At 67.4% G+C, this 53,446-nt stretch carries 58 protein-coding genes, 1 tRNA gene and 1 pseudogene (1 of these 60 cut by a window edge); 27 read left to right on the forward strand and 33 right to left on the reverse strand.

What is annotated here, in order from left to right; translation table 11 throughout:
• Positions 1-813 precede the first annotated feature (813 nt).
• Entirely contained in the window at positions 814-1,920 is a 1,107-nt protein-coding gene (locus C8N44_RS03885) for a tyrosine-type recombinase/integrase (protein ID WP_107974869.1), read from the forward strand.
• Between the two features lie 20 nt (positions 1,921-1,940).
• Here the strand turns inward: C8N44_RS03885 and C8N44_RS03890 are convergent.
• Positions 1,941-2,017: transfer RNA gene (locus C8N44_RS03890), tRNA-Arg, on the reverse strand.
• A 216-nt stretch (positions 2,018-2,233) separates the two neighbouring features.
• Here C8N44_RS03890 and C8N44_RS03895 point away from each other — a divergent pair.
• The gene (locus C8N44_RS03895) at positions 2,234-3,193 is read left to right on the forward strand and encodes a LacI family DNA-binding transcriptional regulator (protein WP_244640989.1); all 960 of its coding nucleotides are present in this window, start codon (positions 2,234-2,236) and stop codon (positions 3,191-3,193) included.
• Entirely contained in the window at positions 3,193-4,389 is a 1,197-nt protein-coding gene (locus C8N44_RS03900) for a winged helix-turn-helix domain-containing protein (RefSeq protein WP_107974871.1), read from the forward strand. Before C8N44_RS03895 ends, C8N44_RS03900 begins: the two co-directional genes overlap by 1 nt.
• Positions 4,390-4,622: 233 nt before the next feature.
• Here C8N44_RS03900 and C8N44_RS03905 read toward each other — a convergent pair whose 3' ends face one another.
• A complete protein-coding gene (locus C8N44_RS03905; protein WP_107975055.1) occupies positions 4,623-5,765 on the reverse strand; it encodes an alpha-D-ribose 1-methylphosphonate 5-triphosphate diphosphatase in 1,143 nt (380 codons plus the stop codon).
• Positions 5,766-5,817: 52 nt separating this feature from the next.
• Between C8N44_RS03905 and C8N44_RS03910 the strand changes: the two genes are divergently transcribed.
• Positions 5,818-6,504, forward strand: coding sequence for a DUF1045 domain-containing protein (locus C8N44_RS03910; RefSeq protein ID WP_107974872.1), 687 nt, complete (start codon positions 5,818-5,820; stop codon positions 6,502-6,504).
• Here C8N44_RS03910 and phnN read toward each other — a convergent pair.
• The 9 genes from phnN to phnG form a co-directional block, all read right to left on the reverse strand.
• The gene (phnN, locus tag C8N44_RS03915) at positions 6,486-7,031 is read right to left on the reverse strand and encodes a phosphonate metabolism protein/1,5-bisphosphokinase (PRPP-forming) PhnN (RefSeq protein ID WP_107974873.1); all 546 of its coding nucleotides are present in this window, start codon (positions 7,029-7,031) and stop codon (positions 6,486-6,488) included. The two genes, C8N44_RS03910 and phnN, sit on opposite strands and share 19 nt — an antisense overlap.
• Positions 7,031-7,714 carry a phosphonate C-P lyase system protein PhnL gene (phnL, locus tag C8N44_RS03920; protein ID WP_107975056.1) on the reverse strand — a complete coding sequence of 228 codons (684 nt, stop codon included), beginning with the start codon at positions 7,712-7,714 and terminating at the stop codon, positions 7,031-7,033. Before phnL ends, phnN begins: the two co-directional genes overlap by 1 nt.
• 5 nt (positions 7,715-7,719) lie before the next feature.
• Positions 7,720-8,673 carry a magnesium transporter CorA family protein gene (locus C8N44_RS03925; protein WP_107974874.1) on the reverse strand — a complete coding sequence of 318 codons (954 nt, stop codon included), beginning with the start codon at positions 8,671-8,673 and terminating at the stop codon, positions 7,720-7,722.
• A 1-nt stretch (position 8,674) separates the two neighbouring features.
• Entirely contained in the window at positions 8,675-9,544 is an 870-nt protein-coding gene (phnK, locus tag C8N44_RS03930; protein ID WP_107974875.1) for a phosphonate C-P lyase system protein PhnK, read from the reverse strand.
• Entirely contained in the window at positions 9,541-10,410 is an 870-nt protein-coding gene (locus tag C8N44_RS03935; RefSeq protein ID WP_107974876.1) for an alpha-D-ribose 1-methylphosphonate 5-phosphate C-P-lyase PhnJ, read from the reverse strand. The genes phnK and C8N44_RS03935 overlap by 4 nt, the downstream gene beginning before the upstream one ends.
• Positions 10,407-10,754, reverse strand: a complete 348-nt coding sequence (locus C8N44_RS03940) for an endonuclease domain-containing protein (RefSeq protein ID WP_244640979.1) — start codon at positions 10,752-10,754, stop codon at positions 10,407-10,409. The genes C8N44_RS03935 and C8N44_RS03940 overlap by 4 nt, the downstream gene beginning before the upstream one ends.
• Positions 10,755-10,924: 170 nt before the next feature.
• Entirely contained in the window at positions 10,925-12,004 is a 1,080-nt protein-coding gene (locus C8N44_RS03945; protein WP_107974878.1) for a carbon-phosphorus lyase complex subunit, read from the reverse strand.
• Positions 12,005-12,007: 3 nt separating this feature from the next.
• A complete protein-coding gene (gene phnH, locus C8N44_RS03950; protein ID WP_107974879.1) occupies positions 12,008-12,574 on the reverse strand; it encodes a phosphonate C-P lyase system protein PhnH in 567 nt (188 codons plus the stop codon).
• Positions 12,574-13,017, reverse strand: coding sequence for a phosphonate C-P lyase system protein PhnG (gene phnG, locus C8N44_RS03955; protein ID WP_107974880.1), 444 nt, complete (start codon positions 13,015-13,017; stop codon positions 12,574-12,576). Before phnG ends, phnH begins: the two co-directional genes overlap by 1 nt.
• A 121-nt stretch (positions 13,018-13,138) precedes the next feature.
• Here phnG and phnF point away from each other — a divergent pair, with 121 nt between their 5' ends.
• Both phnF and C8N44_RS03965 read left to right on the forward strand, forming a co-directional pair.
• Complete coding sequence (phnF, locus tag C8N44_RS03960) at positions 13,139-13,855, forward strand: phosphonate metabolism transcriptional regulator PhnF (protein WP_107974881.1); 717 nt, start codon at positions 13,139-13,141, stop codon at positions 13,853-13,855.
• A gap of 166 nt (positions 13,856-14,021) precedes the next feature.
• Positions 14,022-15,203: an alpha-D-ribose 1-methylphosphonate 5-triphosphate diphosphatase gene (locus C8N44_RS03965; RefSeq protein WP_107974882.1), complete on the forward strand. Its 1,182-nt coding sequence runs from the start codon at positions 14,022-14,024 to the stop codon at positions 15,201-15,203.
• A 198-nt stretch (positions 15,204-15,401) separates the two neighbouring features.
• Here C8N44_RS03965 and C8N44_RS03970 read toward each other — a convergent pair whose 3' ends face one another.
• From C8N44_RS03970 to phnC, 6 genes are all read right to left on the reverse strand, one after another.
• On the reverse strand, positions 15,402-15,824 hold the full coding sequence (locus C8N44_RS03970) for an ASCH domain-containing protein (RefSeq protein WP_107974883.1): 423 nt from the start codon (positions 15,822-15,824) through the stop codon (positions 15,402-15,404).
• Positions 15,825-15,971: 147 nt separating this feature from the next.
• Positions 15,972-16,589, reverse strand: coding sequence for a DapH/DapD/GlmU-related protein (locus C8N44_RS03975; protein WP_107974884.1), 618 nt, complete (start codon positions 16,587-16,589; stop codon positions 15,972-15,974).
• 104 nt (positions 16,590-16,693) lie between these two features.
• On the reverse strand, positions 16,694-18,028 hold the full coding sequence (phnE, locus tag C8N44_RS03980; protein ID WP_107974885.1) for a phosphonate ABC transporter, permease protein PhnE: 1,335 nt from the start codon (positions 18,026-18,028) through the stop codon (positions 16,694-16,696).
• Positions 18,025-18,915: a phosphonate ABC transporter, permease protein PhnE gene (gene phnE, locus C8N44_RS03985; protein WP_107974886.1), complete on the reverse strand. Its 891-nt coding sequence runs from the start codon at positions 18,913-18,915 to the stop codon at positions 18,025-18,027. Before phnE (C8N44_RS03985) ends, phnE (C8N44_RS03980) begins: the two co-directional genes overlap by 4 nt.
• A gap of 60 nt (positions 18,916-18,975) precedes the next feature.
• Positions 18,976-19,881, reverse strand: a complete 906-nt coding sequence (phnD, locus tag C8N44_RS03990) for a phosphonate ABC transporter substrate-binding protein (RefSeq protein ID WP_107974887.1) — start codon at positions 19,879-19,881, stop codon at positions 18,976-18,978.
• Positions 19,882-19,945: 64 nt separating this feature from the next.
• Positions 19,946-20,770 (reverse strand): phosphonate ABC transporter ATP-binding protein, encoded by an 825-nt coding sequence (phnC, locus tag C8N44_RS03995; RefSeq protein ID WP_107974888.1) that lies wholly within the window; start codon positions 20,768-20,770, stop codon positions 19,946-19,948.
• On the opposite strand from phnC, the gene C8N44_RS23530 reads away from it, so the two are divergent.
• Together C8N44_RS23530 and C8N44_RS04000 are read left to right on the forward strand one after the other, a co-directional pair.
• The gene (locus C8N44_RS23530) at positions 20,673-20,891 is read left to right on the forward strand and encodes a hypothetical protein (protein WP_170121061.1); all 219 of its coding nucleotides are present in this window, start codon (positions 20,673-20,675) and stop codon (positions 20,889-20,891) included. The two genes, phnC and C8N44_RS23530, sit on opposite strands and share 98 nt — an antisense overlap.
• A 109-nt stretch (positions 20,892-21,000) precedes the next feature.
• Entirely contained in the window at positions 21,001-21,213 is a 213-nt protein-coding gene (locus C8N44_RS04000) for a DUF1127 domain-containing protein (protein WP_107974889.1), read from the forward strand.
• Positions 21,214-21,417: 204 nt separating this feature from the next.
• Here the strand turns inward: C8N44_RS04000 and rpsD are convergent, their stop codons facing one another.
• Positions 21,418-22,038: a 30S ribosomal protein S4 gene (gene rpsD, locus C8N44_RS04005; protein ID WP_107974890.1), complete on the reverse strand. Its 621-nt coding sequence runs from the start codon at positions 22,036-22,038 to the stop codon at positions 21,418-21,420.
• Between the two features lie 393 nt (positions 22,039-22,431).
• On the opposite strand from rpsD, the gene C8N44_RS04010 reads away from it, so the two are divergent.
• The 5 genes from C8N44_RS04010 (at position 22,432) to C8N44_RS04030 (ending at position 27,074) form a co-directional block, all read left to right on the forward strand.
• Positions 22,432-23,607 carry an acetyl-CoA C-acetyltransferase gene (locus tag C8N44_RS04010; RefSeq protein WP_107974891.1) on the forward strand — a complete coding sequence of 392 codons (1,176 nt, stop codon included), beginning with the start codon at positions 22,432-22,434 and terminating at the stop codon, positions 23,605-23,607.
• Between the two features lie 37 nt (positions 23,608-23,644).
• Positions 23,645-24,499: a patatin-like phospholipase family protein gene (locus C8N44_RS04015; RefSeq protein ID WP_107974892.1), complete on the forward strand. Its 855-nt coding sequence runs from the start codon at positions 23,645-23,647 to the stop codon at positions 24,497-24,499.
• An 82-nt stretch (positions 24,500-24,581) separates the two neighbouring features.
• The gene (gene phbB / locus C8N44_RS04020; protein WP_107974893.1) at positions 24,582-25,304 is read left to right on the forward strand and encodes an acetoacetyl-CoA reductase; all 723 of its coding nucleotides are present in this window, start codon (positions 24,582-24,584) and stop codon (positions 25,302-25,304) included.
• A gap of 239 nt (positions 25,305-25,543) precedes the next feature.
• Positions 25,544-26,476, forward strand: a complete 933-nt coding sequence (locus C8N44_RS04025) for a VOC family protein (protein WP_107974894.1) — start codon at positions 25,544-25,546, stop codon at positions 26,474-26,476.
• Positions 26,469-27,074 (forward strand): alpha/beta hydrolase, encoded by a 606-nt coding sequence (locus C8N44_RS04030; RefSeq protein WP_107974895.1) that lies wholly within the window; start codon positions 26,469-26,471, stop codon positions 27,072-27,074. Before C8N44_RS04025 ends, C8N44_RS04030 begins: the two co-directional genes overlap by 8 nt.
• 92 nt (positions 27,075-27,166) lie before the next feature.
• Here the strand turns inward: C8N44_RS04030 and C8N44_RS04035 are convergent, their stop codons facing one another.
• The 3 genes from C8N44_RS04035 to C8N44_RS04045 all read right to left on the reverse strand — a co-directional run bounded on the left by C8N44_RS04035 (position 27,167) and on the right by C8N44_RS04045 (position 28,432).
• On the reverse strand, positions 27,167-27,337 hold the full coding sequence (locus C8N44_RS04035; protein ID WP_107975057.1) for a YdcH family protein: 171 nt from the start codon (positions 27,335-27,337) through the stop codon (positions 27,167-27,169).
• Between the two features lie 116 nt (positions 27,338-27,453).
• The gene (locus C8N44_RS04040) at positions 27,454-28,227 is read right to left on the reverse strand and encodes a tRNA1(Val) (adenine(37)-N6)-methyltransferase (protein WP_107974896.1); all 774 of its coding nucleotides are present in this window, start codon (positions 28,225-28,227) and stop codon (positions 27,454-27,456) included.
• A complete protein-coding gene (locus C8N44_RS04045; protein ID WP_107974897.1) occupies positions 28,217-28,432 on the reverse strand; it encodes a putative signal transducing protein in 216 nt (71 codons plus the stop codon). Before C8N44_RS04045 ends, C8N44_RS04040 begins: the two co-directional genes overlap by 11 nt.
• 55 nt (positions 28,433-28,487) lie before the next feature.
• On the opposite strand from C8N44_RS04045, the gene C8N44_RS04050 reads away from it, so the two are divergent.
• Both C8N44_RS04050 and C8N44_RS04055 read left to right on the forward strand, forming a co-directional pair.
• Positions 28,488-29,486: a polyprenyl synthetase family protein gene (locus C8N44_RS04050; RefSeq protein WP_107974898.1), complete on the forward strand. Its 999-nt coding sequence runs from the start codon at positions 28,488-28,490 to the stop codon at positions 29,484-29,486.
• Positions 29,487-29,711: 225 nt separating this feature from the next.
• The gene (locus C8N44_RS04055; RefSeq protein WP_107974899.1) at positions 29,712-30,719 is read left to right on the forward strand and encodes a zinc-dependent alcohol dehydrogenase family protein; all 1,008 of its coding nucleotides are present in this window, start codon (positions 29,712-29,714) and stop codon (positions 30,717-30,719) included.
• A 334-nt stretch (positions 30,720-31,053) separates the two neighbouring features.
• Here the strand turns inward: C8N44_RS04055 and C8N44_RS04060 are convergent, their stop codons facing one another.
• Both C8N44_RS04060 and C8N44_RS04065 read right to left on the reverse strand, forming a co-directional pair.
• Positions 31,054-31,857, reverse strand: coding sequence for a 4-(cytidine 5'-diphospho)-2-C-methyl-D-erythritol kinase (locus C8N44_RS04060; RefSeq protein WP_244640980.1), 804 nt, complete (start codon positions 31,855-31,857; stop codon positions 31,054-31,056).
• The gene (locus C8N44_RS04065) at positions 31,850-33,562 is read right to left on the reverse strand and encodes a tetratricopeptide repeat protein (RefSeq protein WP_308421204.1); all 1,713 of its coding nucleotides are present in this window, start codon (positions 33,560-33,562) and stop codon (positions 31,850-31,852) included. Before C8N44_RS04065 ends, C8N44_RS04060 begins: the two co-directional genes overlap by 8 nt.
• A 301-nt stretch (positions 33,563-33,863) precedes the next feature.
• Between C8N44_RS04065 and C8N44_RS04070 the strand changes: the two genes are divergently transcribed.
• Positions 33,864-34,292, forward strand: coding sequence for a hypothetical protein (locus tag C8N44_RS04070; RefSeq protein ID WP_158273997.1), 429 nt, complete (start codon positions 33,864-33,866; stop codon positions 34,290-34,292).
• A 453-nt stretch (positions 34,293-34,745) separates the two neighbouring features.
• On the opposite strand, the gene C8N44_RS23105 is transcribed toward C8N44_RS04070, so the two are convergent.
• The gene (locus tag C8N44_RS23105; protein WP_146178801.1) at positions 34,746-35,090 is read right to left on the reverse strand and encodes a hypothetical protein; all 345 of its coding nucleotides are present in this window, start codon (positions 35,088-35,090) and stop codon (positions 34,746-34,748) included.
• 640 nt (positions 35,091-35,730) lie between these two features.
• A complete protein-coding gene (locus C8N44_RS04075) occupies positions 35,731-37,380 on the reverse strand; it encodes an electron transfer flavoprotein-ubiquinone oxidoreductase (RefSeq protein WP_107974902.1) in 1,650 nt (549 codons plus the stop codon).
• Between the two features lie 468 nt (positions 37,381-37,848).
• Here C8N44_RS04075 and greA point away from each other — a divergent pair, with 468 nt between their 5' ends.
• Both greA and C8N44_RS04085 read left to right on the forward strand, forming a co-directional pair.
• Positions 37,849-38,319 (forward strand): transcription elongation factor GreA, encoded by a 471-nt coding sequence (greA, locus tag C8N44_RS04080; RefSeq protein ID WP_107974903.1) that lies wholly within the window; start codon positions 37,849-37,851, stop codon positions 38,317-38,319.
• A gap of 10 nt (positions 38,320-38,329) precedes the next feature.
• Complete coding sequence (locus C8N44_RS04085) at positions 38,330-39,337, forward strand: hypothetical protein (protein ID WP_107974904.1); 1,008 nt, start codon at positions 38,330-38,332, stop codon at positions 39,335-39,337.
• A gap of 4 nt (positions 39,338-39,341) precedes the next feature.
• Here C8N44_RS04085 and C8N44_RS04090 read toward each other — a convergent pair whose 3' ends face one another.
• A complete protein-coding gene (locus tag C8N44_RS04090) occupies positions 39,342-40,193 on the reverse strand; it encodes a hypothetical protein (protein ID WP_107974905.1) in 852 nt (283 codons plus the stop codon).
• Positions 40,190-40,783 carry a molybdenum cofactor guanylyltransferase MobA gene (gene mobA, locus C8N44_RS04095; RefSeq protein WP_107974906.1) on the reverse strand — a complete coding sequence of 198 codons (594 nt, stop codon included), beginning with the start codon at positions 40,781-40,783 and terminating at the stop codon, positions 40,190-40,192. Before mobA ends, C8N44_RS04090 begins: the two co-directional genes overlap by 4 nt.
• An 80-nt stretch (positions 40,784-40,863) precedes the next feature.
• On the opposite strand from mobA, the gene C8N44_RS04100 reads away from it, so the two are divergent.
• Both C8N44_RS04100 and C8N44_RS04105 read left to right on the forward strand, forming a co-directional pair.
• On the forward strand, positions 40,864-41,565 hold the full coding sequence (locus C8N44_RS04100) for an AzlC family ABC transporter permease (protein ID WP_107975059.1): 702 nt from the start codon (positions 40,864-40,866) through the stop codon (positions 41,563-41,565).
• A complete protein-coding gene (locus tag C8N44_RS04105) occupies positions 41,562-41,891 on the forward strand; it encodes an AzlD domain-containing protein (protein WP_107974907.1) in 330 nt (109 codons plus the stop codon). Before C8N44_RS04100 ends, C8N44_RS04105 begins: the two co-directional genes overlap by 4 nt.
• A 65-nt stretch (positions 41,892-41,956) precedes the next feature.
• Here the strand turns inward: C8N44_RS04105 and C8N44_RS04110 are convergent, their stop codons facing one another.
• The 4 genes from C8N44_RS04110 to C8N44_RS04125 all read right to left on the reverse strand — a co-directional run bounded on the left by C8N44_RS04110 (position 41,957) and on the right by C8N44_RS04125 (position 45,590).
• Entirely contained in the window at positions 41,957-42,556 is a 600-nt protein-coding gene (locus C8N44_RS04110) for a hypothetical protein (RefSeq protein ID WP_107975060.1), read from the reverse strand.
• A gap of 44 nt (positions 42,557-42,600) precedes the next feature.
• Positions 42,601-42,735, reverse strand: coding sequence for an aa3-type cytochrome c oxidase subunit IV (locus tag C8N44_RS04115; RefSeq protein WP_107974908.1), 135 nt, complete (start codon positions 42,733-42,735; stop codon positions 42,601-42,603).
• Positions 42,736-42,849: 114 nt separating this feature from the next.
• Positions 42,850-43,890: an MBL fold metallo-hydrolase gene (locus C8N44_RS04120; RefSeq protein ID WP_107974909.1), complete on the reverse strand. Its 1,041-nt coding sequence runs from the start codon at positions 43,888-43,890 to the stop codon at positions 42,850-42,852.
• Complete coding sequence (locus C8N44_RS04125; RefSeq protein WP_107974910.1) at positions 43,890-45,590, reverse strand: acyl-CoA dehydrogenase family protein; 1,701 nt, start codon at positions 45,588-45,590, stop codon at positions 43,890-43,892. Before C8N44_RS04125 ends, C8N44_RS04120 begins: the two co-directional genes overlap by 1 nt.
• A gap of 127 nt (positions 45,591-45,717) precedes the next feature.
• On the opposite strand from C8N44_RS04125, the gene C8N44_RS04130 reads away from it, so the two are divergent.
• The gene (locus tag C8N44_RS04130) at positions 45,718-46,668 is read left to right on the forward strand and encodes an L-threonylcarbamoyladenylate synthase (protein ID WP_107974911.1); all 951 of its coding nucleotides are present in this window, start codon (positions 45,718-45,720) and stop codon (positions 46,666-46,668) included.
• A 102-nt stretch (positions 46,669-46,770) separates the two neighbouring features.
• Here the strand turns inward: C8N44_RS04130 and C8N44_RS04135 are convergent, their stop codons facing one another.
• Positions 46,771-47,157: a VOC family protein gene (locus C8N44_RS04135; protein ID WP_107974912.1), complete on the reverse strand. Its 387-nt coding sequence runs from the start codon at positions 47,155-47,157 to the stop codon at positions 46,771-46,773.
• A complete protein-coding gene (locus C8N44_RS04140; RefSeq protein ID WP_107974913.1) occupies positions 47,154-47,864 on the reverse strand; it encodes a GntR family transcriptional regulator in 711 nt (236 codons plus the stop codon). The genes C8N44_RS04135 and C8N44_RS04140 overlap by 4 nt, the downstream gene beginning before the upstream one ends.
• Positions 47,865-47,981: 117 nt before the next feature.
• On the opposite strand from C8N44_RS04140, the gene C8N44_RS04145 reads away from it, so the two are divergent.
• The 6 genes and pseudogenes from C8N44_RS04145 to C8N44_RS04165 form a co-directional block, all read left to right on the forward strand.
• On the forward strand, positions 47,982-49,067 hold the full coding sequence (locus tag C8N44_RS04145) for a polyamine ABC transporter substrate-binding protein (protein WP_107974914.1): 1,086 nt from the start codon (positions 47,982-47,984) through the stop codon (positions 49,065-49,067).
• Positions 49,068-49,133: 66 nt separating this feature from the next.
• Positions 49,134-49,952 (forward strand): annotated as a pseudogene (locus C8N44_RS24165) (ABC transporter ATP-binding protein); the annotation flags it as partial.
• A gap of 117 nt (positions 49,953-50,069) precedes the next feature.
• A complete protein-coding gene (locus C8N44_RS24170) occupies positions 50,070-50,549 on the forward strand; it encodes a TOBE domain-containing protein (protein WP_373282686.1) in 480 nt (159 codons plus the stop codon).
• Between the two features lie 4 nt (positions 50,550-50,553).
• On the forward strand, positions 50,554-51,444 hold the full coding sequence (locus C8N44_RS04155) for an ABC transporter permease subunit (protein WP_107974916.1): 891 nt from the start codon (positions 50,554-50,556) through the stop codon (positions 51,442-51,444).
• Positions 51,445-51,535: 91 nt separating this feature from the next.
• Complete coding sequence (locus C8N44_RS04160) at positions 51,536-52,357, forward strand: ABC transporter permease (protein WP_107974917.1); 822 nt, start codon at positions 51,536-51,538, stop codon at positions 52,355-52,357.
• Positions 52,354-53,446: the 5' portion of an NAD(P)/FAD-dependent oxidoreductase gene (locus C8N44_RS04165; protein ID WP_107974918.1), read on the forward strand. Its footprint extends 221 nt past the window's final position; 1,093 of the gene's 1,314 nt are visible here — the first part of the coding sequence; the start codon lies at positions 52,354-52,356; the stop codon falls past the right edge of the window. Before C8N44_RS04160 ends, C8N44_RS04165 begins: the two co-directional genes overlap by 4 nt.

Raw genomic sequence — 53,446 nt, forward strand, 5'->3', positions numbered from 1 at the left:
TGTCCTGAACGTCTACACCGCGCTCGGCATACCCGTAACAGAGCCCGTAGGATAAGTGCGTCTGGGGAAAGGGGAAGTCCGGGCTTCACGCGCTTCGCGCAACAAAGCCGCTTCGCGTGACCCTTTTGGCGCAAAGTCTATGGAAACTGGAGAAGAGACCGAGCGGGTACGCCGGTACCGCTTTCGGCTTGCCTGAGTTCTCCCCCTACCCCCTTCCCGCGCAATAGCACCGATCCCGGCTTCGGCTGAACATGCGCTTACAGATTAACTCGGGCAGTTGCAGCGGTGCGAAAGCTCTTGGGGAGCAACTCACGATCTACGTGGCCAAGATCGGTTAACAATGGCTGTGGAAATCCAGCCGTTATTGAACGACCAGGTAACAACAGTTGACGGAGGTTTCGTGGCCTTCGTTGCTTTATTGACCTGATAACGATGGTGCTATCGGATTCATGCTCTGATGATAACTCCCGCTCCTCCCCAGCGTTGGCATGCCAAGTCCGACTGCGACCGCGCCGCCAGAGCCTGATCCAAGTTTTCCACATCCGAAACCCACTTACCCCTAGTAGCCCGAAAGGCAGCGCATAGGATTAAGGCTATGAAACGCCCGCAACTCACTACTGAGCCTACAGGCCTCCAGCGGCAGCACGCTGCGGCGCATTGCGGCGTCTCCCCTGGTCACTTCGATCGTATGGTTTGCGAAGGCACTCTGCCTGCACCGCGCGCACTCGGCGGCGTCAACATTTGGCTTCGGCCCGAACTCGACGCGGCCCTCTACGCGATCTCACCCAAGGACGAAAACGGGGGAGGCACGTCATGCGACGCGGCGTTCGGGCTAAGCTGAAGCACCTAAACCCATCAGGCCGCTTCCCGAGTGGCAATGTCCGGTTCTACTACCGTCCCAAGGGACAGCGCGGCATCGCCATGCCCGACCTGCCGCCCGATGATCCAGCCTTCCTAAACGCCTACGCCAAGGCTGCCGGCGTGCGACCGCGGCGCCCGTCGCGCGAGGGTAGCATCGCATCCGGGGTCGAGCTCTATAAAGCGAGCGACCAGTTCCGCGCCCTCGCGCAGGGCACCCGCAATGCACGGGGGCGCATGCTCGACGATGTTGCGGAGCGGTACGGCCACGCCAGTCGCCGGGATCTGGCATCGAAGCACATTACCAAGGATCTGTCCGGCTTCAGCGCCCACGCCCGGAACAACCGGCTCAAGATGTGGCGCGGGTTCTGCAAGTGGATGGTCGAACACGACGAACTCCCTCACGACCCGAGCGATGGGCTCAAGAAATCCCCCACCACGAAGAGCGACGGGCACGTCCCCTGGTCGCATGACGAGATCGAAGCGTTCCGCGCCTACTGGCCCTTGGGCAGCGTCGAGCGCCTCGCCTTCGAGCTGATCTACTGGACAGGGGCCCGCGTATCGGACGCCGTGCGCCTGGGCCCCGGCAACGTCGATCGCGAAGGCTGGATGACATTCCGCCAGCAGAAGACCGGCGGCGAGGTCTGGATCCCTTTCAATCGCGAGCTTCCCGAGTTCGTTGAACCGGCTGAACCCGACCTTTCGCTCCTGAAGCAGGCGATCAACGCCAGAAACGAACGGCAGATGACCTTCCTGCACACGCAGAAGGGGGCATCCCGTTCATCGAAGGCAGTCTCGCAATGGTTCGCCGCGAAGGCCCGCAAGGCCGGCGTAGCGGACCGGACAGCTCATGGCCTCCGAAAGGCACGGGCGAAAGGGCTGGCAGAGATGGGCGGCTCCGCGCCGCAGATCGGCGCTTGGACCGGCCACGAGAGCCTCAAGGAGATCGAGCGGTACATCAAGGATTTCAGCAAGAGGAGGGCCCTCTCAAGAGCAAAAGAGGAACAAAAAGTTCCAACTTCTACAACGAAGTTCCAAATCGAAGGAAAAAGCAGTGCATAGCCAGCATCTTAGCGAAGTGGTGGTGACCCCGGCAGGATTCGAACCTGCAACCTGCCCCTTAGGAGGGGGCTGCTCTATCCAGTTGAGCCACGGGGCCGCCGCGGCCCTCTTAGCGGCATTCGCCGGGCTTGTCATGCCCCTGAACGCCAGCGCCGCCGCGGCACGGCGGCCAAACCCCGCAAGCCCGCTTGCGCGCGGCAAGCGACGCAGCGTATCGTCACCCCATATCGATGGGAGGATGTGAAAAGTGCGTGCCGACGATCCCCGCCCGCTCACCCTGCGCGACGTGTCCGAGGCCTCCGGCGTCTCCGAGATGACGGTCAGCCGCGTACTCCGCAACCGTGGCGACGTCAGCCAGTCGACGCGCGAGAGGGTGCTCGAGGCCGCCAAGTCGCTGGGCTATGTGCCCAACAAGATCGCGGGTGCCCTCGCCTCGCAGCGGGTGAACCTCGTCGCGGTCATCATCCCCTCCCTACGCAACATGGTCTTTCCCGAGGTCATGTCCGGCATCTCCGGCGTGCTCGAGGAAACCGTGCTCCAGCCGGTGGTGGGCGTGACAGACTACCTCCCCGAAAAGGAAGAGCGCGCCCTCTACGAGATGCTCTCCTGGCGGCCCTCGGGCGTCATCATCGCCGGGCTCGAACACACCGAGGCCTCCAAGGCCATGCTGCGTGCCTCCGGCATCCCCGTGGTCGAGATCATGGACACCGACGGCAAGCCCATCGACTGCGCAGTGGGCATCTCGCACCGTCGCGCGGGCCGCGAGATGGCGCGCGCCATCCTGAAGCAGGGCTACGAACGTATCGGCTTCATGGGCACCAAGATGCCGCTCGACCACCGCGCGCGCAAACGCTTCGAGGGCTTCACCCAGGCGCTCGCCAAGGAGGGCGTCGAGGTCGTCGACCAGGAATTCTACTCCGGCGGCTCGGCGCTCGCCAAGGGCCGCGAGATGACAAAGGCCATGCTCGCCCGCGAACCCGAGCTCGACTTCCTTTACTACTCCAACGACATGATCGCCGCCGGCGGCCTTCTGCACCTTCTGGACGAGGGCATCGAGATCCCCGGCCAGATCGGCCTTGCGGGCTTCAACAACGTGGAGCTTCTCGAGGGGCTGCCACGACGTCTCGCCACGATGGACGCCTGCCGGACGGAAATCGGCGTCAAGGCAGCGCAGATCATCGCCGCACGCGTGCAGGACCCAGACGCCGAGCATGAAAAAATGATCGAGCTTTCGCCCAAGGTCCAGCCCGGCGACACGCTGCGCCGCCGCTGATCTCCGTGTTGCGCCTCACCAACGCCGAGGCGCGCGCGCTCTTCCTTGCGCGCCACGGGCTTGCCGATCCGCCCGCAGGGCCCGGCAAGGGCGCCGACCTGATGCAGGTCATCCGCGACCTCGGCTTCGTGCAGGTGGATTCCGTCCGAACCGTGGAACGCGCCCACCACATGATCCTGCGCGCGCGCCGCCCGGCCTACCGCCCCCGCAACATCGCGGCCCCCCTCGAACGCGACCGCGCGCTCTTCGAACACTGGACCCACGACGCCTCGGTCATCCCCATGGAGTTCTGGCCACACTGGCGCCTGCGCTTCGCCCGTGACGCCGCCAAGCTGCGGCACCGTTGGGAAAGGGAACGCCGCGAGTGCTTCGGCGAGAAGCTCGAGCAGGTGCTGGATCACGTCCACGCCCACGGCCCCGTGACCTCGGCCGAGGTCGGCGCCGAGGAATCCCGAAGCTCCGGCGGCTGGTGGGACTGGCACCCCTCGAAGACTGCGCTCGAATACCTCTGGCGGGCGGGCCACCTCTCGGTCACCCGGCGCGAGAATTTCCGCAAGGTCTACGACCTGACGGAGCGCGTGATCCCCGACCACATCCGCGCGATCCACCCAGACCCCGAGGACAGCATCGATTGGCTCTGCAACGCCGCCGTCGACCGGCTGGGCTTCGCAACCTCGGGCGAGATCGCCGCCTTCTGGGCCATCGTCACACCCGCCGAGGCCAAGGACTGGTGCCAAGGCCAACTCGACACGGGCTCGCTTGAACCTGTCGAGGTCACCTGCGCCGACGGCAACCTGCGGCGTCACCTCGCCCGCCCCGGCCTGCGCGACACGCTGCCCGAAAGCCTGCCGAAACGCCTCCGTATCCTCAGCCCCTTCGACCCCGCCCTGCGCGACCGCACCCGGGCCGAACGGCTCTTCGGTTTCCGCTACCGGATCGAGATCTTCACCCCCGCCCACAAGCGGGACTACGGCTACTACGTCTTCCCCATGCTCGAGGGTGACCGGCTCACCGGCCGCATCGACATCTCCGCCGACCGGCTGAACGGGGCCCTGAATGTCACCGCGCTCTGGCCCGAGAAGGGCGTCAAATGGGGTGGCGGGCGGCAGGCACGGCTCGAGGCCGAGCTCGACCGTATGGCCCGCTTCGCCGGGCTCGAGGCCGTCACCTGGTCGCCCCGATGGCTCCGGACCTGAGACTTCTTCTCGCTCCAAATACCTCGGGGGAGTCCCGCAGGGACGGGGGCAGAGCCCCCTCTTCCAACCGGGCAAAGCAAGGTGTCCCTGGCCGGGACATTTTCCAGACCAAGCAAAATCAATGACTTGAACAGTGCAGGCAGGGCTTTGTTAACTTGTCTCCGCCCGCGTCCCGCATTCACCCCTCGCGCCCGAAGGGCGCGCGGATCGGCCCGCGCAGGCGGGCCGAAACCTCAGCCGACCTGCGCCCCGCGCGACCAGACACCCCGCACCAAGGGCACGTGCGCGGCCAGCCGGAAGCGCAGAAGATCCGCGCGCAAGCCGACCTCCAGCCGTCCGCGATCGGCAAGCCCCACCGCGGCCGCGGGCGCCGAGGTCGCCGTTGCCAGCCCACGCGCCATGTCGCCCCAATCCTCGCCCAGTTTCACCGCCGCCTGCAGCAGCGCCGCGGGCACGTAGTCCGACGACACGATGTCCAGCAGTCCCGCCTCGGCCAGTTCCGCCGCCGCCACGTTGCCCGAGTGCGAGCCGCCCCGGATCAGGTTGGGCGCGCCCATCATCACCGCGATGCCATTGTCGCGGCAGGCCTGCGCGGCCTCGAGCGTCGTTGGGAACTCCGCCAGCCGGATACCGTGCGCGGCCGAAACCGCCACCTGTTCCGCCGTGGTGTCGTCGTGGCTTGCCAGAACCGCCCCGAAGCGCGCCGCCTCCGAGACCGCCGCGCGTTCGTGCGCCGCACCATGCTTGTCCCGCAACGCCTTGAGCGAGGCCACATGCTCGGCGAATTCGGCATCGTTCATGCCGCGCTTGCCCTTCACGTATTGCTCCAGCTTCGAAAGATCGCGGAACTGCCGCTGCCCCGGCGTGTGGTCCATGAGACTCACGAGCCCCACGCGGTCCTCGGGGCCGAACTCGGTCAGCTCCTCGGCCAGCGTCTCGGAGCAGACCTCGGCGCGCAGGTGCAGGAAGTGGCTGATCTTCAGCATGTCCTGCGCCCGCAATTCCAGAAGCTCGCGCGACAGCGCCCGCGCGTAACGGATGTAGCGCCCTTTGCCCGAGGGGATCGATCCGACGCGCAGGGCGTCGAAGACCGTGGTGATGCCCGTCGAGGCCAGCTCGCCGTCATGCGCGGCGATCGCCGCCGCGTGGGGCCAGTCAACCCCCGGGCGCGGTTCGATATGGCGCTCGATGTTGTCGGTGTGAAGTTCGATCAGACCGGGCGAAACGTAGTCGCCGCCGCAATCCACGGCGCCCCCGGGCACCGTGTCCCCTTCGCCCAGGTCCGCGATCAATCCGTCATGAATGCGGATCCAACCCCGCATGCAGCCGGTTGGTAACACGAGCGTGGCATTGGCAAGCGTGAGCTCGCCTGTCACACGGACGTTATCCGAGGGGCTCACCACCCCCGCGTCAAGAACCGAGGTTGTCATGCGTTACTCCAGATACGCTGTCTACTATACCCTGCCCGATACGCCGCTCGACCGGTTTGGCGCGGCCTGGCTGGGCTGGAATGCCAAGACCGGCGAACGCAGCGGTCCACCGGAGATCGAGGGCCTGCCGAAACCCGCCCACGAGTTGACGGAAACGCCGCGCAAGTACGGGCTTCACGGCACGATCAAGCCGCCCTTCCGCCTGGCCGAGGGCACGGACACGGCGTCGCTGCGCAAGGCGCTCGCGGCGCTCTGTGCGCGCCACCCGGCGGTCGAGATGACGGCCCTGCAGCTGACCCGGCTGGGCAGCTTCCTCGCGCTGACGCCCACCGGCAACACCGAGGCGCTGCAGGCCCTGGCCGGCCGCGTGGTCGAGCGGCTCGACCGTTTCCGCGCGCCGCTGACCGAGGACGAACTGGCCCGCCGCCGCAAGGCGCGGCTGTCGGAACGGCAGGAGGAGAACCTCGACCGCTGGGGCTATCCCTACGTGATGGAGGATTTCCGCTTTCACATGACCCTGACCGGACGCCTGAGTGCCGAGGAACTGGAACAGACCCGCGTGGTGCTGCTGCCGCAGATCGCGACCTACCTGGAAGCGCCGTTCTGCATCGACGCGCTGACGCTCTGCGGCGAGGATGAGGACGGGCGCTTCCACGAGTTGCACCGCTACGCGCTCGCCGGCTGAAGCGCGGCGCGCACGGCGGCCACGGTGTCGTCGAGCGCGCCGGAATTGTCGACCTCGATGACCGGCAGCCCCCCGGGGATCGGGAAGCCGCTGCGCTTCAGCCGCCGCTCGATCTCGGCCGCATCCTCACGCCCCCGCCCCGCCAGCCGCTGCGCCAGCACCGAGGCCGGCGCCGTCAGCGACAGCACGACAAAGCGCGGGAACCGCAGCTGCGCCGCGCGCAGCACGCCCCGCGACAGGTTCGCCAGCACGTCGTGTCCCTGTGCCAACTGCTGCTCCACCGCGACCGGGATGCCATAGGCCAGCCCGTGCGCCCGCCACGACAGGGCAAAGGCGCCCTCCGCCTCCATCCTGGCGAAGCCTGTCTCGCTCACCGCCTCGTAATCCTCGCCCCCCGCCTCGGGCGCGCGGGTGATGACCCGGCGCACGGTGGCGAACCGCGGATCGGCCGCCTCCAGCGCCGCCATGACGCTGTCCTTGCCGACCCCCGAAGGCCCGACAACGGCGATGAAGCGCCCCCGGTCCATCAGGCGGCGGCCTTGGGGCTGAACCGGGTCACGTCGACCTCGCGGTCGCAGACCCGCGCACGCGCCTCGCCGTCGTGGAAGATCCCCACGATGGCCGCGCCGCGCGCCTTGGCCTCCTCGATCAGCCCCAGAACCGTTTCGCGGTTGGTGGCGTCGAGCGAGGCGGTCGGTTCGTCCAGCAGCAGCGCGGGATAGTCATGGGCGAAACCGCGCGCGATGTTCACGCGCTGCTGTTCGCCGCCGGAAAAGGTCGTGGGCGACAGGCCCCAAAGACGCTCGGGGATGTTGAGCCGCGTCAGCAGCCCGCGCGCCACATCGCGCGCCGCCTCCGTCTCGTGGCCCAGTTGCAGTAGCGGGTCGGCCACCACGTCCAGCGTCGGCACGCGCGGCACCACCCGCAGGAACTGGCTGACGTAGCCCAGCACCTCGCGGCGCAGGGCGATCACCTCGCGCGGCTCGGCCACGGCAAGGTCGGTGCCGCCCACCAGGATCTGCCCCGAGGCGGCGCGGTAGTTGCCGTAGATCATCCGCATCAGCGTCGACTTGCCCGCGCCCGAGGCGCCCGTCAGGGCCACGCATTCGCCGGGTGCCACCGACAGGCCCGCGCCCTCCATGACCCGGATCACGGCGCTGCCCTGGTTGTGCAGGGTAAAGGTCTTGGACACGTCCCGCAGCTCGATCATCGGCATCATAGCCAGCCCTTCCATCGGAAATAGAGAAACGATCCCACCACCGAGAACAGCATCAGCCCCGTGGCGATCAGGTAGCCGTGGGGGTGGTCGAGCCCCGGCAGGTTGGTGAAGTTCATGCCGTAGACCGAGGCCACGAGCGTTGGCGGCAGGAACAGCATGGCCACGACCGACACGATCTGGCCCGTCGCGGTCTGCTCCAGCGTGACCATGCCGAGGATCACGTCGGTCACGTGCGCGACGCGCCCGGACAGGAAATCCGCGTGCACCACAAGCGCCTGGATGTCGCGTGTGTTGGCCTTGACCAGCGGGCGCAGGGCGCGCTCCACCTGCCCCTCGCGGCCCAGCCCGAAGACCGTCAGCGCGCGCTCCATCGACAGCAGCGCCAGCCGGTAGCGCGCCAGGTCCTCGCCCTTGCTGCCCACCTCGCGCAGCAGCGCGCTCAGGTCGCGGTCGCGCTCCACCTTGGGGTCGAACAGCCGGTGGGAAGCCGCGTCGAGTGACCGGCCGACGGCCTCCAGAAGATCGGCGAGCCGCGCGACGATCTCCTCCACCAGCCCCAGGAAGAGGTGCAGGTGCGTGGCGCAGCCGGCGCTGTTGCTGTCGGCATGGCGCGGGAAGGTCGTGAAGGGGCGCGGGTCGTGGTAACGCACGGTGATCATCTTGTCGGGCGTCAGCAGGAAGGCCACGGGCCCGAAGAGCGGACGCTTGTCCACGTCGAAGGCCGGCAGCCCCACGGTCAGCACCTCGACGTCGCCGGTGCGGTAAAGCCGGTTGGAGACCTCGATCTCCTCCATGTCCTCGAGCGTCGGCACCTCGAGGCCCAGCGCCTCCACTGCCGCCACCTGGTCCGGCTCGGGGCAGTAGAGGTCGATCCAGTCGGCCTCGGCAAGGTCGGGCGGCATGGGCAGCGGGGTGACCGCGTGGCCCTCGATCCGGTAGGCGAAAAGCATCTCAGACCTGCAGGACGCTTGAGACGAGAAGTTGCGTATAGGCGTGCTGCGGGTCGTCCAGCACCTGGTCGGTCAGTCCCTGTTCCACCACGTGTCCATCCTTCATCACCATGAGCCTGTCCGCCAGCAGCCGCACCACGGCAAGGTCGTGGGTCACGATGATGGCGCTCAGCCCCATCTCTCGCACCAGCCCGCGCAGGAGGTCCAGCAGCCGGGCCTGCACGCTCACGTCCAGGCCGCCGGTCGGCTCGTCCATGAACACAAGCCTCGGCCCGGTGACAAGGTTGCGGGCGATCTGCAGACGCTGCTGCATGCCCCCGGAAAAGGCCGTGGGCCGGTCGTCCATGCGGTCCGCGTCGATCTCGACCCGGCCCAGCCAGTCCTCGGCCCTATCGCGGATCTGCCCGTAGTGCCGCGCGCCCACGGCCATGAGCCGCTCACCCACGTTGCCGCCCGCGCTCACGTTCATGCGCAGCCCGTCGCGCGCGTGCTGATGGACGAACGCCCAGTCCGTCCGCCCCAGCATCCGTCGCTCGGGCTCGCTCATGGTCACGGTGTCGACCATGCCCCGCTCCCGCGTGTCGAACATCACCCGGCCCGTGTCGGGCGCCAGTTGCCCGGCCAGGCAATTGAGCAGCGTCGTCTTGCCCGACCCGCTCTCGCCCACGATCCCCATGACCTCGCCCGGCCACAGATCGAACGAGACCTCCGCGCACCCGATCCGCGCCCCGTAGCGCTTGCCGATCTCCTCGACCCGCAGCAGCGGCCCGGCCGGGGGCACCGCCGCGCCACTCGCAACCTGCGCGCCCCCTCTCCCCTCGGGGGAGAGGGCCGGGGTGAGGGGGAACAGCGCGTCGCCCAAAGATTTCATGCCACCTGCTCCTCGCCCTGCGCGCCGACGAACCCCGCCTCGCGGCGGCTGCGGCAGTAATCCGTGTCCGAACAGACGAAGATCCGCCCGCCCGCGTCGTCGGTGATGACCTCGTCGAGGTAGCTGTTCTCCGCCCCGCAAAGATCGCAGGCCGCGTCGGCCTTCGACGCCTCGAAGGGGAAGTCCTCGAAATCGAGGCTCACCACCTGCGTCCAGGGCGGCAGCGCGTAGATCCGCTGCTCGCGCCCGGCGCCGAAAAGCTGGATCGCGCCGCAGTCAGACATCTTGGGATTGTCGAACTTCGGGATCGGCGAGGGATCCATCACGTAGCGCCCCTCGACCTTGACCGGATAGGCATAGGCCGTCGCGATCTGCCCGTGCCGCGCGATGTCCTCGTAGAGCTTCACATGCATGAGCCCGTATTCCTCCAGCGCATGCATCTTGCGCGTCTCGGTCTCGCGCGGCTCCAAGAACCGCAGCGGCTCCGGAATCGGCACCTGGTAGACCAGAATCTGCCCCTCGGTCAGCGGCACCTCGGGGATGCGGTGGCGGGTCTGGATGACCGTGGCCTCGGCGGTCGCCTCGGTCGTCGCCACCCCCGCCGTGCGCTCGAAGAACTTGCGGATCGAGACCGCGTTGGTGGTGTCGTCCGCCCCCTGGTCGATGACCTTGAGACGGTCGTCGGGCGTCAGCGTCGCGGCGCTCACCTGCACGCCGCCGGTACCCCAGCCATAGGGCATCGGCATCTCGCGGCTGGCAAAGGGCACCTGGTAGCCGGGAATGGCCAGCCCCTTGAGGATCGCGCGCCGGATCATGCGCTTGGTCTGCTCGTCGAGGTACGCGAAGTTGTAGGCGGTATCGGTCATTGCTCTCTCCCTCTGGCGTCGAGGATGGCTTGGCCCACGCCGTCAGGGTTTCCAAGGATCTCGGGATTCCAGAAGCGCAGGACGGTCAGGCCCTGCCCGACCATCCATGTGTCCCGGCGGGCGTCGCGCGCGGTGTCCGCGTGCTGTCCACCGTCGACCTCGACGACAAGTCGCGCCTCGGCACAGTAGAAATCGGCGATGTAGGGCCCCACCGGCACCTGGCGGCGGAACTTCAGTCCGCCGAGTTGACGTCGGCGCAGGATCTGCCAGAGCGCGCGTTCGGCGCGGGTCTGCTCGCGGCGCAACCGCCGTGCCTGCAGTGTCTGGATCCCGGTCTGTCGCAAGGGCGACCTCCCCCTCACCCCGGCCCTCTCCCCCGAGGGGAGAGGGAGGGCACGGGCGTCACCCTCGCGCAAACACGGTAAACCGTGGGTAAACGCGACAAGACCGGCGGTGGGAGCATTCCCTCTCCCCTTGGGGGAGAGGGTCAGGGTGAGGGGGAAGAGCGCAACGCTCATGCCACCTCTCCCCCGCCGTCCGCCTCGCGCCGCAACCGGCGCACCAGCTCCAGCTCGGCCTGGAAATCCACGTAATGCGGCAGCTTGATGTGCTCGAGGAACCCCGTCGCCTGGATGTTGTCTGAATGGTACAGCACGAACTCCGCGTCCTGCGCCGGTGCCCCGCTGTTGTCCTCGCCCAGCTCTTCCCAGCGCAGCGCCCGGTCGACCAGCGCCATGGAGATCGCCTTGCGCTCGGTCTGGCCGAAGACCAGCCCGTAGCCGCGGGTGAACTGTGGCGGCTCGGTCTTGGAGCCCCGGAACTGGTTCACTGTTTCGCATTCGGTCAGCTCGACTTCGCCGATCTCGATGACAAAGCCCAGCTCGGGCACCTCCATCTCGACCGCCACCGTGCCGATGCGCAGCTCGCCCACGAAGGCGTGGTTGCGCGCATAGCCGCGCTGGGTCGAATAGGCCATGCCGAGGATGAAGCCCTCGTCGCCACGCGCCAGCGCCTGCAGGCGCAGCGCGCGTTCGGCGGGCAACTCCAGCGGCTCGCGCGTCAGGTCCGGCGGCACAGCGTCCGAGGGCGCCTCCTGCTCAATCAGGCCCTCGCGGTTGAGGAAACCGGTGATGTGCGGCACCTCCGCGGCCATCGCATCGGTGCGTGGCGCGACGGGTGCCTCGCCCTCGGCGGCCAGCGTGAAATCCAGCATGCGGTGCGTGTAATCGAAGGTCGGCCCCAGCACCTGCCCGCCAGGCGCGTCCTTGAAGGTGGCCGAGATGCGGCGGATGACGGCCATGCGGTCGGTCTCGACCGGGGCGGTGCCGCCGAAACGGGGCAGCGTGGTGCGGTAGGCCCGCACGAGGAAGATCGCCTCGATCAGGTCACCGCGCGCCTGCTTGATCGCCAGCGCCGCGAGATCGGGATCGTAGAGCGATCCCTCCGCCATCACCCGGTTCACCGCCAGCGCCATCTGCTCGCGGATCTGGTCCACCGTCAGCTCGGGCACATCCCTGTCACCGCGCCGGGCCTCGCCCAGCCAGGCGTGGGCGTTGTCGATGGCGCGCTCGCCGCCCTTGACCGCAACATACATGGCTCAGCCCTCCACCGTGATGCTGCGCGGCAGGGCGGCCAGCTGCGCCCCGGCGGTGAAGTAGAAATCCACCCCCAGCGGATAGAGCATGGCATTGCGCTGGAAGGCCGCGACCTCGGGCAGCGACAGCGCCGCCCGCTCGCGGATGCCGGGTCCGCTGAGCGTCGCCCCACCGGCCTCCAGCGCCGACATTTCGACCACCAGCGTGGTGGAGCGGTCGGGATACTGCGCCGTGCCCACCGGAAACCGGTCGAGCGGCTGCAGCGCCGCCCAGTCGCCCAGCGCGAACATGGCCTTTTCCGCGCCCACCAGCGGCGCGCCGGTGTGAAAGACAACCCAGTCGCGCACGGCGGCGCAGTCGTGCGCCCCCGCCAGGTGCAGCGGCGTTTCCGCGTCGCAAAGCGTCAGCAGCAGCACGCCCGCCGCCTGCGACAGCGGCGCGGGCGGCTCGGCCCCCGCGACCGTCTGGATCGTGCCGGGACGGGCCATGGCCTCCATCGCCGCGCGAAAGGCATGGGCCGCATCGACCGCCGGATCGGCGAACCCGCCCTGAAGCGCCTCTGTCTGCATCAGTCCTCTCCCCGCGCCATGGTGAAGAATTCCACCTTCGTCGCCGCCGCCTTCTCGGCCCGCGCCCGGGCCGTGGCCTGCATCTCGTCGCCCAGCGGATCGAGCACCGCCGCGCGCACCCGCGCCGCCGCCTCGGTCTGCATCAGCGCGTCGACCCGCGCCGCCACTTCGGCCTTGGCCTTGTCGCGGCCCTGCACGTAGCCGTGGCCGACCGTGCCGCAGGGCAGCTGCAACGCGCAGCGCGTCACCGTCATCTCGCCAAGGTTGAAGGGCGCGCCCGTGGCGCCTGCCCGGCCGCGCACCATGACGGCCCCGACCTCGGGTGGCCGCAGCCAGGTGACCTCTCCGCCCGCGTCCAGATCGGACCACAGCGCCCTGAGCCGCGCCGCGGGCGCCCGGGCCAGCAGCCCCATCCAGTCCTTGCGTTCCAGCGCCGCGCCCATCGCGACCTCCTGTTTTGGGTAAAACCGACATCTTGCGGAGTTGTCGGTATTTATATACAACTAGACAAATACCGAAATCCCCTTTCCCGGGCAAGCCCCGCAAGCATGAAGGTTCCGTGACATGGGCCGCACCGCGCTCTGGACCGCCATTTCCGACAGTCTCACCGCCGACATCGCGGGCGGCCGCTACCGCGCGGGCGACAAGCTCCCGACCGAGGCCGAGCTCGCCGCCCGCTTCGGCGTGAACCGCCATACCGTGCGACGCGCGCTCGAGGCGCTGCACGACCGCGGCCTCACCCACGCCCGTCGCGGCGCGGGCGTCTTCGTGGCCTCGCGGCCGACCGACTATCCCATCGGCCGCCGCACCCGCTTTCACCAGAACCTGCGCGCCGCCGGTCAGGAACCGGGGAAGGAGATCCTCGCCCTCGAGACCCGCCGCGCCGACCCGCGCGAGGCCGAGGCGCTGCAGCTGACCGAAGGCGCTACGGTGCACGCCTACGACGGCCTGTCCTTCGCCGATGGCGTGCCCATCGCCACCTTCCGCAGCGTCTTCCCGGCGGATGCCCTGCCCGGCCTGCCCGACCACCTGCGCGAGACTCGCTCCGTGACCGAGGCGCTCGCCCGGTGCGGCGTGCCGGACTACACCCGGACCTCCACCCGCCTCACCGCCAAGGCCGCCAGTGCCACGCAGGCCCTGCACCTGCGCATCGACGAGGGCGCGCCGATCCTGCGAAGCGTCGGCATCAACGTCGATCCCGACGGCCGCCCCGTCGAATACGGGCGCACCTGGTTCGCGGGCGACCGCGTGACGCTGGTCATGGGCGACGAGACCGACTGAGCGCCGCCCGGGCCAGGCAATGACGCGAAACGGCAGAGTGTTTTGCCCGCCAAAGGCGAAACCCGCTCTGGACGCCCTTGTTTTATTGACACTTTCGTGCGGCTGTCACCTGCCCTACACAAACCGGCGCTATATCGCCCGGACACCCCAAGGTCCGAGCAGACAGATGACCCCAGATCCCGCCTCCCTGCGTCTCACCGGCGCCACGGTGCTGCGCGACGGCGCCCTGCAGCAGCGCTCCGTCGCGATCGAGGAGGGGCGTATCTCGAAGGGTCCCCTGCCCGAGGTGGATCTGCGCGGCTACTACGTGCTGCCGGGCATCATCGACCTGCATGGCGACGCCTTCGAGCGGCAGCTCGCGCCACGGCCCTCCGCGCCCTTTCCCGTGGCCACCGCCCTGCGGGGCACCGACCGCGAAGCCGCCGCCAACGGCATCACCACCGCCTGGCTGGCCCACAGCTGGAGCTGGGAGGGCGGCCACCGCAGTCCCGAACATGCCGAGATGTTCCTGCAGGCGCTCGGCACCTACCGCCGCGAGGCGATGACCGACCTGCGTGTGCAGATCCGCTGCGAGACCCATACCGCCGAGACCATGGACCGGCTGCTGGCCGCCGTCCGGCGTCACCGCGTCGACTACGTGGTCTTCAACAATCACCTCGACGAGACGCTGCAGACGGTGGAGCTCGACCCCGCGCGGCTGGCGCAGGGGGCCCGGGCCGCGGGCCGGACGCCCGAGCAGCACCTCGCCATCCTGCGCGCCGCCGCGCAGCAGAAACGCGATGTGCCGCGCTATCTCTGCCGCCTGGCCGAAGCCTTCGACACGCTGGGCGTGACCTACGGCAGCCATGACGATCACGACGGCGAAACGCGCGAGTTCTACTCGATGATCGGCGCCAAGCTCTGCGAGTTTCCCACCCGCCGCGCCGCAGCGGCGCTGGCCCGCGCGGTGGGCGATCCGATCCTCATGGGGGCGCCGAACGTGGTACGTGGTGGATCGCAGTCGGGCAATATCGCCGCAAGCGACCTGCTGCGCGCGGGGCTCTGCGATGCGCTGGTGTCGGACTACTACTATCCCGCGCTGGCGCAGGCGGCCTTCCGGCTGGCCGACGAGGGGCTGATGGATCTGCCGCGCGCCTGGGCCATGATCTCCGAACGGCCAGCCGAGATCATCCGCCTGCCCGATCGCGGCGTGATCGACTACGGGCGCCGCGCCGACCTGACCATCGTCAACGCGACCACCCGCGGGATCGAGGCGACCATCGCAGGCGGCTGCATCACGCATCTTGCCGGCGAGGCGGCGGCGCGGTTCCTCGGCCAGCGCAGCGCGCTGCGCATGGCTGCCGAATAAGTTTGTCCGAACCGTTACGCCACTGTCATCCGAGCCCGCTAGGCAAGGCCGTGTGAGTGTGACCGCGCGGGAGACCCGGCGATTTCCGGGCCCCGCTGATCGTTTCAGGCACCCCAAGCCGCGTAACGAGTCATTTGATCCGCCATTTTTCGACGAAAGGGGGATGGCCTGCGCCATCCCCCTATTTCGTTGCGCGGGTCAGCTGGTCGACCCGAAATCCTCGACCAGCGCGAACCTTTCCCAGACAAGCATCATGTCGGGGGAAAACCCGCCGTTGCGCTCGAAATAGGCGCGATGCCCGGCCTGCCAGTCCTCGAGGCTCTCATCCTCGCCCTCGGCGAGCGCCATCTCCTCGGTCACCTCGTCGAAGCGGCACTGCACCAGCTCCACCGTCTCGATCACCAGCCCCGGGGTTCCCTCCCAGGTCAGCGCGATGTCGCGGCGCCCGACCCGCGGCATGGCCTCGCCGCCCTCGTAGTCGCGCAGCGCCCCGCAGGTGGCCCGCTTGCGCCCCGTCCGGACAAGTGCAAGCAGCTCGGCGCAGAGCGTGGCATTGTCACCGAACCTGAAGGTTTCGGCCCCGGGATAGCGGCGCATCAGGGTTTCGAGGTCGGTTGTCATCGGGGTTTCCTCTGGCGGTTCGGCGGCTGTGTTCTTTGCCCGGCGCGGTTCATGTCTGACGACACTAGCCCGCATTCCCCGCCCGGATCAGGAGGTGTCAGCCCCGCCCGGCGAACGCCGGGGGCTTCGCGCCCAGACGACGGCCTGTCAGCCTTCGTATTTCTCCAGGAAAGCCGCCACGTTCAGGCTCCGGAAATCCTCCAGCGCCTGCCGCAGGCGGTCGTGCTCCCAGTCCCACCAGCCCAGCGCGATCAGCCGGTCGGCAAGGTGGCGGGACAGGCGGTCGCGCACATGCTTGGCGGGCACACCGGCCACGATTTCGTAGGGCGAGACATCGTGCGTGACGATGGCGCCTGCCGCCACGACCGCGCCATGGCCGAGCGTGATCCCGGGCTTCACCTGTGCATTGTGCCCGATCCAGGTATCGTGGCCGATCCGCGCCTTGCGGGCCCGACGCTTCTCGAACCAGGCGGCATCGTCCTCGGCGTCCTCCCAGTATGAGGCCGAGCGGTACATGAAGTGATGCAGGCTTGCCCGGTCGAGCGGGTGATCCGTGGCGCCGATGCGGGCATAGCTCGCGATATTGGCGAACTTGCCGATCTCGGCGTTGGCGATGTCGCACATGCGGTCGCAATAGCTGTAGTCGCCGAGGCGGCTGTAGGCCACGCGGCTGCCCTTGCCGATCTCGGTATAGGCGCCGAACTGGCTGTCGATGATGGAGCAATCCTCGTGGATGAGGGGGCCTTTGGGGTCGAGCTTGGTCATGGGGCTTTTCCGGCGATTCTTAACAGGAGGTTAAACCGTCTCTGTAAGCTATTGAAATCCTTGAAGCGGAAAAATGTCCCGGCGCGGGACATCCCGGGACAGCCTCAGTGGCCGCCCTCGCCCCCGCCGGAAATCAGCCGCCGCCGCAGGATGCCCGAGAGCCAGTCCATGAGCATCACCACCAGCACGATCAGGATGATGTAGTAGGTGACCTCCTCCCAATCCTTCTGGGTGATCATCGCCTGCGTCAGCATCAACCCGATGCCCCCGCCCGTGATCGCCCCGATCACCGTGGCCGACCGGGTGTTGGATTCGAAGAAGTAGAGCACCTGGCTCAGCAGCACCGGCGTGACCTGCGGGATCACCCCGAAGCGGTAGCGCTGCACCGCCCGCGCCCCCGTCGAGCGCACGCCCTCGATCTGCTTCTCGTCGACGTTTTCCAGCGCCTCCGAGAACATCTTGCCGAAGCTGCCGGTGTCGGTCAGCAGGATCGCCAGCGACCCGGTCAGCGGCCCCGGCCCGAAGGCCCGCGCCAGCACGATGGTCCAGATCAGCGCGTCGACACCGCGGCACAGATCGAAGATCCGGCGGCAGAGCTGCCGGACCACCACCAGCGGCGTGAAGTTCCGCGCCGCGAGGAAGGCCAGCGGCAGCGCCACGATGGCCGCGCCGAAGGTGCCGAGGAAGGCCATGAGCACCGTCTCGACGATGGCCCAGGCCACGTCCGAATGGCGCCACATCTCGTTGTGCCAGAAGTCATCCCAGATCTCCCCCGCCTCGCCCGAGGTAGCGCGGGACAGAAGCGCGCCCGGCGCCATGCCGTGATAGGGGCTGTCGAGGGTGAAGAAGAAAAGCTCCCAGCCCATCGCGTAGCGGAAGACCTCGGTCCGGTTGCGGGTGATCGTCACCCGGCCCGCGTCGGTCGTCACCATGACCCGGTTGCGCGCGGCCGAGATGAAGTCGGGCATCGGCCCGTCCGGATAGGTCGCCTCGACCCCACGCCCCTCGGACTTGGCCGAGATCGTGCCGTAGCCGGGCACGTCGTATTCCACGTGGTCGGGGTAGTAGCGCACCTCGTGCCCCTTGGGCAGCGTGACCGTGGTCACGTCGCCGTCGACAGAGACCCAGTCGGGATACGTGCCTTCAGGGTATTCGCCCTTCCGCTCGCCCTCGATGGCGAAGGTGATTTCCCCCGTGCGGTTGTCGCGCTCGACATGGGTCTTGTAGCTGTAGGTGTCCCGCACGAGGATCGCGCCGTTTTCCGGGCGGGCGCGGTCGATCAGGCCCGGCACGTCGAAGGCGAAGAAGGCATAGACGAGGTAGGCCAGCACCAGCGCGGGCAGCCCGAAGGACCACAGCCGCTTGGTGCGGAACATGCCTTCGGCGCGGCTTTTCAGATCATCGGCGGACAGCGGGGCAGAGGCGGAAAGCATGGTCATGCGAGAAGGTCCTTCCGGCTGCCGTGGGTCAGGCGATCACGCAGCGCGCTGCCGATCTGGTCCACCGCGACGATGGTGATGAAGAGAAGAAGGAAGATCGCCGCCGCCTGGTCGTAGCGGCCGACGCCCCAGGCCATGGCGTTCTTCAGCTCGTAGCCGATGCCGCCCGCGCCGACGAAGCCGAGGATCGCCGAGGCGCGGATGTTGATCTCGAAGCGCAGCAGCGCGTAGCTCAGCCAGTTGGGCGCCACCTGCGGCACCACGCCCAGAAGCATCCTCTGCGTCCATGTGGCCCCAACCGAGGCCAGCCCGTCCACCGGCTTGAGCGAGGCGTTCTCGTTCACCTCGGAGAAGAGCTTGCCCAGCGCGCCGACGGTGTGGAAGGCGATGGCGATCATCGCGGGCACCGGCCCGCCGCCCAGGACGAAGATCAGGATCAGGGCGATGACGATCTCGGGGATCGCGCGCATGATGTCCATCATGCGCCGCCACAGCGGGATCAGCCGCGGCCAAAGCGCCATGCCACGCGTCGAGAGCATCGAAAGCACGGCACCCCCGAAGGCGCCGACCAGCGTCGCCACGGCAGCGATGTTGATGGTCTCGATCAGCGCCGGAAGATACTCCAGCAGGTTTTCCGGCAACCTGCCGATCTTCTCGCCCGCCTCGGACAGGACGGCGGCCGGGAAGTCGAAGATCTGGTGAAGCCCCTCCCAGAACCCGCCTGCGTTCCGTTCGTCCGCGGTGATGAAGCCGCCCGCCATGAGCGCGACGAAGATCGCCAGCAGGACCGCGCCGTATATACGCTTGCGACGTGTCTGGGCGATGTAGCTTTCGCGGATATGCGCCGTCGCGCTTCCGTATGCGGGGGCTGCGGTCTGATCTGCCATGGAAGGTCCCGGAAAAGGGAAAGGGCCCGCGAAACTGCGGGCCCTTTCGGATGTGAAGGATCAGTTGTTGATCACGGACTCGCGGGCGGCGACGATCGACTTGTAATGGTCGTGGGTCACCGGAACGAAGTCCTTCGCCTCGCCTGCGGCCACACCGTAGGCGCACTCGGCGTCTTCTTCCCACATGTCGGCCAGGATCTCGGTCACGGTGTCCTTGACGTCCTGCGGCAGCGCCTGGCGGATCACGAAGGGCCCGTTGGGAATGATCTCCGACTGCCAGATCTGGGTCAGTTCGTTCATGTCGACCAGCCCGGCATCGACAGCCTTGCGCAGCGCGCCGTTGTTGTAGCCGTCTTCCCAGTTGCCGAGGCCGTCGGCCCAAGTCACGCCGGCGTCGACGTCGCCGTTGTTGACCGCGACGATGGTCTGCTCGTGGCCGCCGGTAAAGACGACGTCCGAGAAGTAGTCGCCCGGCTCCATCGAGTAGCCTGCCTCGGAGATCTCGACCGAGGGGATCAGGTAGCCGGAGGTCGAGTTCGGGTCACCGAAGCCGAAGGTCTTGCCTTGCATGTCGTCGAGGCTTTCGATGCCGCTTTCGGTGCGCGCGAACCCGATCGAGTAGTAGCCGATGGAGCCGTCGATGTTCTGGGTGGTCAGGACCGGCTCGACGGCCTCGGGGTCGGCGATATAGGTGCCTGCGTAGGAGGACGCACCCATCATGGCCGCGTCGATGCTGCCGCCCAGAAGGCCCTGCATCACGCCGTTGTAGTCGGCCGGGGTGAAGACCTTCACCTCGACGCCGAGCGCGTCGGCGATCTTGTCGGCAAAGCACTGGTTCGTTGCCATACGGTCCTGGGCATTCTCACCGCCCAGCACGCCGAGGCGGAACTCGGTGATTTCGCCCTGCGCCAGCGCCGGTGCGGCGAGCGCGGTGGTTGCCACGAGGGCAGCGAGCAGTTTGTTCATGGGACGTCCCCTTGGTTGTTGACCCGTCCCGCAGATGCGAGCGGGCGTTCGTGGTTGCTTGGGTTCAGACAAGGGCCTCGGCATCGCGGATGCGGGCCTGCTGAGGGGTCTCCAGAGCATTGATATCCGTGGAGGTCGCCCCTTCGGAGAAATCGGCACCGGCCCCGTAGATGTCGCGGGCCGCGCCGGTGGTAAGCTGGTCGGGCCGGCCGTCGAAGACGATCTTGCCGTTGCGCATGCCGATCACGCGGTCGCAGTAGTTCCGCGCGGTATCCAGCGTGTGCAGGTTGGCGATCACCATGCGGCCGTCTTCCTCGTGGATGCGGCGCAGGGCATCCATGACGATCTGCGCGTTCATCGGGTCGAGGCTCGCGATGGGTTCGTCGGCGAGGATGATCTGCGGGTCCTGCATGAGCGCCCGGGCGATGGCGACGCGCTGCTGCTGGCCGCCGGACAGCGCCTCGGCGCGCTTGGGGGCGTGCTCGGCGATGCCGAGGCGGTCGAGGATCTCGATCGCCTTGTGAATGTCCTCGGTCGGATAGAGGTTGAACAGCGTCGCCATGGTGGAGCGCTTGTTCAGCGTGCCGTGCAGGACGTTCGACACCACGTCGAGACGCGGCACGAGGTTGAACTGCTGGAAGATCATCGCGCACTGGGACTGCCATTCGCGCTTGGCACGTCCGGTAAGGTGGGTCACGTCACGGTCGTTGAACCGAATCGCGCCTTCCGAAGACTCCGTCAGACGGTTGATCATCCGCAGCAGCGTCGACTTGCCCGCGCCGGAGGCACCGATGATGCCGACCATGGCCGGTTTCCCGATGTGGAAATCCGCCGTGTCCACGGCAACGTTCGCGCCAAAGCGTTTTGTGAGTTTCTCGATCCGCAACACTGCGTTCCCCCTGTCTTCGAGGGGCCGCATACGGGGCCAGATCAAAGATCAGGTGACGGATTTGCAAATCTTTGGTGACACCCGCTGCAGCGCGGCATCGCTCGAAAGAGCCATGCATTGACGTTTTGGCGGCTATTCCAGCGTGCGGGTACCGCTTCGGGCCTGTTGGGTCTATCTGTATGCCGCAACGCAGAAACGCATCACCCGACGCAAACCGACAGGTAAAGCTCATGGCAGACATCACACATTCCGCACCGTCCCACAGCCGTATCGGCAACGTGTTCGCCCATGTCGGCGCCGTTCTGACCAAGATGACCGAATCCAACCATCGCGTCCGTCAAGCAAAGCGCCTTCACGAGATGAGCGATGCCGAGCTGGCCGCACGTGGCCTGAAGCGTGACGAGATCGCACACCACGTCTTCCGCGACCTGTTCTACATCTGAGGCTCGCGACAGACCACTTCGGTGTACGACATGGCGGCCGACGCCAAGAACAGAGGCCCGCGCCACCCGGCGCAGGGCCTTTTTTCGTGCCCGCCCGGCGGGCGGCTTCCTTCAGCCCCTCGCATCACCACCACATGGCCGGCCCGCAAACGAAAAAGGCCGCCCCGGAGGGCGGCCTTTCGTAAAGCGGCACAGAACCTGAGATCAGTTCTGCGCGTAGAATTCGATGACGAGGTTCGGCTCCATCATGACCGGGTAGGGCACGTCGCCCAGTGCCGGCGTCCGCACGAAGGTGGCGGTCATCTTGGAGTGGTCGGCCTCGATGTAGTCGGGCACGTCGCGCTCGGGCAGCTGGGTGGCCTCGATCACGGAAGCGAGCTGCTTGGACTTCTCGCGGACCTCGATCACGTCGCCTTCCTTGACCCGGTAGGACGGAATGTTCACGCGCTGACCATTCACCAGAACGTGGCCGTGGTTCACGAACTGACGTGCTGCGAAGACGGTGGGCACGAACTTGGCGCGGTAAACGACGGCGTCGAGACGGCGCTCGAGCAGGCCGATGAGAAGTTCACCGGTGTCGCCGCGCAGACGCTCGGCTTCGCCGTAGATGCGGCGGAACTGCTTCTCGGTCAGGTCGCCGTAGTAGCCCTTGAGCTTCTGCTTGGCGCGCAGCTGCAGACCGAAGTCCGAAACCTTGCCCTTGCGGCGCTGGCCGTGCTGGCCGGGGCCGTATTCGCGGCGGTTCACCGGGGACTTCGGGCGGCCCCAGATGTTTTCGCCCATACGGCGGTCGATCTTGTACTTGGCAGAGGTGCGTTTGGTCACCGTCTGATCTCCTTCATATTGTGAGAAGGGCGTTGTCCTTTGCCTTGCGGTTCATCCCGCGCGGCCGACAGGTCATCCCCTTGCGGGGGCCACCAACACCAATGAAGGCGCGCGTATACACCCTCAGCCGTGACTGTCAACGGCTTCCCGTCCTCCTACGACGCCTCGGCATCCGGAAAATGCCTTCGCGCCGGGATCCTCCCACCGTTCCGGGCCGCGCTGCAGCCCGCCCTTGCACCGGGCCCACGCATGCGCCACGCTGTGATCTGCCGGGGTGAGTGGGCTGAACCGTTCAGCCTTCCCGGAAAAATGAGGGGTGGGTGGCGCGCCGTCCGTAGAGACAGAGGCGTGACCCCATGAGACCCCGGACCGTCTTGGTGGAGGGAAGACTTCATGACGAACGTGGTGATCGCATCGGCCGGCCGGACAGCCGTCGGCAGCTTTGGGGGGGCATTCGCCAACACCCCTGCGCATGACCTTGGCGCCGCGGTGCTTCAGGGCCTTGTGGAACGGGCCGGAATCGACAAGAGCGAGGTCTCCGAGACCATCCTCGGGCAGGTGCTGACCGCAGGACAGGGCCAAAACCCCGCCCGCCAGGCCCACATCAACGCCGGACTCCCGAAGGAAAGCGCGGCATGGGGCATCAACCAGGTCTGCGGCTCGGGCCTGCGCGCCGTCGCCCTCGGTGTCCAGCACATCCTGCTGGGCGATGCGACCATCGTCGCCGCCGGCGGGCAGGAGAACATGTCCATGTCGCCCCACTGCGCGAACCTGCGCCAGGGTCACAAGATGGGCGACATGAAGTACATCGACACCATGATCAAGGACGGCCTATGGGATGCCTTCAACGGCTATCACATGGGTCAGACCGCCGAGAACGTCGCCGAGAAATGGCAGATCTCTCGCGAGATGCAGGACGAATTCGCTCTTGCCTCGCAAAACAAGGCCGAGGCTGCACAGACCGCCGGCCGGTTCGACGATGAGGTGATCCCCTACACCGTCTCGACCCGCAAGGGCGACATCGTCGTCGATAAGGACGAATACATCCGCTACGGCGCCACCATGGAAGGCATGCAGAAACTGCGCCCCGCCTTCACCAAGGACGGCTCCGTCACCGCGGCCAACGCCAGCGGCATCAACGACGGCGCCGCCGGCGCCCTGCTCATGACCGCCGAAGAGGCCGAGAAGCGCGGCATCGAACCGCTGGCCCGCGTGGTATCCTACGCGACCGCCGGACTCGACCCGTCGATCATGGGTGCGGGGCCGATCTACGCGTCGCGCAAGGCGCTGGAGAAGGCCGGCTGGAAGGTCGACGACCTCGACCTGATCGAGGCCAACGAGGCCTTTGCCGCGCAGGCCTGTGCCGTGAACAAGGACATGGGCTGGGACCCGGACAAGGTGAACGTAAACGGCGGTGCGATCGCGATCGGCCACCCGATCGGCGCCTCGGGCGCGCGCGTTCTGAATACGCTGCTGTTCGAGATGAAGCGGCGCGGCGCCAAGAAGGGGCTCGCCACGCTCTGCATCGGTGGCGGTATGGGCGTCGCCCTGTGCGTCGAGCGCCCCTGAGCACAGGAGGGCGGGGCCAGCGCCCCGCCTTTTTCATATGAAGCTGCCCAACTCCCCCGAACAGATCGTCTTTTCCGGTGGCGGCCTGCGTTGCTTCTGGCAGGGCGGCGCCATGGAAGTCCTGACCCGGCACATGAAGCTGGAACCCGCACGCGTGACCGGGGTCTCGGGCGGCGCCCTGTCGGCGGTGGGCTATCTTAGCGGCTGCGAGCGGCGGTTGCTCGACATGATGTGCGAGGCCTTTTCCGAGCAGGACTACAATCACAACCTGCTGGATCCGCGACAGATCTTCGAGCGTGACGGCCATGGCATCACCTCGCACCAGCAGATCTACTGCGAGGTGGTCGAGAAGGTTATCACGGACGAGGCGGCCCAGCGCGTGGCCGACGGTCCGCAGCTGCAGATCCTCGTCGCCCACCCGCCTGAACATGACTGGCCGAAGCTCTCCGGCGCGGCCATGACCCTCTTCTACGAGGCCGAGCTGCACCTGATCGGTTCGCCGCATTTTGCCTGGGCCGAGAAGGTGGGCCTGACCTCGACGCTCGTCGACGCCAATCTCGCGGCGCGCGAGGGGCGGCTGGCAGAACTGGTCTGCGCGGCTGCGGTGATTCCCCCGGTCTTCGAGCCCCCCGAATGGGACGACCGCCCAGTGATCGACGGCGGCATGGCCGACCAGGCCCCGATGCCCGATCCGGACCGCGGCGACACGCTGATCTTGCTGACGCGCAACAACAAGCGCCTGCCCACGTCGGACCGCCGCTACTACGTCCATCCCAGCAAAGAGACCTCGGCAGACAAGATCGACTTCACCGATCCCGAGAAGCTCAAGGCAACGTGGGAACAGGGGGAAACGGATGCGCGCAGCTGGCTTGACGGGGCTTTGGAAAGCTGATTTGCACTTGTAATAATATTGCGCAAAACGCGCGCTAAAATGTAACAGAGTTACGTACCTTTTTTGGAGGAGGGAGAAGGACATGGCACGCACTGCACTGGTGACCGGCGGCAGCCGCGGTATCGGCGAGGCGATTTCCAAGGCGCTCAAGGGCGCCGGCTACGACGTCGCCGCGACCTACGCCGGCAATGACGAAAAGGCTGCAGCCTTCACCGAAGCGACCGGTATCAAGACCTACAAGTGGAACGTCGGCGACTACGAGGATTCGAAAGCTGGGATCGAGCAGGTCGAAGCGGATCTCGGCCCGATCGACGTGGTCGTCGCCAACGCCGGCATCACCCGCGACGCCCCCTTCCACAAGATGACCCCCGACCAGTGGCAGGAGGTCATCGACACCAACCTGACCGGCGTCTTCAACACCGTCCACCCGCTCTGGCCCGGCATGCGCGACCGCGGCTTCGGCCGCGTCATCGTAATCTCGTCCATCAATGGTCAGAAGGGCCAGTTCGGCCAGGTGAACTATGCCGCGACGAAGGCGGGCGACCTCGGCATCATCAAGTCGCTGGCCCAGGAAGGCGCAAAGAAGGGCATCACCGCCAACGCCATCTGCCCGGGCTACATCGCGACCGAGATGGTCATGGCCGTTCCCGAGAAGGTGCGCGAGAGCATCATCTCGCAGATCCCCGTGGGCCGGCTTGGCGAACCCGACGAGATCGCGCGCTGCGTGGTCTTCCTCGCCTCCGACGACGCCGGCTTCATCAACGGCTCGACCATCACCGCGAACGGCGGCCAGTTCTTCGTCTGACCCGCCGCCACCGGCACGACCACCCCAAGGGCCCCGCCGTCGATCGCGCGGGGCCTTTTCGCGCCCGCCCTTCTTTTCGCCGAAAATACCTCGGGGGAGGCCCGCAGGGCCGGGGGCAGAGCCCCCACCCGCGCGAACAACCGTGCAAATGCGCACCAACGTCGCGCGGAATTCGCCGCTGCACGGCAGGAATGCGCAGACTATCTTGACCAGCATCGCAATGGCTCAGGAGGCCCTCAATGCTGACGCAGATCAACGGGCTGCATCATGTCACCGCAATGGCGGCGAACGCCCAGACCAACAACGATTTCTTCACGAAGGTCCTTGGCCTGCGCCGGGTGAAGACCACCGTCAACTTCGACGCACCGGACGTCTATCACCTCTACTACGGTGACGAGGTCGGAACGCCCGGGTCGGTCATGACCTATTTTCCCTTCCCCAACGCCGCGCGGGGCCGCCCCGGCACCGGAGAGGTGGGGACCACCGTCTTTTCCGTCCCAGGCGGCGCCCTGCCCTTCTGGCAGGATCGCCTCGCAGCGCACCGGATGACGGGCGTTGAAAGCACCACCCGCTTCGGCGAGGCACGGCTGAGCTTCGCCGGGCCCGACGGCGACGGGCTTGCCCTGGTCGAAGCTGCGGATGATCGCGCGCCCTGGACCACCGCTGAGATCTCCGAGGAGGTTGCCATCCGCGGCTTTCATTCCGTCGACATGCGCCTGTCGACCCGCGGCGCGGAGGCCAATATCGAGCTTCTGCGCTTCATGGGCTACGAGCTGGTCGCGACCGAGGACAATGTCACGCGGATGCGCGTGGCAGGTGGCAACGGCGCCGACGTCGTGGATATTACCGAGTCCGACCTGCCCTTTGCCGCGCAGGGGGCCGGCAGCGTGCATCATGTCGCCTTCTCGGTGAAGGATCGCGCGACGCAGCTGGAGGTCCGGCAGGCGCTTGTCGACGCAGGCGCGCAGATCACGCCGGTGATCGATCGCGACTATTTCTGGGCGGTCTATTTCCGCAGCCCGGGCGGCGTCCTGTTCGAGATTGCGACCGACGAGCCCGGCTTTGACCGGGATGAGGATCGCGACAGTCTCGGGCAAGCCCTCAAGCTTCCCACCCAGCACGAACACCTGCGCCCGAAACTCGAGAAGATCCTGGAGCCGATCCGTGACTGACACATCCTACCACTGTGCCGAGACAGAGGGCGCCGAAGGCGCGCCCCTCGTCTTCACCTTTCACGGGACGGGCGGCAACGAACAGCAGTTCCACGACCTGCCCTCCCGCGTGCTTCCCGGAGCGCATGTTATCTCGCCGCGCGGGAACGTGTCCGAGCATGGGGCCCTGCGCTATTTCCAGCGTCGGGCGGAAGGGCTTTACGACATGGCCGACCTCGCTACGCGGACCGAGGCCATGGCCGGGTTCATCGCGCATCACAAGGCGCGGGTGGGGGCCGAGCGGGTGATCGGCCTTGGCTATTCGAACGGGGCGAACATCCTTGCCTCGGTCGCCTTCAAGCACGCGGGGCTGTTCAGCGATCTGGCCCTGCTGCATCCGCTGATTCCGTGGACGCCGGATCCGCAACCGCGACTTGCAGGAACACGTGTCCTCGTGACGGCGGGGGAACGCGATCCGATCTGCCCGGCCCCCATGACGCGTGAGCTGACAGGCTGGTTCGAATCGCAGGGCGCCTCGCTGGAGGTGACCTGGCATGCCGGCGGGCACGAGATCGCAGAGGCCGAGCTTGCCTCGCTGCTTCGCTTCCTCGCCGGGTAAAACGAAAAAAGCCCCTCGCAACCAGCGAGGGGCTGAAAACCTGCGTTTTTCCGGGAACCGACCGCCCTGCGTGGGCAGGCCGTCAGTCAGCCTTAGGCGGTCCCCGAAAGTCGCGTGATCTCTTCCTTGAGCTTGAGCTTACGTCTTTTGAGTTCCGAGAGCCGTAGCGCATCCATGCCCGGATTGCGCTGCGCCTCCTCCACCTCCTCCGAGAGGATACGGTGTTTCTTCTTCAACTCTTGCACGTGGGAAGTCAGGCTCATGAGACCCTCCAGCTGTTCGGTTGGACCTACAGTGCAGCACATTGTCATCTCTCTGTCACGCTGCACGCGCACGCATCGTGAACCGCCTGTAATAAACACAATGTTAACCGGCACAATCATGCCGGGAATTGCAGCGAACTCCCGCCTTTGACGATTGACGCTGCGGCATCCGAGTAATCGTCGCGGCCCCCGCCATGCGTCGAGCCCCGGTGAATCACAAAGGGCGGATGGAATCGGAAGTCCGACCGGCCCTCCTTGCGACCGCGCAGCAGGACCAAGCGCGGCGCTCTCCCCTCCCGCGCGGCGAGGGGCAGAAGCTCGAGTGAGCCCATGCAGGCGGCCATTGCGCTCATCAGTTCCGGCAGGCGTTCTGCACGCTGTATGAAGGTCGCGATCCCGCGCGGTTTCAACCGCTTTGCCGCGGTGCGGACCCAGTCCGAAAGCGGGGTTTCCCCGGCCACCGCCATCTCGCGGTCGGCCGCATCGGCGCCAGTACGCCGCGCCTTTTCGAAGTAGGGCGGGTTCGCGATCACATGATCGAAGGAGCGCGCCTTGAACGCCGACGGCAGCGCAGCAAGATCGCCCTCCCAGATGGAGCCGGAAAGGCCGTTCAATTCGAGGTTGCGGCGGGCAAGGTCAGCGTAGCCGGGCTGGATCTCGACCCCGGCCAGCGCCACCCCTGGAACGCGCCGCCCGAGGCAGCAGAGCGCAGGACCTCCGCCGCAGCCGAGTTCGAGCACGGACTGGCCGGGGCGCGCGGGCACGCTGGCGGCAAGAAGAACCGGATCGAGGCCTGCGCGATAGCCCGACACGGGCTGCAGCAACCTCACGCGCCCGTCGAGCAGGCCGTTTTCGGCGAGCTCTTCCGGCGCGAAGGGCTCAACCCTCAAAGGAAACTCCGTTCTCGCGCAGGACCTGTCGGGCGCGTGGCAGCTCGGCGCTGCGCACCATCAGCCGGCGCGGCAGAATGCCCAGCGACCCCTCAAGGACGCTCATGTTTACGTCCAGCTCGAAGCTGTCTATACCCTCGTCATCGAGAAGGGTTTTCGCCAGCGGGATCAGGGTGATGTCGGTGGTACGCAGCAGCTCTTCCATGGCAGCGATGTAAGGGCAGGCGCGCGGGATTGTCGAGCCTTGCCGCAGGAGAGAGATGAGCTTGGACCAGCCTCGGGCAAAGCCACAGGAACGTCTCGCCGCCGCGCTGGCAGGCGACATGGACGCCGTCAACACGCTCATCCGCGAGCGGATGGCCTCGGAGCATGCGCCGCGCATCCCCGAGGTGACGGCGCATCTTGTCGAGGCCGGTGGCAAGCGGCTGCGGCCCATGCTGACGCTCGCCTCGGCGCGACTCTGCGGGTACGAGGGGCCCTACCACGTGCATCTCGCCGCCACGGTGGAGTTCATCCACACCGCGACGCTGCTTCACGACGACGTCGTGGACGAAAGCGAAAAGCGGCGCGGGCGGCCCACGGCGAACCTGCTGTGGGACAACAAGTCGAGCGTGCTGGTGGGCGACTACCTTTTCGCGCGGTCCTTCCAGCTGATGACCGAGACGGGCAACATGCGGGTCCTGCGGATCCTGTCGAACGCGGCCGCGACCATCGCCGAGGGTGAGGTGCTGCAGCTGACGGCGGCGCAGGATCTGGGCACGACCGAGGACATCTACCTGCAGGTCATTCGCGGCAAGACGGCGGCGCTGTTCTCGGCGGCGACCGAGGTCGGCGGCGTCATCGCCGAGCGTCCCGAGGAAGAGGTGCAGGCGCTGCATGCCTATGGCGACGCGCTGGGGATCGCCTTTCAGATCGCGGACGATCTGCTCGACTACTGGGGTGGCGAGCAGACCGGCAAGAACCTGGGCGACGACTTCCGCGAGCGGAAGCTGACGCTGCCGGTGATCAGGGCGGTGGCCGCCGCGGATGCCGAGGAGCGGGCCTTCTGGAAAAGGACCATCGAGAAGGGCGACCAGCGCGAGGGCGACCTCGAACAGGCGCTTGCCCTGCTGGACCGGCACGGCGCGCTCGAGAGCACGCGGGAGACCGCGCGGGAATGGTCCGCCAAGGCCCGGGAGGCGCTTGAAGCCCTGCCGCCGCACGAGCTTCGGGACATGCTTTCCGACCTTGCCGACTACGTGGTCGCGCGGCTGGCCTGAGGGGTGTCCCGCGCCGGGACATCTTTAGCCCCTATATAAATCAATGACTTACAGATTCGCATTAACCGGGACTTAACGTTTCGGCGTCTCGCGACCTGTCCACGTGGCCTGCCCTGCGGGCTTCCGCCGGGGCGGGGGAACGAATGCCCCGACCCGTGCGCTTTCCGATCAGACCCGCCCGTGGGCGCAGTCCCGGCGCGGCGCATGAACAGGAAAGGCAGCGGTATGAAACAGGTCAGCATTAAGGCCCCCGGCGGGCTCGACAACCTCGTCACCAGCGACGTGGAGGACCCGAAGGCCCCCGGCGCCGGTGAGATCACCATCCGCATCAAGGCAAGCTCGCTCAACTTCCACGACTACATGGTCGCCAAGAACGAGGGCGCGGCCGAGGACGGGCGCATTCCCATGGCCGATGGCGCCGGCACCATCGAGGCCCTGGGCGAAGGCGTCGAGGAATTTGCGGAGGGCGACAGCGTCGTGTCGTGCTTTTTCCCCGACTGGCAGTCCGGCGATGCGCGCCCTTCGGATTTCAAGCGCACGCCCGGCGACGGCATCGACGGCTATGCCCGCGAGCGCGTGACCGTGCCCGCAAGCTGGGTCACGCACGCGCCGAAAGGCTGGAGCCACGAAGAGGCCGCGACGATCACCACGGCAGGACTGACCGCCTGGCGCGCGCTGGTCGTGGACGGCGGCATCAAGGCGGGTGACACCGTGGCGGTGCTGGGCACCGGCGGCGTGTCGATCTATGCGCTGCAACTGGCGAAGGCCATGGGCGCCACGGTGATCGCCACATCCTCGTCCGACGAGAAGCTGGAGCGCGTGAAAGAGCTCGGCGCCGATCACGTCATCAACTACCGCTCCACCCCCGAGTGGGGCAAGGAGATGCGCAATCTGACCGACGGGCGCGGCGTGGACATCGTGGTCGAGGTCGGCGGTCCCGCCACCCTGCCCCAGTCAATCACGGCCGGGCGCACCGGCGCACATCTGGCGCTGATCGGGGTGCTGACCGGCGCCGGCGGCGAGATCCCCACGGCGCATCTGATGTCGCGTCAGCAGCGGCTTCAGGGGCTCATCGTCGGGTCGCGCACGCACCAGAAGGACTTCGTGCGTGCGCTGGACGTGCTGGGCGTGAAGCCGGTCATCGACAGCCGCTATGCGCTGGACGACCTGGCCGATGCCTTCCGTCACCAGGAAAGCGGCAAGCACTTCGGCAAGATCTGCGTGACGATGTGAGGTCGTGCTCCGGCGGGCCGAGGGGCCTGCCGGGGCTCAAGGGCCCCGCCGCGGGCAAGGCGGTGGCACGCGCGCCGGGCCTTTCGTCGACATGCCCATACGTGAGCCGCGCATCGCAGCCGCGCGCGGTGGCGATCCGAACCGCTGATCCGCGCGCTTTATCACTGCAAGTTCGGAAGACCTCGACACGAAGCGCTCAACGTTACCAAATCGCCGCCTCGTGGGGGCGCGGTCATGCCGTAGGCATGCTTCCAGCATGACGATGCGCGGCGGGCCTACGGCCCTTGTTCCGCGCTGGGGGCTTCGCGCTTGTAGGTCGCCTTTTGCGTCTGCCCTACCGCAGCTCCGTCGCCACCACCCACCAGTCAGGGTTCGCCGCCGTGATCCGGTCTGCGGCGGCCTGCGCGGTCCCCGCATCGGGATAGAGCCCAAAACAGGTCGCGCCGGAGCCCGACATGCGCGCAAGCAGCGCATCGCCCAGCGCCGAGAGCACATCGCTGATGACGGGCTGCACGGCGCGCGCCGGGGCTTCAAGATCGTTGCGCTGCGCCGCGATCCAGTCGAGCCAGTCGCCCGAGGGCAGCGGCGCCAGCCCGGGGTTGTCGCGGCGTTCCAGCCCGGAGAAGACGGCGCCCGTAGGCACCTCGACCCCGGGGTTGACCAGTACAGCCTGCAGCGCCGGCATATCGAGCGGCGTGATCTCTTCGCCGATGCCCGCCATGCGCGCCGCGCGGCCCGCCATGCAAACCGGCACATCGGCGCCCAGCGTCACTGTGTCGAAACCGCAGTCGCGTCCGTAAAGGTGCTCCATCCCGCGCAGCACGGCAGCCGCGTCGGATGATCCGCCGCCGATGCCCGCCGCCGCGGGCAGGTACTTTTCAAGCGTGATCGCCACACCTTCGCCGAAGCGCGCGGCGGCCTTCCAGCAGAGGTTGCGCGCGTCCTCGGGCACGCCCGACGCGCGCGGGCCCGTCACCCTCAGCGAAATCTCGTCGGCGCGGCTAAGGTGCACCACGTCGCCCACCCCGGCAAACATCACGAGCGAGTCGAGCAGGTGATAGCCGTCGGCCCGGCGGCCGGTGACATGCAGGGCGAGGTTGACCTTGGCCGGAGCGGCGCGCCTCAGCGGTTCACTCACCTTCCGCCACGCGCAGCGGCGGTGCGCCTTCCTCGGCCAGCACCTGGTCGAGCCCGACGTCGAGCTTGCGGCGGATGCGCTCGGGATCGACATCCTCGGCCGCGCCGTCCCAGCGGGCGAAGGAGAGCGCGCGCTTCCACTGGAATTCGGCCTCGAGCTTGCGGCCCACAGCCCAGTAGACGTCGCCGAGGTGATCGTTGACCACAGGGTCCACCGGCATCAGCTCGGCGGCGCGTTCCATGTGGCCCACGGCCTCGTCGTAGCGGCCGAGGCGGTAGAGCGCCCAGCCGAGCGAATCGATGATGTAGCCGGCGTCGGGCTGGGCCTCGACGGCCTGCTCGATCATGCCGAGCGCCTCGTCGAGGTTCTCTTGCTTCTCGACCATGGAATAGCCGAGGTAGTTCAGCACCTGCGGCTGACCGGGATTGAGTTCGAGCGCGCGGCGGAAGTCGGCCTCGGCACCCTCCCAGTTGTCGGTGCGCTCGTACATCGTGCCGCGCACGTAGAAGAGATACCACTCGCGTTCGCCGATCTCGCCCGAGAGGTCGATGGCGCGGGTATAGGCCTGGGCGGCGTCGGCGTAACGGTCCTGCTGGCGCATGAGATCGCCGAGCGTGGTGTGCACCACGGGCAGGTCGCCGTTGGTTTCCTCGAGCTGATGCAGGACGCGTTCGGCGGCGTCGAGCTTGTCCTGGGCGCGCAGGGCGGCGACACGGCCCAGTTCGGCGGCGTGGTAGGCGGGATCGTCCTGCGGCACCTCGGCGTAGGTCTTCACCGCGAGCTCATGCTGGTCCATGTCCTCGAGGATCTCGGCCGAGAGCAGGATCGCGTCGGTAAAGCCGGGACGGATGTACTCGGCCATGCGCGAATGCAGCAGGATCAGGTCGGCGCCGTTCTCGGGGTTCATGAGGATGGCGAGGGTGTAGAAGACCTCGGCCATGCCGTCGCGGGCGGTGCGGACGTGGGTGAACTCGGGCGTGTTTCCGGCGGCGAGCGTCTCGCGCAGGGCGGCAAGCTCGGGATCGAGGGTGTCGCCGAAGGAGTCGTCGATGAGGGTCACGGCCTCGGACTGGCGGTCGAGCTGGCCGAGGATCTGGGCGCGGGCGATGACGCCGCGGCGGTTCATCTGCAGGGCGCCGGCGGTTTCGGCGTCGAGCAGGGCACCGGCGCTTTCGAAATCGCCGACCGAGGCCATTGCCATGGCCTTGTGGTAGGTGGCGAACTCGGCGAGCCCCTGGGTCTTGGCGGCCTCGTCGAAGGCGACGATGGCGCCGCTCATGTCGCCACGGCCCAGCTCGGCCCAGGCCTTGAGCACGCCGTCGGCCAGCGGGCCGATGCCCCGCTGGTTGCCGAGCGCGTTGAGGAGGGCGTCGTAGTTCTCGGCACGGGCGTCGCGCACGATGCGGGCCATGTCGGCAAGGCGGCTCTGGGTGAGGCCGGCGTCGATCATGCGGTCGGCCAGTTCGCCGGCGCGGTCGAAATCGGCGAGCGACATGCGTGCGAGGAGCGCGTTCTCGAGCAGTTCGGGGTTTTCCGGATCGGCTCGGACGGCGCGACCGAAGTACTTGGCCGCCGCCTCGAAATCGCCCGCGAACCTGGCCTGGCGCGCGGCCAGATAGTCCCCGGCGAGCCCCTGCGCCATGGCCGGGCCCGAGAGGGAGGTTGCCAGAAGCAGTGTCCCGATTGCCTTCGTGAATGCGCTCACGTCCGAACTCCTGATCAGTCTTGTTGCTCTTGCCTGCTTGGCGCCAAGCCTAACGGGTCGCACAACGGGTATGCAATGCCGCACAAGGGCCCTTTGGGGCGTTGACGGTCACGAATGCGCGCGGCTCGAAGGATCGTAGGGGCAAGCCCCCGGGGATGGCGTTGACACGGGCCCAAAACCACGGGACGCTGTCCCGCAGCCGGCTGCCCTGATCCGCGCGCCCCCCACAGGATCCGGCGATATCCAGCCACGCGAAACACGCGCGCCCCGCCCTGGGCGCTGGCCGGTTGGAGGGCACCGCTTGCAAAGACACGACCTAGAAATCCTTTTGCTTGGCATGGAGGCCGTGACAGTCCTCCGGATGGGGTTCGCCTGCCTCGTGGCGCTCTGCCTGCTGGCGATCTCGCGGAGCGGGAAGCCGTTTCCCTGGCGCTGGCTGTCGCTCGTGCTGGGGATCACGATGGTGCTGGCCTTTTGCATCCCATGGGCCATCACGACCTACACGGTCACGAGGCTCACCGACGCGGACACCCTTTTCTTCCTGCCGGCGGAGGAGGTAGGCCCCTCCTCCAAGGTGCTCTACGATGCCTATCACCGGTGGAATGACTACCACCTGATGATCATCACCGGATCGCTCCTGACCTTTCCCCTGACGCTGATCGTCATGGCCCAGGCCGCGGCGCTGATGATCCTCGGCCTCTACCGGACCGCCCGGCCGCGGGATGGGTGAGATCAGGGGCGGGAGAGCAAGTTGGCATTCTCGGAGCCGGCATCGCATGTCTTGCCGGAAGGCTCTGGCTTCCGTGGAGCCCGAATCCCTGATTGGCCGCGTTGCTGTCCTTTCGTATAGCAAGCGGCGAAGGTCTGGTTTGAGCCCAGCCCCAATGAATAGTGTGTAATGCGAATGTCGACTTTCAAAATAGCCGCCGGGGTCTCACATACTATGTGTTATGTGATGGAAGCGGGTTCAGGCAGTGCGGGTCTAGTCTTCGGCGCTAAACCCTACTTCTGACCAAAGCATAGTACGCGCCTCTTCCCACAGTTCATATTCCTCCCCGCTAATATAGTCGAGAGCGCGATAGAGGCGAGTAACTGCTTCTTGCTGTTCACCCGTGGCGAAAAGACACTTGGCCTCCTCCACCCAAGCTCGATTTCTTTTCCTAATCAAATTATTGAATGTTTTTTATGCGGATATCAATTCATTCAAAAGAGATCGATTTCTGGCGACAATCTCCCTATCGTCTCGACCAGCGTCATAATACGGTTCATTGCCACGCCTAATCAGATTCGAGACGTGATTTGCAGCTTCATAAAATTCGACCATTTCCGGAAGCGCAGCTTCGCATTTCCCATCGCCTACAAGCACCATATAAGCGTCTTCCATCTTTTCAAGGTCTGCAAGCGTCGTAACGGTCTCCCCTTCCTCGAATAATTCGTAACGCGAGCGATCAGTATCGCCTAATTCTTGGGCCACGGCAGCATTGGCGCTGATAAGTAGAAATAATGCTGCTAGCAGGCGTTTCTTCATACGATTTTTCTCTCAATTTTCGCAGATATGGGAAGTGAGCGTAGCAATCTTCAAAAACCCTCAAAACCTGACACCTGGAGACTGAAAGCTTCGCATTGCTTGCTATCACTAAGCTGGCAAACCTATGCTAAACTACCACGTTTCCAATGCAAGCTTTCTGCGTCGCCACTCTCGGCCAAAGGAAATGGGTTCCATTCGTCATCTTTTCTGAAATACACACTTCAGATCCAGTAAATCGAGCAATGAACCGTAGAAGTTTAAGGCGGAAAGTCCGCTGTGCTGCCGCTCAGGCCACCTGCAGCGAAGGTCCGGTCCGAGCACCATCGGATTGTTGCTCGTGCGACCGAAGCCGGGCCAGCACCGGACCGTGGTTTGGCGCAGCTACGCTTGATGTAGGCGCTTTATTTCGGCCAAGTCCGGATGACCTTTGAACGATGCTCTGCAATTGCCAAAGCGCCAGACCGCCCGGACGGTCCGGCGCTGGCCCGGCGGGGCTGACGCCCCTTGTTCCGGGCCTGTCGGGGCATGGCTCGGAGGGTAGCAAAGTCCCCCTAACCGCCATTACGCCCCTCGCAGCAAAAAGGCCGCTTTCGCGGCCTTTCCAACTGCATTGACCGAACCGAGGCCGGACGGCACGCCCTCACATGTTCGGATAATTCGGGCCGTCGCCGCCCTGCGGGACCGTCCAGTTGATGTTCTGGGCCGGGTCCTTGATGTCGCAGGTTTTGCAGTGGACGCAGTTCTGGAAGTTGATGACGAACTTGGCCTCTTCGCCCTCTTCCTGCACGAATTCGTAGACGCCCGCCGGGCAGTAGCGCTGCGAGGGACCCGCGTATTCGGCGAGGTCCACCTTCACCGGCACCTCGGGGTCCTTGAGCCTGAGGTGCGGCGGCTGGCTTTCCTCGTGGTTGGTGAAGGAGTAGCTGACGTTGGTCAGGCGGTCGAAGCTGAGCTTGCCGTCGGGCTTGGGGTAGTCGATCGGCTTGAAATCGGCGGCCTTGCCGGTGGCTTCGGCGTCGCTCTTGCCGTGCCCCATGGTGCCCAGCAGCGAGAAGCCCCAGGTGTTGGTCCACATGTCCATGCCGCCAAGGCCGAGCGAGGCCGCGAGGCCGTACTTGGACCAGAGCGGCTTGAGGTTGCGGACCTTCTTGAGGTCGGCGCCGATGTCGCCCTCGCGCACCTCGGTCTCGTAGGCGTCCAGCTCGTCACCCGCGCGGCCGGCCTTGAGCGCCTCGACCGCGGCGTCGGCGGCGGCGATGCCCGAGAGCATGGCGTTGTGGTTGCCCTTGATGCGCGGCACGTTGACCATGCCGACCGAGCAGCCCAGCAGGGCGACGCCAGGCGCGACCATCTTGGGCATGGACTGGTAGCCACCCTCGGAAATGGCGCGCGCGCCGTAGGCGATGCGCTTGCCGCCTTCCAGCAGCTCGGCCACCACCGGGTGGTGCTTGAAGCGCTGGAATTCCATGTAAGGGTAAAGGTGCGGGTTGCGGTAGTTCAAGTGGACGACGAAGCCCACGTAGACCTGGTTGTTGTCCAGGTGGTAGATGAAGCTGCCGCCGCCGGCATTCTTGCCCAGGGGCCAGCCCATGGTGTGGGTGACCGTGCCCTCGCGGTGCTTGTCGGGATCGATCTCCCAGATTTCCTTCATGCCGAGGCCGAACTTCTGCGGCTCTTTCCCCTCGGAAAGGTTGTACTTGGCCAAGACTTCCTTCGAGAGCGACCCGCGCACGCCTTCGCCGAGGAAGACGTACTTGCCGTGCAGCTCCATGCCCGGCTCGTAGCCGTCGCCGGGGGTGCCGTCGGGGTTGCGACCGAATTCACCCGCGACCACGCCCTTCACCTCGCCGTTCTCGCCGTAGACGAGCTCGGAGCAGGACATGCCGGGGAAGATCTCGACGCCCAGCGCCTCGGCCTGTTCGGCCAGCCAGCGGCAGACGTTGCCCATCGAGACGATATAGTTGCCGTGGTTGTTCATCAGCGGCGGCATCGGCCAGTTGGGCACGCGCAGGCGGCCGCCCTCGCCGAGGATGAGGAAGTTGTCCTCGCGCACGGGGACGTTCAGGGGCGCGCCCTTTTCCTTCCAGTCGGGGATCAGCCGGTCCATGCCCACCGGGTCGAGCACGGCGCCCGACAGGATGTGCGCGCCGACCTCGGAGCCCTTTTCGAGCAGGACGACCTCGAGATCCGGGTCGTTCTGCTTCAGGCGGATCGCCGCCGAGAGCCCAGCCGGCCCTCCGCCCACGATCACCACGTCGTATTCCATTGCCTCGCGCTCGATGTCGCTCATGGCGACGGCCCTCCCCGATCTGTTCTCGTCTCCGCCGCATTGACGTAGCGCGGCTTTGTTCCAACGGTCAATTGCGACACCACGTTGCAAGTTTCCAGTGCAGGGCCCCCACCCGGACCTGGAGGGCGGGCGTTCTGCCTAGCACTTGGGCGTTCCGGCGACCGCTGCAGGACAGAGTGGCAAGCGGGATGCCGCCCCGAAGATCTTGAATTGACAGGATTTGTCCGCTGTCGCCTTGTGCGGGGGAAGCGACGGGCTGTCCGACGGACCCGTTTCGACCGCGGTGTTGCCGTTAACCGGCTTCGCAACGCCCGGCAGCCGCCCCGCGCGGCGATCAGGTGGCGCGTACCGGCCGGTTGCCGGCGCCCCTTCCCTTGCAATCGCGTCTGTGATTGTATCTCTAGTCTCAGAAGAAGACGCAACAGGGACGGCCCCGACGGGCCGTCCCGTTTGCAATGGGAAGTCGTGATGGAAAAGATCCCGATGACGCGCGCGGGCTACAACGCGCTGGAAAAGGAACTCAAGACGCTCAAGTCCGAAGAGCGTCCCGCGATCATCCGTGCCATCGCCGAGGCGCGCGAGCACGGGGACCTGTCGGAGAACGCCGAGTACCATTCCGCCCGCGAGAAGCAGAGCTTTATCGAGGGCCGCATCAAGGAGATCGAGGGTCTTCTGGGCATGGCCGACGTGATCGACCCGACCAAGCTTTCGGGCTCGGTCAAGTTCGGCGCGACCGTGACCGTGGTCGACGAGGACACCGACGACGAGAAGACCTGGCAGATCGTGGGCGAGCAGGAGGCCAACATCGAGAAGGGCCTGCTGAACGTGAAATCCCCGATCGCGCGGGCGCTCATCGGCAAGGACGAGGGCGACAGCGTCGAGGTGCGTACGCCCGGCGGCGACAAGGCCTACGAGATCCTGAAGATCGAGTACAAATAGGACACCGCGAATGGCCGAACGTGCCGAGCCCGCCGACACCGCCCCGCGCAACGATCCGCCGGGCCTGTCCAACCGGCAGGGCGAGGGGATCGGGCTGACCGGTCCCGACATCGCCGCCATTGCGGCGAGCGTCGTGTGGCTGGTCGTCTGCGTGATCTTCCTGACCGCGGGCGGCGAAGGAGCGGGGTCCGGCCTTGTGACAACGGCCGCGGTCATCCTGCCGATCATGACGATCTGGGCGGTGGCCATCGTGGCGCGCGCGGCGCGGGTGATCCAGGATGAAAGCCGCCGCTTGCAGATCACCGTCGACGGGCTGCGCAAGGCCTATCTCTCGCAGGCGCAGGCGGGCCGTGCGGACAATCCGCAGAACGCGATCATGCGCAAGCTGACCGAGATCTCGGCCTCGCAAAAGACCTTCGAGGCGACGCTGGCGATGGTCGGCTCGGCCCGGATGGCGGAGGGCGCCGCGCAGGCGGGCGCCCCCGAGGCGGGGCCCGAGGACCAGCCGCCGCTGTCGCTCGGCACGCCTGCCGAGGCGATGCAGCCGCCGCTGGCCAACGAAGACTACATCTCGGCCCTGAACTTCCCCGAGACGGCCGAGGACGAGGCGGGCTTTGCCGCGCTGCGCCGGGCGCTTCGGGACCACCAGACCGCGCAGCTGATCCGGGCCAGCCAGGACATCCTGACGCTGATGAGCCAGGAAGGCATCTACATGGACGACCTGCAGCCCGACATGGCGCGGGCCGAGACCTGGCGCGCCTTTGCCGAGGGCGCCCGCGGGCGCGAGATCGCGGCGCTTGGCGGAGTGCAGGACCGTGCGACGCTGGCCCTGACGGCGGGACGGATGAAGCAGGACCCGATCTTCCGCGATGCCGCGCACCACTTCCTGCGCCGTTTCGACCAGAGCTTTGCCGCCTTCTCGCAGCGCGCCAGCGACGCCGAGGTGCAGGCCTTTGCCGACACACGCACGGCGCGCGCCTTCATGATCCTCGGCCGGGTAGCGGGCACCTTCGACTGAGCGGCTAGAGCGCGTCGCGTAGCAGCTCCGCCCGCCCGGCGCCGAGGATCCAGCCCTCGACGGGATCGCCCTCGCGCAGCAGGTCGTCCAGCACCTCCGGCGCTAGCCGCGACAGCGCCTGCGCTAGCACGCGCACCTGCGCGCGGTCCTTGATCTCGCTCCGCCCGCGGTGCGCTTCTATGGTGTCCGCGATGAGCGAGGGGAAAAGCTCCACCAGAACGATCTGCGCATCCGGCGCCTCGAAGGGGGCGACGGCGAGGCTGCGGCCGAAGTAGCGGCGCAGCGCCTGAAGCCGGGGCACGCCCAGCAGCGCCTGCGATCCGACCGATCCGGTGGTGTAGAGCTTCCAGCAGGGCTGGGCGCCGGGGAGCATCTGTTCCACCCCGCGCTTTTCGGGCAACCCGTGGTCATGGCGCAAAGTGCCCTTCGCGGGCAGCACCGCGTCGTCGATCCCCGCCGGGCAGCCCCAGAAGGGGCCGACGCCCGGAAACTTCGCGTTGATCGCGCGCGCCACGTCGAAGCGATTGTTGGCGTTGCCCTCGTCGTCCTCGACCATGGGGGCAAGCCAGTCCCAGAAGACCAGCGGATCGTCGAACCCCGTCAGGGCCTTCGCAAAGCCGCGCGGCCAGGCGAAGGGAAAGTCGAACCCCGCCACCACGCGGCGGCCAGCGGCAACCTCGGCCTCGAACAGGTCGGCGAGCCAGGCCGTCGCCGCGTGGCGGGTGCGGTGGTAGGAGCAGGCAAGCCCGCCGCCCGAGACCACCGCGATCCAGATGGAATCCTTGGTGGGCCGCGCGGGCGAGGGCAGCGCGCGGGCCGACCAGTCGACGACGACGAAGGTGTCGAAGGGTTTCATGCCAGAATCTCCTCTGCCTGTGCCAGGTCCTCGGGGGTGTTGATGTTCAGGAAGGGGTCGAAAGCCCCGACCGGGAAGCGGGCGCGTGCCGCGCCGTGGTCCTCGGCCCAGCGGCCGACCTTGTGCTCTCCGCGGTCGAGCGCCTGGCGCAGCGCGCCGCGCAGGCTGACCGGCCATAGGCCGAAGGCCGGGTGCAGGCGCGTGGTTTCGGCCAACGCGAGGCGCGGGTCGCGCCCCTCGGAGGCGAGGAGGAGGCGCGGCACGAGGTCTTCGGGGAAGAAGGGCGTGTCGACGGCGACGCTGACGACGTGGTCGGCCCCCTGCCCCGCCGCCCAGTCGAGCGCGGCCAGCACACCCGCGAGCGGCCCGGCGAAACCCCCGACCGGATCTGAGAGCACCGGCAGCGCCGTGCCGAAGCGCGCGGCGTCGCCCGAGGCCGACAGCGCCATGTCCGCCACCTGCGGCCCCAGCCGTTCCTCGGCCCGGTCGAGCAAAGTTCGCCCGCCAAGCCGCAGCAGCGCCTTGTCGGCATCGCCCATGCGCCGCCCCTGCCCTCCGGCAAGGATCACGCCGAGGGGGGCGGCCCTCATGGGGTGCCCCCGGTTTGCATCTCCCCGCGGGCGGGGCTAGGGCAATGGGCAATCAGTTCTTCCAGCATCGGGATCAGGCAATGGCGGCGGACGGCGCGATGTCAAGTTACCGGCGGGGTATCCGTGACGGTCTGCCCTTCATCGTGATGGTGGGGCCCTTCGGCCTGCTCTTCGGGGTGGTGGCGACCGAGGCGGGCCTCAGCGTCTTCGAATCGCTCACCTTCTCGATCGTGGTGATCGCCGGGGCCTCGCAGTTCACGGCACTCCAGCTCATGCAGGACAACGCGCCGACGCTGGTGGTGCTGGGCTCGGCGCTGGCGGTGAACCTGCGCATGGCGATGTATTCGGCCTCGATCACGCCGCACCTGGGCGCGCTGCCCTTCTGGAAGCGGGCGGTGACCGCCTATTTCATGGTCGACCAGACCTACGCGGGCTCGATCCTCGAATACGAGCGGCGCACCGGCATGAGCGTGGGCGAGAAATTCGCCTATTTCATGGGCATGGCCACGCCGATCTGCCCCGCGTGGTACATTCTCACGCTGGTGGGCGCCTTGGTGGGCGGCGCGATCCCCGAGGGCATCGGGCTCGACTTCGCGCTGCCGCTGGCCTTCATCGCGATGGTGGCGCCGGCGCTGCGGACGCCCAACCACGTGGTGGCGATGGTGACCGCGGTGGTGGCCTCGTTGCTGTTTGCCTGGCTGCCCTACAACCTCGGGCTCATCGTGGCGGGGCTTGCCGGGATGATGGCCGGGGCCGAGATGGAACGGAGGCGCGGCGCATGATCGAGGACAAGGTCGAGCTCTGGGTGGTGATCTTCGGGCTGGGGCTGGGCAGCTTCGGGCTGCGGTTTCTGTTCCTGGGGCTGGTGGGCGACCGGACGCTGCCGGGCTGGCTGATGCGCCACCTGCGCTACACGCCGGTGGCGATCCTGCCGGCGCTGGTGGCGCCGCTGGTGCTGTGGCCGACATCCACCGATGGCGAGGTCGATCCCGGCCGGATCCTCGCCGCCTTCGTGGCGCTGGCGGTGGGCTATGTCAGCAAGAACGTGATCGCGGCGATCCTGTCGGGCGCGGCGGCCTTTGCCGTACTGGCCTGGATCGGGCTCTGAGAGGGTAGTCGGACGAGCGGGAGGGACTCGCGCTCGCCCGGCGGGCCTGAGGTCCCTGGTCCGGCCTAGCCGTCGACCTGCGCCTCGAACTCGGCCTCGGCGAGGCCCTTGTCGTCGGAATCGTTCTCGCGCAGCACCCGTTCGGTCACGCCGTCGAGGCGCCCGAACTGCTTGGCGAGATTGTTGGGGAATAGCGTGCGGCGGACGCCTTCGAAGCCGGGAAGCTGCGCCAGGATAGCGGAGGTGGCCGTGGTGCAGGCCGCCGAGGGCACGGTGCCGTTGGCCTGGACCAGCCGCAGCGCCTGTTCGGCGACCTCGGGCGGGACTTCCTTGCGCTGGATGCGCACGTGGTATGTCTCGCGCGCGTGGGCCCGTTCGTACCAGCCCTCGATCTGCGGAGTGATGCCGTAGAGCACGTCGCCGATCTCGGGCATGATGCTGAGCTCGACCGACCCTGCGGGATCGAAGATCACCCGCTGCGAGGCATTGATCATCATCGAGGTATGCGCCCCGGCTCCGGTCCGGTTGCTGATCATGGTGTAGAGCGTGATGGCGGGCGGGCCGTCATGCACGTAGGCCGCAGCGGCGGCTTCCTGCGGGGTGGCGTCCTTGGTGGACTGGAGCGCGGCGCCGCAGCCGGCCAGCAGCAGGACGGCACAAAGCATGGCAAGGCGCGGAAGCGCCCTGCCCCGGGTCGTGAAGGTCAAGTTCAGACCCGGAAGATGGCGAGGAAGAGGACGACCAGGAGGATGACGATGCAGGTGCGGATCGTCATCTTGACGAAGCCCTCGAAGGTCTTCTCCTGCTCGGTGATGTCCATGCTGCCGTGCTTGTGTTCCGCCATGGTCCTGCCCTTGCAATTCGCGTGTCGGCGTATCGGTTAGCGCATCGCGCGCCACCTGTCACGGCGGCAATGCGGCGCAAGTGCCGGAAAGATGCGCGTGATCTACACTTGTCGTCAGATCGCGCGAAAGGCCCAGGCGCCGTCGGCACGCAGCGCGCGCGTGGCCCGGCCCGCGTGCCAGAGATGCAGGCAGTGGGCCATGGCCTCGACCAGTGCCAGACCGTACTGGCTGCCGCGGATTTCGCGTCCGAAAAGGGGCATGAAGCAGTCGCCCGCCGCCTGCGGCGTGGCCAGGTGTGCCACCAGCCGGTCGAGCGCGCTGTGATGGTTTTCCTCAAGCTGCCGCAGCCGGGCGGGCAGGCCGGTGAAGGGCATCTTGTGGCCGGGAAGGACGAAGTGATCCTCGCGGGCGTGGCGCCCCAGCCGGTCGCAGGCCTCGATCCAGCCGGCGAGGGGATCGCCCTCGGGCTCGGTCGCGTAGACGCCGATGTTGGGGCTGATCGACGGCAGGAGCTGGTCGCCGCCGATGACAAGCGAATCGTCCCGGCTCCAGAAGGTGGCGTGTTCGGGTGCGTGGCCGTTGCCCATGCGCACATCCCAGCGCCGCCCGCCGATGTCGATGACATCACCCTCGGCCACGCGGGTGAAACCGGCCTCGATCGGCGCGGTGCAGTCCGCGAAGTTGAAGGGGCGCTCGTCCTGCCGCTGCGCCAGCACACCGGCGTCCATGCCACAGAGCCGCCAGAAATCGAGCTGCGCCTGCGTCGGGCGGTCCTGCACGTCGAGCTGCAGCATCCGGGTGAAGAGATAGGCGGTGCGCGTCGTCACCAGTTCGGCGTCCAGCGCGGACTGGAACCAGCCGGCGAGCCCGACGTGATCGGGGTGGTGATGGGTCACGATGAGGCGCGAGACGGGCCGGCCTTGCAGCGGGCCGGATATCAGCTGCTGCCAGGCCTCGCGGGTGGTCGCGGAATCGAAGCCGGTGTCCACCACGGTCCAGCTTTGGCCCTCGTCGAGGGCGTAGACGTTCACGTGGTCGAGCTTCATCGGCAGCGGAAGCCGCATCCAGAGCACACCATCGGCCACCTCGACCGCCTCGCCCGGTGCCGGGGGCTCGGCGTGGGGGTAGCGGATCGGGGAGGTGGCGCCGTCCATCACGCCGCGAGATCCTCGGCCGTGATGGCCGAGACGGCGTCGCCGCCCTCGCGCGCCTCGGCCAGCGCGCTGGCGTGTTCGGGCAGCAGGCGGGTCATGTAGACCGCGGCGAGCCGGGCCGGCGCGCCCTCGGGGTCAGCCATGGCGGCGCGCAGGTGGGCCTGGCCGCCGAGCACGCGGGCAAAGCCGTGCAGGTAGGCGCTGGCGCCGGGCAGACGCGCGCCCATGTCCTGCGCCACCATCCATTCAGTCGCCTCGCGCAGGGTCTCGGTCGCCTGCCAGAGCGGTTCGGCGAGGTCGGGATGCGTGGCGCGGGCAGATTCGGCATCGGCCTGCATCTCGTCGATGAGGCGGAAGGCGGCCTCGCCCCCGTCCATGAGCTTGCGGCCCGCGAGGTCGATGGCCTGGATGCCGTTGGTGCCCTCGTAGATCGCGGTGACCCGCACATCGCGGAAGAACTGCGCGGCGCCGGTTTCCTCGACGAAGCCCATGCCGCCGTGGACCTGGATGCCGGTGTCGGCCACGCGCATGCCCGTTTCGGTGCCGAAGGACTTGGCGATGGGCGTGAGGAAAGCCGCCCGCGCGGCCCAGTCCTCGTGGCCGGTGGCGTGCTGCATGTCGATGGCCACGGCACAAGCCATGGCGATGGAGCGCGCGGCGAAGACCTCGGCCTTCATCTGGGCGAGCATCCGCTTCACGTCGGGATGGCCGAAGATGGTGCCGGTGGGTGACTTGCCCTGCACGCGGTCCTGCGCGAAGGCGAGCGCATGCTGCAGCGCGCCCTCGGCCGCGCCGATGCCCTGCCCGCCGACCCCGAGCCGCGCGTTGTTCATCATCGTAAACATGGCCTTCATACCACCATGTTCGGTGCCGATGAGCCAGCCTGTCGCGCCCTCGTAGCTCATCACGCAGGTGGGCGAGCCGTGCTGACCCATCTTTTCCTCGAGACTGACCACGCGAAGTTCGTTCGCGCGGCCCGGCGTGCCATCCGATTCGGGAATGTACTTGGGCACGATGAAGAGGCTGATGCCCTTGGTGCCCGGCGCGGCGTCAGGAAGGCGCGCGAGCACGAGGTGGCAGACGTTCTCGGAGAAATCGTTGTCGCCCCAAGAGATGTAGATCTTCTGGCCGGTGATGGCGTAGCTGCCGTCGCCGTTGGGTTCGGCCTTGGTGGTGAGCGCCCCCACGTCGGAGCCGGCCTGCGGCTCGGTCAGGTTCATGGTGCCGGTCCATTCGCCGCTGGTGAGCCTGGGCAGGTAGAGTGCCTTGATCTCGTCGCTGGCGTGGTTTTCCAGCGCCTCGATCTGGCCTTGGCTCATCAGGGGGGCGAGCTGCAGCGAGAGGCAGGCGGCGCTCATCATCTCGTTCACGGCGGTGGCGAGCGTCATCGGAAGGCCCATGCCGCCGTATTCGGGATCGGCGGGCAGCGAGACCCAGCCGCCCTCGGCAATAGCGCGGTAGCCCTCGGCGTAGCCCGTGGGGGTGCGCAGGATGCCGCCCTCGAGCTTGGCGCCCTCGGTGTCGCCGACACGCTGAAGCGGGGCGAGCACTTCCTCGCAGAGCCGGCCGGCCTCGGTCAGGATGGCCGAGACGGTGTCGGGCGTGGCCTCGGAAAAGCGCTGGGTCGCGGCGACCTTGTGGAAGCCGACCACGTGGTCGAGGATCAGGCGGTAGCAATCGATGGGAGCGGTATAAGGCATTTGGGTCTCACGATTGTCTCGGACTTGGCAAATGTGCCGGGCTTCGGTACCAAGAAGCCCGCCCCGGTGTCCGATCAAGCTATGTCGGCGGGGCCCACCCTCCAACCAGAACGCGGCGTCAAAGCACATGACCCAGACCGAGACTTCGAGCCTGGCCCCCGATGCGGAGGGGCTGGCGCGGGCGGCAGAGATCCTGCGCGGCGGGGGGCTTGTCGCCTTTCCCACGGAGACCGTCTACGGGCTGGGCGCCGATGCCTGCAACGACCGCGCGGTGGCGGCGATCTACGAGGCGAAGGGCCGGCCGAGCTTCAACCCGCTGATCGCGCATTTCCCCTCGGCCGAGGCGGCGCAGGCCTACGTGCAGTGGTCGGACGCCGCCGACATGGTGGCCGCGGCCTTCTGGCCGGGGCCGCTGACGCTGGTGCTGCCGCTGCGCGCGGGCTGCGGCATCTCGCGGCTGGTGACGGCGGGGCTGGAGACGCTGGCGGTGCGGGTGCCCGCGGCGCCGCTGGCGCGGGACCTGCTGGAGCGGGTCGGCGGGCCGGTGGCGGCGCCTTCGGCGAACCGGTCGGGGCAGATCAGCCCGACGCGGCCCGAGCATGTGCTGGCGGGCCTCTCGGGGCGCATCGACGCCGTGGTGAATGCCGGGCGCTGCGACGTGGGGCTCGAATCGACGATCCTGGGGCTTGCGGGCCGTCCAACGCTGATGCGCCCGGGCGGCATCCCGCGCGAGGCGCTGGAGAAGGCGCTGGGCCGCCGCGTGGCCGAACGGCGCGAGGCCGAGGCCATCGCCGCGCCGGGGCAGATGGCCTCGCACTACGCGCCGCGGGCGGGGATGCGCCTCAACGCCGCCGAATGGCAGCCGGGCGAGACGCGGCTGGGCTTCGGCAAGGTGGACTGCGATCTGAACCTGTCGCGGGCGGGCGATCTGACCGAGGCGGCGGCCAATCTCTTCGAGTACCTGCACCGGCTGGACGCGGAGGGGGCGGAGGTCATCGCCGTCTCGCCCGTGCCGCACGTGGGGCTGGGCGTGGCGATCAATGACCGGCTGAGCCGCGCCGCCGCGCCGCGGGACTGAGCGCGCCTGCCCCGTCGGGGCGCCGGTGGCTGTCGGTGTGCCCGTGGGGCTCTGCCCCACACCCCGGAATATTTATGCCAAGAAGAAGGCCGGGGCGCGGGATCACCCCCAGGCGGCGTTCTGCAGCACGACGCGGTAGCCGTCGGGATCCTCGAAGGTGCGGCCCTGCCGGTCCCAGTAGGGGTTGAAGGCAGGGACGGGCGGGTAGCCCGCCTGCTCCATCCGGGTGACGGCGGTCTGCCAGTCATCAGGGTCGGGCAGGTAGAGCACGGCGAGATTGTCCTGCGTCGGCGCCCGGCCCGCCGAATGGCCCCGGCAGCGGGTGAACTCGAAATGCCAGGGCGCATCGGGATGGCCGAGGATGATTCCGTCGAAGCCTGCGTGATCGTCGAAGCGCCCCAGAAGTCGCAGGCCGAGCCCGTCGCGGTAGAAGGGCAGCAGCGCGTCGAGGTCGTCGCTGGGCCGGGCGATGCGCAGGACGGGAGTCACCGAGCCGCCCCGCCCGCCAGGGCCCCGGCGATCAGCTGCATCCCCTGCGTCACGTCGGCCTCCATGGCGGCGGCGGCGGCGCGAGCGTCGCCTGTCTCGAGCGCGGCGAGCAGGTCCTTGTGCAGGTCGGGCAGGTTGCCGGTGCCCATCTGCCCGCAGCCCACGCGCAGAGATGGTCCGAAGCGCAGCCAGAGCCCCTCGACCAGGGCGGTAAGGATGGGCGCTTCTGCGAGATCGTTCAGCGCCGCGTGGAAGGCGTGGTTTTCCTTGAGGTAGAGGCGGATGTCCCCCTGCGCGATGGCTGTGTCCAGCCGGGCGTCGATGCGGCGCAGACCGGCCACGTCGCCCCCGGTCACCCGCCCGGCGGCCCGCGCCGCGAGACGCGGCTCGAGCGCCTGTCGCGCCTCGGTCAGTTCCGCCACCGCGCCGGCATCGAGCACCGGCACCTGGATGCGGCGGTTGCCGAGCGATTCGAGCGCGCCCTCGGCAGTAAGCCGGCGCAGCGCCTCGCGCACCGGCGTCATGCCGACGCCGAGCCGGGCCACCAGACCCTGTATCGTCACCGGCTCGCCCGGCGCGAGCTCGCCGAAAAGGACAAGATCCCGCAGGTCGCGGTAGACCACCTCGTGCGCGGGAAGCCCCGCCCGTCCTGCCTGTGCCGACAAACTCACCCTTTGCCTCCGAATTGAGCCATTGGCCCTCTGCATCGCCTTGCACCGCGCGAGGGCCCGTGGAAACATCGCCAAAGTTGCCCGGCAAGGCAATGTTTGATCAAATCCGGGCGAGGGGCGCGAAAAGACCCCCGACACCCATGGGAGTATGAGATGACCAAGACACTTTCGGCATTTGCCGCGACCCTTGCGCTGACGGCCACCGCCGCGGCCGCACAGGAGGTCCGGGTCTACAACTGGTCCGACTACATCGACGAGGACCTGCTGACGCAGTTCGAGGAAGAGACCGGCATCGAGCTGATCTACGACGTCTTCGACAGCAACGAGCTTCTCGAGACCAAGATGCTGGCGGGAGGATCGGGCTACGACGTGGTGGTGCCCACCGGCACCTTCCTGCAGCGCCAGATCCAGGCGGGCGCCTTCCAGAAGCTCGACAAGTCGAAGCTGCCCAACCTCGACAACATGTGGGACGTGATCCAGGAGCGGACCGAGACCTACGATCCGGGCAACGAGTACTCGATCAACTACATGTGGGGCACCACCGGCATCGGCGCGAACGTGGGCGCGGTGCAGGAAGCGCTGGGCGAGGACGCGCCGCTGGGCAGCCTCGACCTGATCTTCGATCCCGAGAACATGGAAAAGCTGGCCGAGTGCGGCGTGATGTTCCTCGACGCGCCGACCGAGATGATCCCCGCCGCGCTGACCTACCTGGGCGAGGACCCCGACCAGAAGGACGAGGAAGCGCTCGACCGCGCCGCCGAAGTGCTGACCGCGGTGCGCCCCTACGTACAGAAGTTCCATTCCAGCGAATACATCAACGCGCTGGCCAACGGCGAGATCTGCGTGGCCTTCGGCTGGTCGGGTGACGTGCTGCAGGCGCGCGACCGCGCGGCCGATGCCGACAACGGCGTCGAGATCGTCTACAACGCGCCGTCCGAGGGCGCGCTGATGTGGTTCGACCAGATGGCGATTCCCGAGGACGCGCCGAACCCCGACGCGGCGCATGAATTCCTGAACTTCATCATGGATGCCGAGAACATGGCGCAGGCGTCGAACTACGTCTACTATGCCAACGGCAACGAGGCCTCGCAGGAATACCTCAACGAGGACATCATCGACGACCCGGCGATCTACCCCGACGAGGCGACGCTGGAGAACCTCTACACGGTGACGCCCTTCCCGCCGCGCGAGCAGCGCAACCTGACGCGGACCTGGACCCGCATCAAGTCGGGCACCTGACCTTCCCGGACCCCGGCCCGCGCGACGACGCTTCGCGCGGGCCTTCCTTTTGCCTGACGAGTGCCCATGGCCCAGCCCTCTCCCAAGCCCAAACCCTCTCCCGAGACCGCGGTCTTCGAGCCCTGGAACGATCCCGAGGCCAAGCCGCTGATCGAGTTCCGGAACGTGACCAAGCGGTTCGGCGAGTTCACCGCCATCGACGACCTGTCGCTCAGGATCTACGAGCGCGAGTTCTTTGCCCTGCTGGGGCCCTCGGGCTGCGGCAAGACCACGATGATGCGCATGCTGGCGGGCTTCGAGGCGCCGACCGAGGGGCATATCCTGCTTGGCGGGCAGGCGATCGACACCGTGCCGCCGAACAAGCGGGCGGTGAACATGATGTTCCAGAGCTACGCGCTGTTCCCGCACCTGACGGTCTTCGACAACATCGCCTTCGGCCTGCGCCGCGAGAGCCGCGACGACGAGAAGATCGAGGCGCGCGTGGAGGAGATGCTGCGGCTGACGCGGCTGAGCAAGTTCGCCAGCCGCAAGCCGCACCAGATTTCCGGCGGGCAGCGGCAGCGGGTGGCGCTGGCGCGCTCGCTCGCGAAGGCGCCGAAGCTGCTGCTTCTGGACGAACCGCTGGGGGCGCTGGACAAGAAGCTGCGCGAAGAGACGCAGTTCGAGCTCATGGACATCCAGGAAAAGACCGGCACCACCTTCGTGATCGTGACCCACGACCAGGAAGAGGCCATGACGGTCGCAAGCCGCGTGGCGGTGATGGACGAGGGGCGCATCGTGCAGGTGGCGACGCCCGAGGTGATCTACGAGGCACCGAACTCGGTCTATGTGGCCGATTTCATCGGCGACGTGAACCTGATCCGCGGCACGGCGAAGGCGCGCGGCGAGGGAACGGCGCCCGCCGCCAACGAGGCCCCGCAGGAGGAAGCCCCAGGCACCACCGCGCCGCCGGCATCGGCGCCTGCGCCCGCGACCGGCCGGCACGATCCGCAACCCAACGCCATGGGCCGCTGGCTGCACGACCGGCTGCTCTCGCCTGTGATCGGCCCGCGCCGGGATCAGCCCAAGGCGCTGCCCGCGCCCGAGGCCGCGGCAGAGCTTCCGCCACCGGCGCCCGCGCCGGAAAGCGCCACGGACATTCCCGAAGGCGGCATCGAGATCCACTGGTCCGAAGGTGCCGCTCCCATCGTGGCGAGCAGCGGCGACCCGGCACTCGACGGGCAGCAGGTGGTGCTGTCGCTGCGCCCCGAGAAGGTCAGCATCGCCAAGGAGAAGCCGCAGGCGCACAACGCCCTGCCCGGCCGCGTCATCGACATCGCCTACCTCGGCAACATCTCCACCTACCACGTGGAGCTGCCCGACGGCACGATGATCAAGGCTCAGATGGCCAACACCCGCCGCATCGCGCGGCGCGACATCACCTGGGAAGACGAGGTCTGGGTGTCTTTCACCGCCACCGCCGGCGTCGTCCTGACGGAGTGAGCCCATGCGCCGCCTGATCATCGTCGCCGTGCCCTATCTCTGGTTGCTGGCGCTCTTCCTGATCCCCTTCCTGATCGTGCTGAAGATCTCGCTCAGCGACATCGCGCTGGCGCGGCCGCCTTACATGCCGCAGCTCGACCTCTCGGGCGGCTGGCAGGCCATTCGAGACTTCGTCAGTCAGCTCGACTTCGAGAACTTCGTCTTCCTGACCACCGACGATCTTTACTGGAAGGCCTACCTCAGCTCGCTGCGGATCGCGGCGGTGGCCACTTTCATCACGCTTCTGGTGGGCTATCCCATCGCCTACGCCATGGCCCGCGCCACCCCCGAATGGCGCCCCACCCTGCTGATGCTGGTGATCCTGCCCTTCTGGACCAGCTTCCTGATCCGCGTCTATTCGTGGATGGGGATCCTCGGCAACGAGGGCGTGCTGAACCAGGTCCTGCTCTGGGCGGGCCTCATCACCGAGCCGCTGCAGATCCTCAACACCACGACCGCGGTCTACATCGGCATCGTCTATACCTACCTGCCCTTCATGATCCTGCCGATCTACTCGACGCTGGAGCGCATGGACGAAAGCCTGCTCGAGGCGGCCGAGGACCTGGGCTGCTCGCGGCTCTCGGCCTTCTGGCTGGTAACCTTCCCGCTCTCTCGCAACGGCATCGTGGCGGGCTGCTTCCTCGTCTTCATCCCCGCCATCGGCGAGTTCGTGATCCCCTCGCTGCTGGGCGGTTCGCAGACGCTGATGATCGGCAAGGTCCTGTGGGAGGAGTTCTTCAACAACCGCGACTGGCCCGTGGCCAGCGCCGTGGCCGTGGTGCTGCTGCTCATCCTCATCATCCCGATCGTGCTTTTCCAGCGCACCGAGGAAAAGGCGCGGGAGGCCGAAAGATGACCCGAACCGCGCTTCTTCTCGCTGAAAATACCTCGGGGGAGTCCCGCAGGGACGGGGGCAGAGCCCCCAACCACGCCGGAGGCAAGGCGACATGAGACGGTTTTCCTGGTTCAACGCCACCTCGCTGACGCTCGGCTTTGCCTTCCTCTACCTGCCGATGATCATCCTGGTGATCTACAGCTTCAACCGAAGCCAGCTTGTCACCGTCTGGGCGGGTTTCTCGACCCGCTGGTACGGCGAGCTGCTGACCAACCAGGAGTTCCTCGACGCGGCTTGGGTCACGCTCAAGGTGGCGGTCTTCTCCTCCACGCTCGCCACGGTGCTGGGCACCATGGCGGCCTATGCCATCGTGCGCATGGGCCGCTTTCCGGGCCGGACGCTGTTTTCGGGCATGATCTATGCCCCGCTCGTCATGCCCGAGGTCATCACCGGCCTGTCGCTGCTGCTGCTCTTCATCGGCATCGGGCTCGACCGCGGCGTGCTGACCATCGTGCTGGCGCATACCACCTTTTCGATGTGCTACGTCTCGGTGGTGGTGTCGTCGCGGCTGGCGAACTTCGACCGCGCGCTGGAGGAAGCGGCGCTGGATCTGGGCTGTTCGCCCTTCGATGCCTTTCGCCTCGTGACCCTGCCGATCATCGCGCCCGCGGTGATCTCGGGCTGGCTGCTGGCCTTCACGCTCTCGCTCGACGATCTCGTCATCGCGAGCTTCACCACCGGCCCCTCGGCCACGACGCTGCCGATCAAGATCTTCTCGTCGATCCGGCTGGGCGTCAGCCCCGAGATCAACGCCCTGTCTACGGTGCTGATCGGGATCGTGACGGTTGGGGTCATCACGGCCTCGCTGATCTCGAAACGTGCCGCGGTGCAAGCCGAGCGGGAAACCCGGGCCGGGGAACGCACCACCGGATGAAACGACTCTACGAGGCGGGCGCCTACGGCCCGCAAGGCGATTGCTGGTGGGCCGAGGGCGCCGCACCGCTTGAATGGCCGGCCATCGACGGCGACACGCATTGCGACGTGGCGGTGATCGGTGGCGGTTTCACGGGGCTGTCGACCGCGTTGCACCTCGCCGAAGGCGGCGCGGATGTCCTTGTGGTCGAAGCCGGGCACCCGGGCTATGGCGCCTCGGGGCGCAACGGCGGGTTCTGCTGTCTCGGCGGGGCCAAGGCGCCCGATGCGCTGCTGAAGCGCCGCTTCGGTGAGGCGGGCCTTGCCGAGTGGCAGGCGACCGAGAAAGCCGCCATCGCCACCGCCGAGGGGCTGATCGAGACCCATGGCATGGAGGTGCAGCGCCATTCGCGGGGCGAGACCCAGCTGGCCCACAACGCGAAAGCCTGGCGCGGCATGCAGGGCGGCATCGGCGACGTGGAACGGGCCTATGGCGTGACGCCCGAGCTGACCGCGCCCGACGCGCTGCGGCAGGCGGGGCTGGGCGGTCCGTGGCACGGCGCCATGACCATCCCGCTGGGCTTTGCGCTGAACCCGCGCGCCTACCACGCGGGCCTTGGTCGTGCGGCGGCGGGTGCAGGCGCGCGGCTCGCCTCGGACAGCCCCGTGACGGGCCTTGGCCCCGACGGCGCGCGCTGGCGGCTGACCACGCCACGCGGCACGGTGAGCGCCGACCAGGTGGTGATTGCCACCAACGGCTATTCCTCCGAGGATCTGCCCGACTGGCTGCGCGCCCGCACCCTGCCCGTTCTGTCGAGCGTCATCGTCACGCGCCCCCTGACGCAGGCCGAGCAGGCGGCGCAGGGGTGGACCAGCGGGCAGATGAGCTTCGACACGCGGCAGCTGCTGCATTACTTCCGGCTAATGCCTGACGGGCGGTTCCTGTTCGGGATGCGCGGCGGGCTGCGGGCCACGGCTTCGGCCGACCGCGCCATCGCCAAGCGCATCCGGCGGAATTTCCACGCGCTGTTCCCAGCGTGGAAGGATGTGGAGATCACGCACAGCTGGTCCGGTCTGGTCTGCCTGCTCGCAGGGCTTACGCCCTTTGCGG

Source organism: Allosediminivita pacifica (assembly GCF_003054175.1).
In the GTDB taxonomy this organism is placed as follows: Bacteria; Pseudomonadota; Alphaproteobacteria; order Rhodobacterales; family Rhodobacteraceae; genus Allosediminivita; species Allosediminivita pacifica.

What these genes read in the sequence shown, in the direction of transcription:
- C8N44_RS04110 (WP_107975060.1), bottom strand. Translation starts at nt 42,556, where the DNA reads ATGCTTTGTGCCGTCCTGCTGCTGGCCGGCTGCGGCGCCGCGCTCCAG.
- C8N44_RS04085 (WP_107974904.1), top strand. Translation starts at nt 38,330, where the DNA reads ATGGCCGAACGTGCCGAGCCCGCCGACACCGCCCCGCGCAACGATCCG.
- greA (WP_107974903.1), top strand. Translation starts at nt 37,849, where the DNA reads ATGGAAAAGATCCCGATGACGCGCGCGGGCTACAACGCGCTGGAAAAG.
- phnK (WP_107974875.1), bottom strand. Translation starts at nt 9,544, where the DNA reads ATGAAATCTTTGGGCGACGCGCTGTTCCCCCTCACCCCGGCCCTCTCC.
- C8N44_RS04055 (WP_107974899.1), top strand. Translation starts at nt 29,712, where the DNA reads ATGAAACAGGTCAGCATTAAGGCCCCCGGCGGGCTCGACAACCTCGTC.
- phnN (WP_107974873.1), bottom strand. Translation starts at nt 7,031, where the DNA reads ATGGACCGGGGGCGCTTCATCGCCGTTGTCGGGCCTTCGGGGGTCGGC.
- phnE (WP_107974885.1), bottom strand. Translation starts at nt 18,028, where the DNA reads ATGACCATGCTTTCCGCCTCTGCCCCGCTGTCCGCCGATGATCTGAAA.
- C8N44_RS04130 (WP_107974911.1), top strand. Translation starts at nt 45,718, where the DNA reads ATGACCCAGACCGAGACTTCGAGCCTGGCCCCCGATGCGGAGGGGCTG.
- phnL (WP_107975056.1), bottom strand. Translation starts at nt 7,714, where the DNA reads ATGATCGAGCTGCGGGACGTGTCCAAGACCTTTACCCTGCACAACCAG.
- phnH (WP_107974879.1), bottom strand. Translation starts at nt 12,574, where the DNA reads ATGCAGACAGAGGCGCTTCAGGGCGGGTTCGCCGATCCGGCGGTCGAT.
- C8N44_RS04155 (WP_107974916.1), top strand. Translation starts at nt 50,554, where the DNA reads ATGCGCCGCCTGATCATCGTCGCCGTGCCCTATCTCTGGTTGCTGGCG.
- C8N44_RS03925 (WP_107974874.1), bottom strand. Translation starts at nt 8,673, where the DNA reads ATGCTTTTCGCCTACCGGATCGAGGGCCACGCGGTCACCCCGCTGCCC.
- C8N44_RS04105 (WP_107974907.1), top strand. Translation starts at nt 41,562, where the DNA reads ATGATCGAGGACAAGGTCGAGCTCTGGGTGGTGATCTTCGGGCTGGGG.
- C8N44_RS04000 (WP_107974889.1), top strand. Translation starts at nt 21,001, where the DNA reads ATGGCAGACATCACACATTCCGCACCGTCCCACAGCCGTATCGGCAAC.
- C8N44_RS24170 (WP_373282686.1), top strand. Translation starts at nt 50,070, where the DNA reads ATGGGCCGCTGGCTGCACGACCGGCTGCTCTCGCCTGTGATCGGCCCG.
- phnF (WP_107974881.1), top strand. Translation starts at nt 13,139, where the DNA reads ATGGGCCGCACCGCGCTCTGGACCGCCATTTCCGACAGTCTCACCGCC.
- C8N44_RS04115 (WP_107974908.1), bottom strand. Translation starts at nt 42,735, where the DNA reads ATGGCGGAACACAAGCACGGCAGCATGGACATCACCGAGCAGGAGAAG.
- phnE (WP_107974886.1), bottom strand. Translation starts at nt 18,915, where the DNA reads ATGGCAGATCAGACCGCAGCCCCCGCATACGGAAGCGCGACGGCGCAT.
- C8N44_RS04140 (WP_107974913.1), bottom strand. Translation starts at nt 47,864, where the DNA reads ATGCAGAGGGCCAATGGCTCAATTCGGAGGCAAAGGGTGAGTTTGTCG.
- C8N44_RS04025 (WP_107974894.1), top strand. Translation starts at nt 25,544, where the DNA reads ATGCTGACGCAGATCAACGGGCTGCATCATGTCACCGCAATGGCGGCG.
- C8N44_RS04100 (WP_107975059.1), top strand. Translation starts at nt 40,864, where the DNA reads ATGGCGGCGGACGGCGCGATGTCAAGTTACCGGCGGGGTATCCGTGAC.
- mobA (WP_107974906.1), bottom strand. Translation starts at nt 40,783, where the DNA reads ATGAGGGCCGCCCCCCTCGGCGTGATCCTTGCCGGAGGGCAGGGGCGG.
- C8N44_RS03935 (WP_107974876.1), bottom strand. Translation starts at nt 10,410, where the DNA reads ATGACCGATACCGCCTACAACTTCGCGTACCTCGACGAGCAGACCAAG.
- C8N44_RS23105 (WP_146178801.1), bottom strand. Translation starts at nt 35,090, where the DNA reads ATGAAGAAACGCCTGCTAGCAGCATTATTTCTACTTATCAGCGCCAAT.
- C8N44_RS03965 (WP_107974882.1), top strand. Translation starts at nt 14,022, where the DNA reads ATGACCCCAGATCCCGCCTCCCTGCGTCTCACCGGCGCCACGGTGCTG.
- C8N44_RS04090 (WP_107974905.1), bottom strand. Translation starts at nt 40,193, where the DNA reads ATGAAACCCTTCGACACCTTCGTCGTCGTCGACTGGTCGGCCCGCGCG.
- C8N44_RS04050 (WP_107974898.1), top strand. Translation starts at nt 28,488, where the DNA reads ATGAGCTTGGACCAGCCTCGGGCAAAGCCACAGGAACGTCTCGCCGCC.
- C8N44_RS03945 (WP_107974878.1), bottom strand. Translation starts at nt 12,004, where the DNA reads ATGTATGTTGCGGTCAAGGGCGGCGAGCGCGCCATCGACAACGCCCAC.
- C8N44_RS04125 (WP_107974910.1), bottom strand. Translation starts at nt 45,590, where the DNA reads ATGCCTTATACCGCTCCCATCGATTGCTACCGCCTGATCCTCGACCAC.
- phnG (WP_107974880.1), bottom strand. Translation starts at nt 13,017, where the DNA reads ATGGGCGCGGCGCTGGAACGCAAGGACTGGATGGGGCTGCTGGCCCGG.
- C8N44_RS04145 (WP_107974914.1), top strand. Translation starts at nt 47,982, where the DNA reads ATGACCAAGACACTTTCGGCATTTGCCGCGACCCTTGCGCTGACGGCC.
- C8N44_RS04035 (WP_107975057.1), bottom strand. Translation starts at nt 27,337, where the DNA reads ATGAGCCTGACTTCCCACGTGCAAGAGTTGAAGAAGAAACACCGTATC.
- C8N44_RS04075 (WP_107974902.1), bottom strand. Translation starts at nt 37,380, where the DNA reads ATGAGCGACATCGAGCGCGAGGCAATGGAATACGACGTGGTGATCGTG.
- C8N44_RS03970 (WP_107974883.1), bottom strand. Translation starts at nt 15,824, where the DNA reads ATGACAACCGACCTCGAAACCCTGATGCGCCGCTATCCCGGGGCCGAA.
- C8N44_RS03975 (WP_107974884.1), bottom strand. Translation starts at nt 16,589, where the DNA reads ATGACCAAGCTCGACCCCAAAGGCCCCCTCATCCACGAGGATTGCTCC.
- phbB (WP_107974893.1), top strand. Translation starts at nt 24,582, where the DNA reads ATGGCACGCACTGCACTGGTGACCGGCGGCAGCCGCGGTATCGGCGAG.
- C8N44_RS03885 (WP_107974869.1), top strand. Translation starts at nt 814, where the DNA reads ATGCGACGCGGCGTTCGGGCTAAGCTGAAGCACCTAAACCCATCAGGC.
- C8N44_RS04010 (WP_107974891.1), top strand. Translation starts at nt 22,432, where the DNA reads ATGACGAACGTGGTGATCGCATCGGCCGGCCGGACAGCCGTCGGCAGC.
- C8N44_RS03895 (WP_244640989.1), top strand. Translation starts at nt 2,234, where the DNA reads ATGACGGTCAGCCGCGTACTCCGCAACCGTGGCGACGTCAGCCAGTCG.
- C8N44_RS04120 (WP_107974909.1), bottom strand. Translation starts at nt 43,890, where the DNA reads ATGGACGGCGCCACCTCCCCGATCCGCTACCCCCACGCCGAGCCCCCG.
- C8N44_RS23530 (WP_170121061.1), top strand. Translation starts at nt 20,673, where the DNA reads ATGATGCCGACCATGGCCGGTTTCCCGATGTGGAAATCCGCCGTGTCC.
- C8N44_RS03910 (WP_107974872.1), top strand. Translation starts at nt 5,818, where the DNA reads ATGCGTTACTCCAGATACGCTGTCTACTATACCCTGCCCGATACGCCG.
- C8N44_RS04015 (WP_107974892.1), top strand. Translation starts at nt 23,645, where the DNA reads ATGAAGCTGCCCAACTCCCCCGAACAGATCGTCTTTTCCGGTGGCGGC.
- C8N44_RS04160 (WP_107974917.1), top strand. Translation starts at nt 51,536, where the DNA reads ATGAGACGGTTTTCCTGGTTCAACGCCACCTCGCTGACGCTCGGCTTT.
- phnD (WP_107974887.1), bottom strand. Translation starts at nt 19,881, where the DNA reads ATGAACAAACTGCTCGCTGCCCTCGTGGCAACCACCGCGCTCGCCGCA.
- C8N44_RS04045 (WP_107974897.1), bottom strand. Translation starts at nt 28,432, where the DNA reads ATGGAAGAGCTGCTGCGTACCACCGACATCACCCTGATCCCGCTGGCG.